Below are 55,538 nucleotides of genomic sequence, written 5' to 3'. Positions count from 1 at the left end.
CCAGCATGATCGCCGCCACTTCGCTGTGCACGTAATTGCGTCCCATGGCGGCGCCGAGCGTGCTGTAGACGGAGAAATTGGCGCCATCGGCAGGTAACTGGACACCGTCTTCGAGGCTGCCCTGCTTGACGCTGCCGTGGCAGGTGCTGGAAGCGCCGGCCACGGCGGTACCGGCCGCCAGCAGCGCTGCAAGAACGAGGCGCGCCGTCTTCATTGCACGGGCCCGGCCAGGACGCGGCGCAGCATGTAACAGGCGGGGAGGGCAGGCAATAACATGAGCGCCAGAGTCGTGGGATTATTGTCCGCAGTGCCGGCGCCGGTATTTGCCAACAGCATGACACCCGAATTGATGACTGCGTGCATGACCATCCCCGGTATCAGCGAACGGCTACGTTCATACAGCCAGCCGGCCGCCACGCCGAAAGTGATGCCGCCGACAAGCTGGTAAATATTCATATGGGCGAAGCCGAATACGACTGCCGAACCCAGGATAGCGTAGCCGCGTTCGTATTGGCGTAGGAAACTGCGCAGGATAATGCCCCTGAACAGCATTTCCTCCACTACGGGTGCCAATACGCAAACCATGATGATCTGGGGCGGACGTGGGGCAAGCATATCCTTGCAACGCTCCGACACATCGGAACCCGGCGGGAACGCTGCCTGCAGCAGATCGTTCAACTCTCCCATTACCAGGAACAGGCATGGTGTGGCCAGCAAGACCAGGGGCACTACCGCGGCCATGGTCGCGGCTGTCGTGGTTTGCGGGGCGTGGAAAAGGTCCCGGTAGTCCAGGTTCTTCCAATGCAGCAAGGCCGTAAAGATGAGGCCGCTCGCCAGCACCCTGGCAATGGTGGCCAGGCCGTAAAAATCATCCACGCCGAGCCATCTGCGTATGTCGTACATCGCGCAGATCATCAGGTATTCAATGGCCCAGGTGCAGACAACCAGGAAAAAAGCTTCTAGTGCGGAAGGGAAAGTAGTATGTCGTTCGTTCATGGGGCGTGACTATAAAGCAATTCGCAGCACTTTTGACCGCCAGCAAGCCGGGCTGTTGGGGTTAGAATAAAACCCATGAAGATCCGCGTTGCCACCTACAACATCCACAAGGGCGTGTCGTACCGCAGCCAGCCCCGGGTCCACGCCTTGCGCCATGCGATCGAGGCCTTCCATGCCGATCTGGTCTTCCTGCAGGAAGTGCAGGGCCAGCATGACCGGATCGAGGCGCGTTTTGGCGAGGAAGCGCACGGCCACCGGCATTGGCCGAAAAAGGCCCAGCATGAGTTCTTCGCCGGCGAATCGCACCAGTCGGTCTATGGCATGAATGCGCAATACGACCACGGCCACCATGGCAACGCGCTGCTCAGCAAATACCCGATCGCGCGCTGGACCAATACCGATATTTCCGACCACGCCTACGAATCGCGCGGCATCCTGCATTCGGTGATTGCAACGGAAGGCAAGCTTGTGCATTGCTTCGTCATCCACCTTGGCTTGTTCGAGCGCAGCCGGGTGCGCCAGGCCGATATGCTGATCGAGGCGGTGCGCGCCTCGGCGCCGGACGGCGAGCCGGTCATCATTGCCGGCGACTTCAATGATTGGCGCAATACCTTGACCGATAAGCTGCAAAGCGCGCTGGGCGTGCGCGAAGTCTTCGACGAAGTCAAGCACGGCAGCCCGGTGGGCGACCTGGTGCGTACCCTGGCGCGGCGCAAGGCTTCCCAGCGTCCGGCCCGCACCTTCCCGGCGGCCTTGCCATTTTTCAGGTTGGACCGCATCTATGTGCGGGGCTTCGAGGTAGAATCCGCGGAAGTCCTGCACGGCCCGCTCTGGGCCAAGCTGTCGGATCATGCGCCCATTGTGGCGAACCTGAAACTGGTTTCCTGACTCATGCGTCACGTTGATTTTCTGGCCGATAACGAAGTCAAGCTCCTGCACTGCGGTACCGATTATTTCCCGGCACTGGTCGAGGCAATCGAGGCGGCGCAGTACGAAGTCTATTTCGAGACCTATATCTTCGCCGAGGACGAGACCGGCGCGCGCGTGGTGGCCGCCCTGAAAGCCGCCGCCCGGCGCGGCGTCACCGTGCGCATGATTACCGACTGGTTCGGCACCGGCCACAAACCCGCCTACCGCCTGCATGCCGACGTCACGGCGGCGGGCGTCGAGCACCGCATCTTCAATCCCTGGTTCCGGCGCGGCGTGACGCGCACCCACCGCAAGATCTGCGTGGTGGACGGGCAGGTGGCGTTTGTCGGCGGCATCAATATCAACGACGATATGTTCACCGACTACGACCACAGCAAGGCGCTGGCGGCGCCGCGCTGGGATTTTGCGGTGGCGGTGCGCGGGCCGCTGGTCGAGTCCATCCATGGTGAAGCGGAAACCCAGTGGACGCGCCTGGGCCATATGACCATTGTCAAGCGCCTGACCCTGTTCAACGAAGTGCGCAAGCTGAACAAGATTGCGCGCCAAAGCACCATGCAGGCCGGCTTCGTGGTGCGCGACAACTTGCGCAACCGGCGCACCATTCAGCGTGCCTACTTGCAGGCTCTGGGTCGGGCAAAGAAGAGTGTGCTGCTGGCCAACCCGTATTTTGCCCCGGGCCGCAAATTCCGCCGCGCCCTGGCCGCGACCGCGCAGCGCGGGGTGGAGGTGGTGCTCTTGATCGGCGTCGGCGAAATCTGGCTGCAGGATGCGGTGGCCCATTCCTTCTACCCCAAGCTGCTGGAAGCGGGCGTCAAGGTGGTGGAATACCGCAAGACCCAGCTGCACGCCAAGGTGGCGGTGATCGACGACGACTGGGCGACGGTCGGCTCCTCCAATGTGGACGGGCTGAGCCTGTTCCTCAACCAGGAAGCCAATGTGGTGATCAAGGATGCCGAATTCGCGCGCGCGCTGCGGGCCAGGATCGAGGAGGCGATTGCGGAAGGCCAGGCGATCCAGCAGCAGGATTTTGAGCACATCGGGCGTTTCCGGCGGATGGGATATGAGGTGGCGTACCTGGCATACCGTACGCTGATGCGCATTTTTGCAGTGGGAAAGTACACATGAGTGATGTCAGAATCGACAAATGGCTGTGGGCGGCGCGTTTCTTCAAGACGCGCCAGCTGGCCATTGATGCCATCGACAAGGGCAAGGTGAAGTTGTCGGGCGGCGAGCGCATCAAGCCCTCGCGCAACGCGAAGCTGGGCGAGCGCCTGCATATCGATAACGGCGCCGATGAGTGGGATGTGCTGGTGGTGGGCATTTCCGGCAAGCGGGAAGGTGCGCCGCTTGCCCGCCTCCTCTATGAAGAGAGCGAAGAATCGCTGGCTCGCCGCGCCGCCCTGATCGAGCGCAAGAAGCTGTTCCCGGAACCCTTCGCCGACAGCAAGGGCCGCCCCACCAAGCGCGACCGGCGCGCCTGGGAGCGCGCCACGGACAATTGAACTTGGGCGGCGGCCTTAGTTGGCCGGGCCCTGACCGCTCGACAGGACTTCGCTCAGCGGGGTGCCGCCGATTGCGCGGCAATTCTTGCTGCCGTCCAGCTTGATCGCCGTGCCTTGAACGACAGGGCGCACCAGGCGCCATGGCCAGAAGCCGAAGTGCTGCGCGCCGCTGAAATCGGCGATGGCGTTGGCGCCACGGCTGGTCGCCTGGCTCACCACTTCAGGGACGATCTGCGCGGCCGAGCCATAGGTGCCCTTGCCATACTTCACATGGCCCAATTCCTTGTATTTAACGCTTGTTGGCGGTTTCCCTTTGAACAGGCAGAACTCGTTCGCGCCAGCCTTCGGCGCGTCAAGCTCAGCCTCAGGGGCCGGTTCTTGGGCCGGCGCTTGGGCCGGCGCCAGTTTCTCGGCGGGCTGGTTTTCCAGGCCAGGCACTTCTTTCGGTTCATAGGACTGTTGGGCTTGTGCGGCGCAAGCAGACAGCAGCAGGGCAGCGAATATGGCGCTTTTTTTCATGGCGAAACTTCCGGTTGCAAAAACGCCAATATAGATTCCCATATGAAAACTGTCAATTTCCAAAGTTGGGCGCGGCCCACCTTCCACGGTTGGCCCGGGGCGTCGGCGGAGGATGTTTGTTGCGCCGCAACAATAGAGAGGCACTTCTAGTCTTGTCGTTTGACTTTCGCCACACGCTGGATAATAGTACGAACGTTCGCAAAACTTTTCACCAGCGGCCGATCTGTTAGAGCGAGAATAAGGTTTTTCCTTCTAACGGGACGGGATTCAAAGTGAGTGGCATTCTTGTAAATACACCAACAAAATTCATGCGCAAAGGCGAAATGACCCGTGCGGCCATCCTTGATGTGGCCCTCGACCTGGCAAGCCGCGACGGCCTGGAAGGCCTGACTATTGGCTTGCTCGCCGACAAAATGAACATGAGTAAATCCGGTGTATTTGCCCACTTCGGCTCGCGTGAAGATTTGCAGATTGAAGTGTTGAAGCTGTACCACCACCGTTTCGAGCAGGAAGTGTTCTACCCGGCGATGAAGGAGGCCCGTGGCCTGCCTCGCCTGCGCGCCATGTTTGCCAACTGGATCAAACGTGTGAGCGTGGAAATCGCCTCGGGCTGTATCTATATCAGCGGCGCCGTCGAGTATGACGACCGTCCCGGCCCGATCCGCGAAGAATTGCTGGCCATGGTCGGCGCCTGGCAGGCGGCCTTGCTGCGTTGCGTGCGCCAGGCCATCGACAACGGCGACCTGCGCGGCGATACCGATGCCAGCCAGCTGGTGTACGAAATGTACGGCCTGATCCTGGCCCTGCACCATGAGGCGCGCTTCATGCGCACCCCTGGCAGCGTGGACCGGGCCGGCGTGGGCTTCAACCGACTGATCGAAAACTACCAACCATCCTGATGCTGCATTCCGCAGCCTGACAAACATAACCTTTTAGCCATCTGGAGAAAAAAATGGGTCAATACGTCGCGCCAATCCGTGATATGCAGTTCGTCCTGCATGAACTGCTGAAGGTGGAAGAGAAGCTGAAAGAGCTGCCTCCTCACGCCGAAACCGACGCGGACATCATCAACCAGGTGCTGGAAGAAGGCGCCAAGTTCACCTCGGAAGTGCTGTTCCCGCTGAACCATTCCGGCGACCGCGAAGGCTGCCACCACGATGCCGCGGCCAAGACCGTGACCACGCCAAAAGGCTTCAAGGAAGCCTACAAGCAGTACGTTGAAGGCGGCTGGGCCGCACTGGCCTGCGATCCTGAATTCGGCGGCCAGGGCCTGCCGATCGTGCTGAACAACTCGTTCTACGAGATGCTGAACTCGGCCAACCAGGCTTGGACCATGTACCCGGGCCTGTCGCACGGCGCCTACGAGTGCCTGCTGGCCCATGGCACACCGGAACAGAAATCGACCTACCTGCCGAAGCTGGTGTCCGGCGAGTGGACCGGCACCATGTGCCTGACCGAACCGCACTGCGGCACCGACCTGGGCATGCTGCGCTCGAAAGCCATCCCGAACGAAGACGGTTCCTGGAACATCACCGGCGCCAAGATCTTCATCTCGGCCGGCGAACACGACATGGCAGAGAACATCCTGCACCTGGTGCTGGCCCGCGTGCCGGACGCACCGGAAGGCTCGAAAGGCATCTCCCTGTTCCTGGTGCCGAAGTTCATCCCTAACGCCGACGGTTCGATCGGCGAACGCAACCCGATCTTCTGCGGCGCGATCGAAGAGAAGATGGGCATCCACGGCAACTCGACCTGCCAGATGAACCTGGACGGCGCCAAGGGCTGGATCATCGGCCAGCCGAACAAGGGCCTGAACGCGATGTTCGTGTTCATGAACGCCGCCCGTCTGGGCGTGGGCGTGCAGTCCCTGGGCCTGACCGAAGTGGCTTACCAGAACGCGCTGGTGTACGCCAAAGACCGCCTGCAGATGCGTTCCCTGTCCGGCGTGAAGAACCCGGAAGGTCCTGCCGACCCGATCATCGTGCACCCGGACGTGCGCCGCATGCTGCTGACCGGCAAAGCCTACGCCGAAGGCGCGCGTGCTTTCGCTTCCTACGTGGCGCTGCAGATCGACCGCGAACTGCACCACCCTGACGAAGAAGTGCGCAAGGAAGCCGGCGACGAAGTGGCCCTGCTGACCCCGATCATCAAGGCCTTCATCACCGACAACGCATGGATCGCCACCTCCGACGCGATGCAGGTGTACGGCGGCCACGGCTACATCTCCGAATGGGGCATGGAGCAGTACGTGCGCGACGCGCGCATCAACCTGATCTACGAAGGCACCAACACCGTGCAGTCGCTGGACCTGCTGGGCCGTAAGATCCTGATGGACAACGGCTCCAAGCTGCGCAAGTTCGGCGAGAAGGTGCGCGCCTTCGTGGAAGAAAACGGCACCGACGAAGCGATGTCCGAATTCGTCACCCCGCTGGGCGACCTGGGCGAGAAACTGACCAAGCTGACCATGGAAATCGGCATGAAAGCCTTCCAGAACCAGGACGAAGTCGGCGCCGCCGCCGTGCCTTACCTGCGCGTGGCCGGCCACCTGGTTTACTCCTACTTCTTCGCGCAGATGGCGAAGATCGCTCTTGAAAAAGAGGCATCGGGCGACAAGTTCTACACCTCGAAGCTGGCCACCATCCGCTTCTACTTCGGCCGCCTGTACCCGGAAACCGCAACCCTGATCCGCCAGGCTCGTTCCGGCGCCGCCAACCTGATGGCACTGGACGCAGACCTGTTCTGAAGTTGATGGTGTCGGCAGTTCGAGCCCTAGACCGGTAGGGCGCGTGTCTGACCCAGCGGGTCAGACATCGGTTTACCGGTTTCAGCTGAGACAGCCGACGCCCAAGCAAAGCGACAGATACACCAACTAAAGGATATATATGAGCAACTTCAACGTGAAAAAAGTGGCGGTACTGGGCGCCGGCGTGATGGGCGCGCAGATCGCAGCCCACTGCGTCAACGCCAAGGTTCCAGTGGTCCTGTTTGACCTGCCTGCGAAAGAAGGCAACAAGAACGGTATCGGCATCAAGGCCATCGAAGGCCTGAAGAAGCTGTCCCCTGCGCCGTTCGGCGACAAGGCTGACGCGGAACTGGTGCAGATCGCCAACTACGAAGACAACCTGGACCTGCTGGCCGGCTGCGACCTGATCATCGAAGCGATCGCCGAGCGCATGGACTGGAAGCACGACCTGTACAAGAAGGTCGCTCCGCACATTGCGCCAAACGCGATCTTCGCTTCGAACACTTCCGGCCTGTCGATCAACAAGCTGGCCGAAGGCTTCGACGCCGACCTGAAGGCGCGCTTCTGCGGCGTGCACTTCTTCAACCCACCGCGCTACATGCACCTGGTGGAACTGATCCCGACCACCGGCACCAAGCCGGAAATCCTGGACCAGCTGGAAACCTTCATGACTTCCGTGCTGGGCAAGGGCGTGGTCCGTGCCAAGGACACCCCGAACTTCATCGCTAACCGCGTTGGTATCTTCGGCATGCTGGCCACCATCCATGAAGCCGAGAAGTTCGGCCTGTCCGTCGACGTGGTCGACGACCTGACCGGCGCCAAGCTGGGCCGCGCCAAATCCGGTACCTTCCGTACCGCCGACGTGGTGGGCCTGGACACCATGGGCCACGTGATCAAGACCATGGAAGACAACCTGGCTTCCGATCCGTTCGCGTCCCTGTACAAGACCCCGGCCGTGCTGGCCACGCTGATCGGGAAGGGCGCCCTGGGCCAGAAGTCCGGCGCTGGCTTCTACAAGAAAGTCGGCAAGGACATCATGCGCCTGGACGCCGCCACCGGTGAATACGTCGCCGGCGGCAAGAAGGCAGACGACATCATCGCCCGCATCCTGAAAGAAAAGGATCCGGTCAAGAAGATGAAGGCGCTGCGCGAATCGACCAACCCGCAAGGCCAGTTCCTGTGGGCGATCTTCCGCGACGCTTTCCACTACATCGCGATCCACCTGGAATCGATCGCCGACAACGCGCGCGACGTCGACTTCGCCATGCGCTGGGGCTTCGGCTGGAACGTCGGCCCGTTCGAAACCTGGCAGGCAGCAGGCTGGGGCCAGGTTGCACAGTGGGTCAAGGAAGACATCGAAGCGGGCAAGGCGCTGTGCAATGCACCGCTGCCGGCATGGGTCTTCGAAGGCAAAGTGGGCGAGCAGGGCGTGCATACCGCTGAAGGCTCGTTCTCGCCAGCGACCAAATCCTACACTCCGCGTTCCGACCTGGCCGTGTACAAGCGCCAGGAATTCCGCGCTCCTGTGGTGGGCGGCGGCGGCGCCGATCCTAAGACTGCCGGCGTGACCGTGCACGAAGACGAATCCGTACGCCTGTGGCACACCGGCGACGACGTCCTGATCCTGTCGCTGAAGACCAAGATGCACGTGATCGGCAAAGGCGTGATCGGCGGCATCCAGCGCGGCCTGGCAGAAGCTGAAAAGAACTTCAAGGGCCTGGTGATCTGGAACACCGACGCGGCCGAAGGCGGCGCCTTCTCGGCCGGCGCCGACCTGCAGGAAGCCCTGCCAGCTTTCATGGCCGGCGGCGCGAAAGCAGTCGACCCGATCATCAAGGAACTGCAAGACACCTTCATGAAGATGAAGTATTCCAACGTGCCAGTGGTGGCGGCTGTTGCCGGCATCGCCCTGGGCGGCGGCTGCGAAATGATGCTGCACGCATCCAAGCGCGTGGCGGCACTGGAATCCTATATCGGCCTGGTGGAAGTGGGCGTGGGCCTGATCCCTGGCGGCGGCGGTCTGAAGGAAGCGGCTGTCCGCGCTGCCCGCGAAGCCAAAGGCAACGACATCCTGCAATTCCTGAAGACCGGCTTCACCAACGCCGCCACCGCGAACGTTTCGAAGTCCGCGCTGGAAGCGAAGGCCATGGGCTACCTGAAGGAAGACGACGTGATCGTGTTCAACGCCTACGAACTGCTGCACGTGGCGAAAGTGACCGCGCGCTCGATGGCCGATGCCGGCTACCGCGCGCCGATCCAGCGTCCAGTGCCTGTGACCGGCCGTTACGGCTGGGGCACCATCCGCGGCCAGCTGGTCAATATGCGCGATGGCGGCTTCATCTCCGCGCACGACTACAAGCTGGGCGACATGATCGCCGAGATCGTGTCCGGCGGCGACATCGACCAGGGCAGCGTCGTGAGCGAACAGTGGCTGCTGGATATGGAACGCAAGGCCTTCCTGGAATTGCTGAACCATCCTAAGTCGCAAGAGCGCATCATGGGCATGCTGCAGACCGGTAAGCCGGTTCGCAACTAAGAGTAAATGTCCATCCTGTCGCTGGCCTTCAAAATCCTGTTGCGAGTGAAACCAAGCATGGTCTATGAGCAAATCAAACAGCACATGACGGAGTCGCTGCCGTTCGTGCGCCTGCTCGGCATCCGCATCGACAGCATCGGCCCGGGAACGGCCGAAGTGTCGATGCCGGACGACGGCAAGCTGCACAACCACCTCGGCACGCCGCACGCGGGTGCGATCTTCACGCTGGCCGAAACGGCGTCCGGCGCGGCCATGGCGGGCGGCTTTGCCGACCTGATCATGGACATGCGCCCGGTCGCCAAGGAGTCGCGCATCGAGTACCAGAAAGTGGCCAAGGGCGCGACGCGCGCCTCCGGCAAGGTACCGGGCGACCTGGCCGCGCTGAAAGCGCAGCTGAAGGATGAAGGAAAAATCGCGTTCCCGGTCAACGTCGACATCTTCGACGAACACGGCACGCTGGCAGCACAAGTACAGGTGGACTGGTACCTCTCCGCCAAACGCTAACGAACACAGATACTGGAAAGCTTAAAATGAGCAAACAACTGCAAGACGCATACATCGTCGCCGCCACCCGTACCCCGATCGGCAAGGCGCCGCGCGGTATGTTCAGCAAGACCCGTCCGGACGACCTGCTGGTCGCCGCCCTGAAGGGCGCCATGGCCGCCGTGCCTAACCTGGACCCGGCCCTGATCGTCGACGCCATCATCGGCTGCTCCTTCCCTGAAGCAGAGCAGGGCTTCAACATCGCCCGTAGCTCCGTGGTGCTGGCAGGCCTGCCGAACACCGTGGGCGGCGTGACCATCAACCGCTACTGCGCATCGGGCATCACCGCCCTGGCCATGGCTGCGGACCGCATCCGCGTTGGCGAAGCCGACGTGATGATCGCCGGCGGCGTGGAATCGATGTCCATGGTGCCGATGATGGGCCACCACCCATCGATCAACATGGAAACCTTCAAGGACGAGCACGTGGGCCTGGCCTACGGCATGGGTCTGACCGCCGAGAAAGTGGCGCAGCAGTGGAAAGTCAGCCGCGAAGACCAGGACGCCTTCGGCCTGGAATCGCACCGCAAGGCGATCGCCGCCCAGCAAGCCGGCTTCTTCAAGGACGAGACCACCCCGGTCGAAATCATCACCCGCACCCCTGATCTGCGCACCGGCGAGATCAAGATTGGCAAGCGCACCGTGGATACCGATGAAGGCGCCCGCGCCGACGCCTCCATGGAAGGCATGGCCAAGCTGAAGCCGGTGTTCGCCGCCAAGGGTACCGTGACCGCCGCGACCTCCTCGCAGATGTCCGACGGCGCCGGCGCGCTGATCGTGGTGTCCGAGAAGATCCTGAAAGAACACAACCTGACCCCGCTGGCCAAGTTCTCCTCGTTCGCCGTACGCGGCGTACCGCCGGAAATCATGGGCATCGGTCCTAAGGTCGCCATCCCGGCCGCTTGCGCCGCCGCCGGCATCACCCAGGACCAGCTGGACTGGATCGAACTGAACGAAGCATTCGCCGCCCAGGCGCTGGCCGTGATCCGCGACCTGAACCTGGACACCAGCAAAGTGAACCCGATGGGCGGCGCCATCGCCCTGGGCCACCCGCTGGGCGCAACCGGCGCGATCCGCGCGGCGACCGTGGTGCACGCACTGCGCCGCAACCAGCTCAAGTACGGCATGGTCACGATGTGCGTGGGCGCCGGCATGGGCGCGGCAGGCATCATCGAGCGCGTATAATCCGCGCGCAATGATCTAGCGCACTCAGCAAGGCGGGTCGAACGACCCGCCTTTTTTTATAGGGGTGTCCGACCCTGCGGGTCCGACACCGGTTTACCGGTTTTACGAAACGGAGACAAAAGACAATGGCAATCCTGACCACCAAAGCAGCCGGCATCCTGACCATCGAATTCGACCGCCTGGACCGCAAGAACGCGATCACCTCCGCCATGTACCAGACCATGGCTGACACCATCAACGCCGCCGAAAGCGACGCCGACGTGCGCGCCATCCTGATCACCGGCAAGCCGGAGATCTTCACCGCCGGTAACGACCTGGTTGACTTCGCGACCACCACCGCCGCCAATGATGGCGTGGCCTTCTCGGACCGCCCGGTGATCCAGTTCATGAAGGCCCTGTTCAACACCAGCAAGCCTGTCGTGGCAGCCGTGAACGGCGCCGCGATCGGCATCGGTACCACCATGCTGATGCACTGCGACCTGGTATACGCGGCCGACAACGCCAAGTTCTCGGTGCCATTCGCGGCCCTTGGCCTGTGCCCGGAATTCGGCTCCAGCATGCTGCTGCCCGCCAACGGCGGCCATGCCCGCGCAGCGGAAAAGCTGATGCTGGGCGAACCGTTCGGCGCGCAGGAAGCCTACGACATGGGCCTGATCTCCAAGCTGCTGCCAGCCGACCAGGTCCTGGCGCACGCCCAGGCCCAAGCCGCCAAGCTGGTGGCGCTGCCGGCCGAATCGATCCGCCAGACCAAGCGGTTGATGAAGGCCGGCCGCGAAGCCCTGAAATCCCACATCGATGTGGAAAGCGCGCAGTTTGGCGCCATGCTGACCGGCGCCGAAGCCAAGGAAGCGTTCACCGCCTTCTTTGAAAAGCGCAAGCCTGACTTCTCCAAGTTCGCCTGAGCTGAACAATGCAGCTGATTCCTGCCGTTGAGTGCCTCAGAGAGTGAGATTTTTGCCGTTAGGAGTGAGATTTTTGCCAGACAAAATGAGATTCTGGGATAAGTCGAAGTCTCATAGCATTTGGCAGGGATCTACTCTAATCGCCTCGGCCAGCAGCGGCAGGCCGAGGCCGTAAATCATAGCGAATGTTTTCGACTCATGTGATGGCGCCGCCCAGTAAGGTCGGGAAAATTGTTCGGGGATCTGAAGTCACGTCTGTCGCTTAAATTTACGTCACTCGTTTATCGGAGGGGCATTTCTCCAGATCGCGAACAATTGCTCAACGGGCGCTTCACCGGGATCGAATGCGTAGAAAATTTCGCTTATACGTTGCGGTTGCAAAGCGAAGGAAGGGATGCCTTTTCCGACGAACGATATGGACCATTAATTGAGGGCTCTATGAAGTGAGCAACTCCACGCGGCAAACAGCGTGACCCCAATACTTTCTTATACAAACACGGCTTGGTACCCATTGGAAAACCGTGCCAGAGTTAGACGATCCAGGAAGCAGTTAGTTCGTAACGTGGACTACGTCGTTTCCGCCCACTTGCTCTCCCAAGCTGCAATTTCAATCTCCATCACGAGACTTGAAACTGCTTCAAAGCAGTCTCGAAGCCTCAACACGGCAAGCTGTTGTCCCAACTCTTGCCAATTGCCATGAGCAAAGGCATTCCTGATCGTTCGGAAGGAGTGAATTATCGATAATTCCAGATCTTGATCAGGCAGCGCCAGGCCAGCATTCTCCTTGATATGTTGAAGAAGGTGTTCAATATCGCTTAGGTCTCGACTGGTCTTTCGTGGCACCTCGGAAGTCAGTTCTTTGGAAATGGTCTTCAACGCCCATTCTGCAAAGCTGCAAAGTAGGACAATTGCGTTTGCCTTTGCAATAACATCTACATTATTTTCCCAACCCGGAATCTGCTCGTCGTAGTAATCCAATTCTTCGGCAGAGGGCCAGCGTTGATTCTTAGCCTCGTCACGTTGCGATTTGAGTTCGGACAGATGTGAATGCGACGACACCAGTTGGTGAAAGCAATAGTTGTTTAGCTGAGCAAGCTTGCTGAATACAACCCAGAACGTTTCGCAGAAGCGCGTAGGCTGATACAAGTAAAGGCCGTTCGCATATTCCAGACCTTCCTCGTCTTCAAGTACTGCGTGTGCCATGTACAAACCATGTATCTTGAATACATTCAGTTCTTCATCAGTTACCACATCTTTCATTTGCAGTCCTCGTATTCCATAAAATGGCTAGTGTCGGCTCCTGACCGCTTTCTGGCGGAGGACGCCTCTAATCCATCCGTTCGGGCTTATGTACATTTTAACTATCGACCTGCGGAACGCCAGCAGCCAGCGATATCATTTCAGCAGCCTCAGCAAGGCCGTTCCGAAGCGTCGTTAAATCCTCGTTGTCGATTCGCCCGTTGGAAATGAGGCAAGCAGCAACACTCTCCAAAAAGAACTTCGCTGCAAGCCTCGTCATCATTATCGAATACGCCCAAGCCTCTGTGCTCATCTCTTGATGTGTTGCGCCATCAACCTGGATAGACATTAGCCAGTTCATCGTGTCCTCACCAGATATGTAGCTGGCACCACTCAGCCTGTGGTAGCTCTCGTAATAGTCTGTCCTTCGCCCAAGACGGTCAAATCTATTAAACAGCTTTTGCGGCCAGATATACGGTTTATCCGACCGATCCAACAATGAATGTCAGACCAGATTGAGCTACTTGAACTTGGCAGTCGCTGTCTATGCTGCTAGATAGCTTGCATCGAATTCAGTATCGACATCGAACGTCCCGTCATGCGGGACTTGGGGGCTTCTGTGGGCGCCGCCACAGGCGGCATCGGTAGGCCAATTATTCCGAGTCATAACGATCTAGAGATCGCTGATCAGACTGTCGTACGATGTACTGCCATTACAGCTAAATGGTTCGTTCACATGTTGAAGCTTAATGGACGATACGTCTTCTTCGTCCATTGGGAAAAAGGCGCCTCCGGGTTCGCAATGCATTGCAAAATCGCCTTGCTTCATCCCACAATGCTCGCAATGGTTCATCCAGTAAGAGCTATTGGTCGTCTTACTAAAATCCAAGTAGTAGTGCCGGGTAATGGATTTGATATGAGCTACGACAGTGGGCAAGAGGTCAGTAACGTATGAGACCATGGACGCCCCCTCATTGGTGTACCAGGCGTCGATATAATCTTCTCCTTGCTCGAAGGTCTGATAACCGGCTGGCAGTAAGAAACTGTACATTCGAGTCAGCTCACCACACTTCCAGCATGTATCTTCAGTCTCCGCGACGCGGTAACTATTTGCTCGGATGGTGACGTCTGGTGGTGGGTCTGGCAGCCACCTCTGGAAAAGGTGGGGATTTACTCCTTCCGGTACAAACCAGACCTTCGATGACGGGTCCCATCGAGCACCAAGCTGTTTCGCCTCGTCTTTTTCGGAAAACGGTACGTTGAGATTGACGCGGGTCATGCGGCCTCCCTTCCTTCGATGAATGTGTAGCTTATGCACTGGCCTAGCCAAGGCCGAGGCGGCGGTGATTTCGGCATTGATTTTGCAAATATATCCACCAGCCTCACTCACGTGCGCCTGCAGCACACTGCCAAGACTAAAACTGGCCATTGCAATTGTTCCGATGCCTGGCCGATCTCGGGACTGTAAGAACGACCAGTCCGGCGGCCGTCAACTCCGCTCGGAATTGAGTTTTTGCATTAGCTTCTGGTTTTCCATGCTCTGCTTGCGGACCGGAGAGCCGGCACCTCCGCTTGCGTACCAATGGATGCTCCGCGCCCAGTGGACAATGACGCGAGGACAGTTTGCCGTGATGAGCTCAAGTAGCTCCCCGCCTAAGAGGCGGATCACTATTACGACGAATGCGCACGTGGTCGTGAGCACTATTATGCTGAGGCAGGTGAGCACAAATTCACTATTACGCGGGCCGAGCCAGTGGTACCAAATTGCCGCGCCAAGTACAACAGATAGTAACCCGGCTATCGTAATAAACGACTTTGCAACAAACCAAACCAAGAAGTCTATCGCCGGGCCGACGAATAAAACGGGGCCAGCATTTCTTGAGAGGCCACTCAAAACGTAGGCAATCAACTGCGGCACGACGAGCATGGAAACTATACCAATGGCCAACAAAAAGTCTCCATTTATGTCCATGAACAACTTCATAGACACGTCAAGAACATGACCGACAGGGCCACTAAACGATCCATTACTATCGATGGCACCAATCTCCCTGGCAAACATTAGGATCAGGAATGAAGCATGACATCCGATGCCGAAAAATAGCCAGATTAGGCGTATTGCATGCCCATGGAGTGTACGTAAATGCCAAATGCTAAAGCCAAGGACAATGACGCATAAGCTGATCAAACTAAGCACTTGTGCTTGATTTCCCAATTCTTTCTCCCTAGTTGAATGGAGCTTTTATACTTAGTTAAATGTTAGAGCCTGCGTCAATCGGGTTGATGTGGATTGCAGCTCCTGCGAAGGAGTGGTACGCAAGGCTCCCACTAGCCATCAATATAGTTTTCTTCGTGGCCTTGCGGGCCGATGCAGGCATTCCACTCAGAATCCTGGCTCCAACGGAAAAACGGATCGTCAGTCAACTGCTCCAATTGTTTCATGCGTCTTCTTTATTAGCTCGTCGTAAGATGAAGTACACTCCTCCGAATCCATCCGGACCGGGTTGCATACCTTGTGTATCCTTAACACTTGAGGTAAATGAGTCAATGGGCCGGCGAAGTGTTTTCTTAGTTGAGGGTCTTATGCAATTGCTCAAAAGATTAGCACGGAGGGAAATCTTAACTTTTGTGGCAAGTCTGAAAGAAATCTCATTCTACATGGCGCGACATCTCAATCGAAGTGGCGAATAGGCCGTTAAGTGTTTGATTTGCACATGAATATGTCTCAGCTCTGGTGTCACTCAATGCCTGCGCTGGCCTGGCTGCCGTTCGGCTTGTTGGGTCTTTCGATTGTCAGCACCGGCTTGGCGGCCGGGCACGATAATCGGCCGGTTTTCCTGCGCCATTTCTGGCTGCTTTTGCTCGGGCTTGCGGTCGGCACCGGCTTGGCGGCTGGTGTGCTGCACCCCGCTGCCTTGGCCAGCATCGCCGCCTTGCCGGTTTTCGCATGGCTGGCAACCCGTCATGGCAAAACCGCCGTGCGCTTGCTGTTTACGGCGTTGACCCTGGCGCTGGCATTTGCGCTTGCCGTGCATGCGGTTCCCGGCTACGACAATCCCTTGCTGTTGAAGGACTTCCGCATATCGGCCCAATCGGTGCCGTACACCATGTATGCGAACTTCGACAAGGGCGTGGTCGGGCTGGTGCTGCTGGTCTTCTTTTGCCGCCGCGCCAGCTCCTGGCGCGATTTTGCCGCAGCGTGGAAATCGTCGGCATCGCTTGTTCCAGCGCTGTTGCTGGGCGTGTTGGGGATCGGCTGGGCAATGGGATTTGTGCGCCCCGATTTCAAGCTGCCGTCCTTCCTGGCGCTGTTCGCCGCCGTCAACCTGCTGTTTGTCTGCGTGGCGGAAGAAGCCTTCTTCCGCGGCGTGATTCAGGGACAACTGGAACGCTTCGGCGGTGTATTGGCTATTGCAGCTTCTGGTCTGCTGTTCGGCGCCGCCCACCTTGGCGGCGGCTGGCAGTTTGCGGCGCTCGCCAGCGTGGCGGGTTTCGCTTACGCGCTGCTGTACGCCAGGACGCGGCGCATCGAATTCCCGATCGCCGCCCACTTCCTGCTCAACCTGGTGCATTTCGTCGCGTTCACATATCCGCGTGCTGCCTGAACGATGATGGTGCGCCGCTACACCAGGCGGCCACCGCCATCGATATGCAGCACTTCGCCGTTGACGTAGGCATTGCTCATCATGAACAGGATGGCGGAAGCAATTTCCTCCGCCCGTCCCACGCGTCCGACCGGAAGGCTCTCGGCAACCTGCTGCAGGAAGGCGGTACGGTTTTCTCCCAGCACGTCGAATAGCGGCGTATCGGTGAAGCCCGGCGCGATCACATTGACGCGAATCGGCTTCAGTTCTTGCGCCAGCGCACCCGCCAGCGCCTCGACGCCGCGTACCGCGGCTGAAATCACTGCAACACCGTTGCCGCTGGGACGATCCGACAACTGCCCGCCCATCAAGGTGATGGAAGCGCGCGGCGAGAATAGAGGCAATGCCGCCTTGATCGCATACAGTGGCCCAGCAATACGCTCGTCCAGCGCGCGCAGCAGGATATCCGGATCGGTGTCGGCCACACGGCCCGCGTTGTAGGCGCCCGCCGTGATCAGCAAATGATCCACGCGCTCTGCGCCGGCGAATACCTGTTCGACGGCCGCGCGGTCGGTAATGTCGGCCTGAACGATCCGGGCGCCTCCCAGCGCTTCCGCTGCGCGCTTCAATTTCTCATGGCTTCGGCCGACCAAAGTAAGTTTTGCGCCCAGGCTCCGCGCTTGACTGGCGGTGGCCAGGCCGATCCCGCTGCTGCCACCGAAAATGACGACGTGTTGATGTTCGAACATTCCTGCCTCCGATTGAAGTTGAGTTGCGACGCAGTGTATGCTCTTCGAAAAGCGATGGGTATTGGGTCATTTTGAATAGGTTCCATTCCAAAATAGAATGCGGAGAGCAATGGATCAACTCAAAGGAATGCAGTTTTTTGTACGTGTCGTCGAGACGGGCAGTTTGTCGGCCGCCGCCCGCGAGGCTGGCATTACGCAGCCAACCGTCAGCAAGACGATCGCGAATCTCGAGCGCACGCTGGCTGCACGCCTGCTGGAGCGCAGTTCCACCAGCCTGGCGCTCACGGATGCGGGCAAACGATTCTATGAGCGCTCCAAACGCGTGCTGGATGCGTATGAGGAGGCCTTGGCGGACGTGCGTGGCGCGCTGGAGCAGCCCTCTGGTTTGCTACGGGTGAACGCGCCGGTCGGCATCGGCGAGGCGCATTTGAACGCTGCGATCCTGCAATTTCTGGACTCGCATCCGGGAATACAGATCGAGTTGATTTTGAACGACCGCCTGATTGACCTGGTCGAAGAGGGAGTCGATTTGGCTGTGCGGTTGGGCGGTGTTTTGCCAGGGAACGTCATCGCGCGAAAAATCGCTTCGTCGCCCCGCATCCTGGTGGCCTCACCGCACTACCTGGAACGCTTCGGTACGCCGCAAGCCTTGCAGGATTTGGCCAGGCATAACTTTGTGCGGTACGCATGGCTGGAAGGCGGTGACCGCATCAGCTTCTACCGCGATGACACGGTCACGGCGGTTGAAGTGAATGGGCGACTGCGGGTTAATAATTCGCTTGCCGTGCGCCAGTCCCTGGCGTCGGGGTTCGCATTGGGCATGGCGCCGCTTTGGCTAATCCACGATTTGCTGAAAAGCGGGCAACTTGTACGGCTCCTGCCGGACTGGGAAGCGGCACCCCATGAAGTTCATTTGCTCTATCCCTCCAGGCGTTTCATGCCTCTGCGCACGCGTGCGTTGATCGAGTTCCTGCAGTCCACCGTGGCGAATTGGCCGGGCTTTAAGCGCAACGATTTTTGCTAGACCTCGACGATGAAGTTCGGATCAAAGCGTTCGTTTTCCTGGCTGCCGTCCCTCGACATATATCCGAACGGGTTGCACACAACGCGGCACGGTCCAATTTTGTAGTCGAGCGATTCGTGCATATGGCCGTGCACCCAAATGTCGGCCTTTTCCACCACCTCATCCAGGTTCGATGCGTACGCTGAGGACAATAGATCATTGGCGTACTGTGTCGGCACCGATCGCATCGACGGGGCCATGTGGGTCACGACGACGGTCGGGCCGTCATGCCGTGTGGCGAGCTTTTCGGCGATCCAGGACTTCTGCTGCTCGTGAAAGAGGGCAGTATCTTTGCTGCGTAGTCTGCCGTAACTTTTGCTGGCGAGCCGGATGCACCGGTAGTCGGACATGGCTTCTTCCGCCCTGGCCATGGCAAAGTAGCGCCGGTCGTCACCGAACAGTTTGAAGTCGGTCCATAAAGCGGCGCCCAGGAAGCGTACATTCCCCACGATGTGTTCCCCGCAGTCCAGGAACGTCACGTTGCTGGTGGCGGCGCTGGCGGCGCGGATCTTCTCGATTTCACGATCCAGGTTATGGCCATAACCTTCATGGTTGCCGTGCACATAAATCACCGGGATGCCATCGAAGGACTTTTCCGCCCATTGAACAGCGCGTACGCCGTTGGTGTCGATGTCGCCGGCCAGCACGACGGCGTCCGGCGCACTGGCGGCGGTATCGAACGAAACCTGGTGCTTGCGCCAGAATTCGCGGTGGAGATCGGAGAGGATGAGTAGGCGCATAAGAAACGTTCTTTGGATGGCATTGCCCAGCAAACATTATAATAGGCGTTGCATAATTTTAATTGTTTTAATGGTAATGAGAATCACCCACACCTTTTGCGCTACCTTGTTGGCCGCGATGCTCGCCGGCTGCGGCGGTGGCGGCTCCAGCAGCACTTCCGTTCCTTCCACACCTGCCAATCCGCAACAGCCTACCGTTGCCGCGCCCGCGGCATATACGGTGGCGCCAAGTTCGCTGACGGCCAGCGCGGTGGAAGGTTATCCTGCCGCGCTCGACTTCAAGGTGAAGAGGGCGCCGGCATCCCCCGAATTTGCCGCCGTAGGGGTCAAGCCCGATTCCGACTTGTTTGAAGCAGGGTTCTATATGCGGGCCAATGCCGACGGTGGTACCGATATCCAGATCCGGACCTCGGCTGCGATCAAAGCGGGCCACTATGCGGGCAACCTCGAGGTCAGTCTCTGCCTGGACGCAAATTGCAGTGCGCAGCTGCCGGGTTCGCCGTTTAAGCTGCCTTACGAGGTTGACGTGGTTCCAGCGGATGGGCAGGTCAAGCCGTTCTCCCTGACGCCGCTGGCCGCCTTGCCAGGAGCGGAGGACTGGGGCACCTTCCAGGCCAATGCTTCGCACACCGGCTATGTGCCTGTCATCCTGAATCCCGGCGCTTTCAGCCCGCGCTGGAAAATGGACACTCCTGCGATCCAGGGCGAGCAGCGGGTCCCATCCGCGGTCGTCACGGGCGGGGGACGTTTGTTCACGGCTTATGGCGAAGGCGGCAACGGCGGGCCCGTTACCATTGCAGCCTATAACGAAGCCGACGGCAGCGAGGCCTGGGCCGGCAATGCGAAAGAAAACCTCTCCGCCCGCATCAATGCGCCCGCATATGCCAACGGAAAGGTGTATGTCGTGGCCGGGCTGCCAAACACGTCCTCGATTATTGCCATCGATAGCACCAATGGTAGCCAGGTGTTTAACACTGTCTTGGGAGCCGGGGCGCTCAACCTGGCGCCGACCATTTATGGGGACCGCGTCTTCACTGCCGGCGGCTCGGATGACGGCAATAGCGGTGCCCTGTATTCGATTGGCGCGAGTGCCGGCGACCGCCTGGCAGCCAACATGCCGAATTTTGAAGGCTGGACGCCTGCACTGGACACGCATGGACTGTATGCGTATGTCGGTGGCCAGCTCCATGTGATGGACGCAGCGACGGGAGCGACGCGTGCCATGATTGACGACCCCAAGCGCGACTGGAATGGCCCGACGGGCAGCGGCGCGCCGGTGATCGGCAGCGCAGGCCTGGTTTTCGCCGGGAATTTCGGTTCGCCCCAGAAGAATGCGATCTCGGCATATGACACCGTGTCCAACACCGTGCGTTGGAGTTCGACGGGGGGCTATTCGGGCAATCCCGCCTACGCGGATGGAACAGTCTTTGTCGCCAATAATTGGACAGAAAGGCTGGCCGCGCTCAGTGAGCTCAATGGCAGCGTTGACTGGACCTGGCCGCGCCCGGACGGTGAGTCCTTCGTGAGCGATGTCTTATTGACAAAAAACCTGGTCTTCGTCAGTACGGACAGGGCTACTTACGCGATCGACCGCAGCAGCCATCAGCAGGTGTGGCGTTATCGCGCAAGCGGCAGCCTGGCCCTGTCGGCCAATGGAATTTTGTATATCAAGGGCAAAACGTCCATCACCGCGATCAACCTGCATTAAAGAGAATGAGATGAGGCCAGGCTGGAATCCGACACGCCGTAACCGTCACGCCGGAACCAAAGCCAATGGCCTCGGCCGGGAAAACAGCTTCTGGATTCCCGACCAGCGCGGTGCACCCGCCGCTGCGATTGTCGTGCGCCGACAGGTGAAGGGGCGGGACATCACGTTTCTTGTCGACCCGGCGCGGCCAGGGTATACCTACCCCTGCACGGTGGACGATATCGCGGCCGTGCTGGAGCAAGTTGCGGCGCCGGTTGAAATCTTCGTGCTGCGCCAGCCGACCCGTAAGCAAGAGCTGCATGCGCCGGTATGGGGCCGCGCTTTATGGCATTTCGACGAGCAAGGGTTGCAAGGACCGGCGATCGTACTCGAAGCCCATTCGCTCAGACCTTACCGTTGGTCCAGACACATCGATCCCGAGCGCGCCCGCGAGCTGGCGCGCCTGCGCGACGACGGCCAAGAAGTCGTCAAGACCCGCCGTGGGCTGGAGTTCCGGCCCACGCCTTCGAGCATGCGCAATACCGTGCTGTTCCGCACGCTGCTGCATGAAATCGGCCATCACGCCGACTACAACAAGCGCGGCGATCAAGCCTATTACCAGCGCACGACTACCGAGCGTGAAGACTTTGCGTACCGCTATGCGAGCGAAGCGCAGGCGCGCCTGCAGCGCTTTGCGCCGATCGTCGACTTGGCGCAAATGGAGGCCGAAGGGCTTGATCCCGCCTGGTTCGCACGCTAGCCAAACTGTCACCTGCAACGCGTATAATCTTCGCGACGATTTTAACCGGAGATACCGTTAATGAGTATGCAACTTCTGCGCCGCGCCGCCGCCCTGTCCGCGCTCGCTGCCGCCATCGCCATCCCTGCCCGCGCCGGCAGTTCTGCTTCCTCTGCCTCCAGCGCCGGCTCAGACATCTCTGGCAGCGTGTCCGATTCGATCGGCGCTTCGAGCAAGAGCTCCAGCGGCGACGACAAGAAAAAAGTCGCTGCGGGCCAGTACCGCGTGATGGACGTGGCGGAAGCTCCGGGCAAGCCGGGCGCCGCACGCCTGACCCTGCGCGGCGAAGGCAAGGAATTCTTCCTCGACCTGCCGAAGGCCGCCCTGGCCGAACGCGCGCTGCCGGCCGGCGCCTTGGTGCAGGTCAGCGAGCGCCCCTACGGCTACGAATTTGCCTACGCCGACACCCGCCAGGCCTTCTTCCTGGCACTGCACGACGCATGGCAACGCGAACTGCGCTCGCACGCCATCTGATCGCCGCCTGCCTGGCGCTGGGCTGGAATGCCGCGGCGCAGGCGGGTGGATTGATGTTCTGCGACCGTCCCGCCAAGGTGACGGCGACGGTGCAGGACCACGTGCTGCGATTTGCGGCCGTGGTGAAGGATGAACTGGAGCGCTCCGGCGCCACCGCCGCGGTGGTGTCGCGCGCCGGCCTGGACCTGGCGCGCTTCGGCTTGCGCTATTCCCATGCCGGCCTCGCGCTCAAGGCCAATCCGAACAGTCCGTGGTCGGTGCGCCAGCTGTACTACGCCTGCGACGAGGCGCGTCCGCGCATTTTCGACCAGGGCATGGCAGGTTTTGTTTTCGGTTCGGAAGAGCCCGATCAGGGCCATTTGTCGCTGGTGCTGCTGCCGGAGGCACAAGGCGCCGCCCTGCAGGCGGCCGCGCTCGATCCGCAAACCCCGCTGGCGCTGCTGGCCGGGGAATATAGCGCCAACGCCTACGCCTACAGCACGCGCTTCCAGAACTGCAACCAATGGCTGGTGGAGCTGATCGCCAGTGCCTGGGGGGCGGGCACGGCCAGGCGCGAGGAAGCTCAGGCCTGGCTGCGCGAGCGCGGCTACGAAGCGGAGCCGGTGCATGTCGGCCGGATGCTGGTGTTTGCCGCCCATTTCGTGCCGATGGTGCACGTGCGGGACCATCCGGATGACGACCTGCGCGCGCAGACCATGCGTGTCAGCCTGCCGACGTCCATTGAACACTTCGTCCAGCGCGAGGCGCCGCAGGCGCGGCGCATCGAGCTTTGCTACAACGCCAGCCACATCGTGGTCCGGCGCGGCTGGCAGGCGATGGGGCCGGGTTGCGAAGCCCAGCCCGGAGACGATGTGATCGCCTTCGATTAACGGCGGTCGTAGCCGAATTGCAGGCCGGCGGTGCCGCCGGTTTCGATGAACAGGTTCATGAAGGCCGGCACCGTCTCCTTGCGCTGCCAGTCGCGCTGCAGTTCGCAGAACATCTGCGGCACGCTGATCATCTTGCCGCCCGCCCGTTCGATGCGGCGCAGCGCCATTTCGTGGGCCGTGGCCGAGGTGCCGCCGACGGCGTCGGCCACCACGTAGACGTCATAGCCTTCGCGCAGCGCGTCCAGTGCGGGAAAGGTGAGGCAGGCCTCGGTCCACAGCGCGGTCATGATCAGTTTCTTGCGGCCGGTGGCTTCCACCGCCTTGCGGAACTCCACGTCTTCCCAGGAATTGATGCTGATACGGTCATAGGTCGGGATGCCCTCCAGCACCTTGCCGATCTGGCTGATCGGCGGCTTGTTCAGGCCAGTCTTCACATTGACCGTGGAATGCACGATCGGCAGTCCGTACGCCAGCGCACCCTTGCAGGCGCCGACGATATTATTCACCAGCAGCTGGCGGTCCAAATGCGGCCGAATTTGCCGCGCGTGAAATCCTGGAATGCCTGTTCGATTTCGCCTTCCGCGTTCATGACGAACGGGCCATGGCCGATGATCGGTTCGCCGATCGCTTGCCCGCTCAGCCGACCCCATGCTCGTACCGTAGTGGACAGCGATGACACTTTTTAACTGGATCTCATGCTGTAGACTTGGTATAAGTAGCAATTCAGTATCTGCCAGGCGGGGCGTCCGGGATAGACGAAAAATCGGCCATCAGCGTTCCATGAGAAGAACGATGGAGCTTTTCCGCGTTTGTAATAAAATAACGAGTTTTGTCAACTTACGAGGACTAGATGGCTACACCCATTGCTTCGCTCTACCTGATCTCCGTGGGAGCGCTAGCAATGTCTGCATTCCACGCGGGCCTGCTGGCGCGCAACAGCTCCTATGAGCGGGCATGCTGGACTTTCGCTGTGATCTGCCTGACGTTCGCCGGCTTCCAGTACGCGAACGTGCTGCAGTTGCTCGCGCCTGGCCTGGCGCAGGCCATCTCGGCCCACAAGTGGGCCAATTTCTTCTCGCTGTTGCTGGTGCCGCAGATCTGGTACCTGGTCGCCGCCCTGGATAAGCGCAAGCTCGCCTTCCGCCTCGCTTACGGGGTTGCCTGCATTTCGGCGCTGCTGGTGGTCGACAACCTGGTCTCGCCCTTCGGCTACCGCTTTGCCGCGCTGGCCAGCGACGCGCCCGTGCAACTGGCATGGGGCGAGCCTGCCTTCCTGCTGTCCGGTACGACGACCCCGGCCTATGCCGTCAACCGCCTGCTGACGGTCGGTGCCGCGGTGTTCGGCGTGGTCTTCTGCGTCCGCGCCCGGCGCCAGCGCGCCCGCTTCTCGAACCGCCTGGTCTGGGTGTCGATGGCGCTGATTACGGTCACCACGGCGCTGGGCGGCGCCACCGATACGGGTTTACTGCGCCTGCCGTATGTGAGCGGCTTCGGTTTCCTGTTCCTGGCCGCCTCCTACCTGCTGCTGGTGCGGCGCGAAACGACCCAGCGCCTGACCGAGAAAATCCGCATCAGCGCGGCGCTGCAGCGTGAAGTGGAGAGCCACAGGCTGTCCAGCCGCCGCTTCGAACATGCCTTGACCAATGATGCGCTGACCCGCCTGCCCAACCGCGCGGGCGCGCTGGAAAAGCTGCGCGCCATGTTCCTGTGGAGCGAATCGAGCCTGACCCGCATGGGCGTGCTGCTGCTGGACCTGGACCGCCTGGCCATCATCAACGGTACGCGCGGCCACGAGGCCGGCAACCAGGTGCTGGTCGAGGTGGCGCAGCGCCTGCGCGCCCACTGCGGCCGGCGCCGCCTGGTGGCGCGCCTGGGCAGCGCCCGTTTCGTGGTCGGCATCGCCGGCCACAAGACCTGGGCCGGCATCGAACGCGAAGTGGAGGGTGTGCTGGCAGCGATCAAGCCGCCGATCACCATCGAAGGCACGGAGTTGAACATGACGTTCAGCGCCGGCGTGGCGCTTTATCCCGACCACGCCCTGTCGGCGGAAGATTTGCTGGCCTCGGCCGGGCTGGCGCTGCACGAGGCGCGCGACGCCGGGCCGGGCAACCTGCGCATCTTCCATCCTACGCTGCAGCAGTCGCTGAGCGAGCGCATCGGCCTGGAGAACGAGCTCAATGAAGCGCTCGAAAACGGCCAGTTCTTCCTGCACTACCAGCCGCAGGTTTGCGCCGTCACCGAGCGCGTGCTGGGTGTGGAAGCGCTGATCCGCTGGCAGCATCCGGCGTTGGGCGTCATCATGCCGGACAAATTCATTCCACTGGCGGAGGAATCCGGCGCCATTGCCGCCATCGGCTCGTGGGTGATCGACAGCGCCTGCCAGCAGCTGGCCGATTGGCGCGCCATGGGCTTCGACGATTTCCGCGTGGCGGTGAACCTGTCGGCGCAGCAGCTGCTGCTGTCCGACCTGGACGAAACCGTACAGCAGGCGCTGGAACGCGCCGGCCTGCGCGGCGAGGATCTTGAGCTGGAAATCACCGAGTCGGTCCTGATGCAGGACCCGCAGCGCTCCATCGAAAGACTGGAATCCTTGCGCAGCCTGGGTGTGCGCCTGTCGATCGACGACTTCGGCACCGGCTACTCGTCGCTCGGCTACCTGAAGATGCTGCCGGTGCATTCCTTCAAGCTCGATCGCAGCTTTGTGCGCGATATCGGCCAGAGCGAGAAGGACCTGGAGATCTGCGCCACCGCCGTCGGCCTGGCGCGCAACCTCGGCCTCGAAATCGTCGCCGAAGGGGTGGAAGATTCCGTGCAGGCGGCGCAGCTGCGCCGTCTGGGCTGCGACCTGCTGCAAGGCTACTACTTCGCCCGTCCGCTGGCCGGCTACGCGGTGCGCGCCTACCTGCTGGACCGTAATGAAATGACGATCGTCGGCGCGGCCTGATAGACTGGCCGGCCTCATATCCAAGGAGCTTTCACGGTGGGACTTTTCAGCGGCATTCTGGGCAATGCGTCCAAGATCGACAACGACGAGATCAGCGAGGAATTCGGCAAGGTGCTGGCGCCGAATGAGCGCGTCGAACATGCCTACCAGCTGATCCGCGATTATTTCGTCTTCACCGACAAGCGCCTGGTGGTGGTGAACAAGCAGGGCATCACGGGAACCAAGATGGAATTCCATTCGATTCCCTACAAGAGCGTGACGCACTTCAGCATCGAGACCGGCGGCCCGCTGGACCTGGATGCGGACCTGAAGATCTGGATCTCCAGCACCGCCGAGCCTTTCGCGCAAAAATTCAACAAGCGCCTGAGCTATGAGGTGCAGGCCGTCCTGGCCAGCTATGTGCTGAAATAAGGCCCGGCCCGGGGCCGCGCCTTCATTCCCAGTGCCAGGTCTGGCCCCAGCTTTCCTGGAAGTCCCACAAGTGCAGGTCCTGGCCGTCGAACGAACCCCACCAGGCATCCTTCACGTCCACCGCCTTGCCGGGCGCGTGGGAAGGCCGCAGGGTCTGGCCGTACCAGGCGAAGCGCTGGTTGGCCTGGTCGTTGCAATCCCAAATCACCAGTTTTGAACCGTTGCCGGTGCCGAAGGCATAGACGTCCACGCATTTATCGGGATTGTTCTTGCTGCGCAGTAGTCCGTCCGGGTCCTGGTACCACAGCTGCGTCGCCTGGCCCTGGCAGCTCCAGTGGTGTACCGGGGTGCCGTTCGACATATTGTTGCCTTCGATGTCCATGCACTTGCCGCGCCCGTCCACCAGCTTGCGGAAGGAATAGGCGGCCCCCGGCTTGACGCTGGCCGTCACGCCGGCTCCTGTAACCGATGCGTCGGAGGTCAGGCGGATCCGGGCGCTGTCGCCGCTGACCATGAAACTGGCCGCGATGGCGCCGGACAGGGTTTTCACCAGGGCGCCATTGCGGTCGTACACCTGGATGAAATCGCGGTTGGCGTCGGTGCTGCCGTTGACATACACCTTGAGGGCGGCGGCGCCGGGCACGGTCAGCCATTGCGAGCGGTCCTCGTTATTGCCGTAAGGGCCGCTGCGCCATGAGGTGGCCAGCGCTTCGATGGAAACGCTGGCGCCGGCGGCCGTGCCGGCGCCGTCGCTCACCAGCTGCGCGATGACGGCGTTGTCGGCCACCACCAGCATATGCGCCAGGTTGCCGCTGAATGCCTGCAGCAGGCGGCGGTTGCTGTCGTAGATGCGCAGGACGTCGCCCGCGCCCAGCGCGCCGCCGATATTCACGCGCACCGCGCCGGCGCCGGGCAGGCGCAGAGTCTGGACGCGGTCTTCGTTGTTGCCATAGGCGCCGGTGTCCCAGCGCGCCGGGGCATCGTCATACTTTTCCCATTTGCCTTCTTCCGCCTGGTCGGAGTAGTTGAGCCATACCGGCATCGCGCCGGACGCTATCCGCAGCCGCTCGTTCATATAGGCGTTGGCGGGAACGGAAAAGGCGAAGCCGCCGCCGAACGCCGCGGCGCAGGCCTGTTTGCCGCCTTGCCATGGACCGGCCGCCGCCGTCACGCGCCAGTCGTCGGGCTGCGAGCGGTTCTGGCAGGCGAAGCGCAGCGGCGCGGCACAGGCGGCGTCGTTCCAGCGTCCGTCGCTGCGTAGCTGCGCGCAGTTTTCCCCGGCGCCGCCGTTTGGCTCGCCGTCCGCCCAGGACCAGATGGCGGCGGCGATCATGCCCTCATCCCAGCGGTCGGCATCGACGTTGTCCACGCCGCAGCGCATCAGGGCGGGAATATTGGAGGCGTCGATGGTGCCGGTTTCGTCGACCCAGGAGTCGGGCAGCACATCCTTGCCCAGCTTGGAGTCGGACACGGCGTAGATCTTGTCCTGGTCCATGGGCAGGCCGTCCACGGTGCAGTTGGCGGGGTTGACGAATTTGACCTGCCGGCTGTTCCAGCCGCCGGCAGCGCCGGTGGCGAACAGCGGCCCTTGCCAGACCACGGCGCCGTCGTAGGTGTTGTTGGCGGATTTGACGATCACGCGCTTGCCGCGCGCGATCATTTCGCGCGGCGATTCCCAGCGCCCGGCCGGCTTGTCGGAAGGTTTGTACAGCAGCGCGCCGAACACGGAGAGCAGGGGATTGACCACGCCGGGCTGGTTGTCGGCGCGGTCTTCCAGGTCGACAAAGACGATGGCCTTCGGGTTGGCATCAAGCCAGGTGCGTATCTTCCACAGCTCGTTGGGGTAATTGTCCGCTGCGCCGTAGATGGCGCGGCAATCCTGGTGGCACAACTTCACTTCGCCGTTATCCATGTGCAGGTCGAGGTCGACGTTGCGGATGCCGACATTGAGCAGCTGGTTCATCGGCCAGCGCTGGTTGGCCCAGGTGGCGCCGCTGTCGTTCCACGCGTTGTGCGCGCCCAGCACCTGGATGCGGTTGAGGGGCGTATCCATCGCCACATCGTATTGCGTGCGGATGCCAAGGCCCAGGTCCGCAGCCTGCGCGGCCTGCATCCCAAGCAGGAGAGAAAGGACGACGCCAGACAGTTTCATTCTGCCTCCAGAAATGGGTGCTTCGAAACACGCCAACTTACCCCAGGAATGGCGGCTGCGCGCTGGAGGCATGCCTCTAAGATTTTGGCTCGTGCGGTCATTTACTTGTAGCAAAGAGTTGCTAGCTTGGCCGGTTCGCCGTCCCGAACGGATCGTTCACCGCTGGACTATTTACAGGAGCTTAAACATGCCAGGATCCCTTAGCCGCGCCCTTATGTTCGCGTGCACCCTTTCCACCCTGCCTGCCACGGCGGCTTGCCCGGACTACGTGACGGCGGCCAATCCGCCCGCCCTTTCCGGCCCCGCGCGCAAGGCCTTCAGCCATTTCGGCAACACCATCCTGGCCGGCCTGTACAAACCGTGGCATATGGCGCACGACGTCATTGTGAAAGCGGGGCAGGCGGCCGCGATCACCGGCAAATTCGATTACGACGCGCTGCTGCACAAGGACCTGGAAGGAGAGCGCGTGCATGCCTACCTGTACGGCAGCGGCATGGCGCAGTGGCAGTATCTGGGCAGCTTCATCACCGACAGCGACGGCAAGATCAATGTGCCGCTTGGCGTGCGCCCGGTTGGCGACTATGTGGTGCGCTTTGTGGTGGAAGGCGACCTGAGCGCCACCAACGGCTACCTGAGCGTGGTCGACCCGAACCGCGATGCGGTGCTGTTCGACATCGACGGCACGCTGACGATCAACGACTTCGAGGCTTACGCGGACTATGTTGGCGTGAAGACGGCGACGCCGTATTCGTATGCACCGCAAGTGGTGGACGCCTATCGCAGGAAGGGCTACCAGGTGATCTTCCTGACCGGGCGCCCGTACTGGGTGACCAAGGACGGCCTGGAGTGGCTGAAGATCCAGGGCATGGGCCAATGGCATTACCATTCGAACCCGTATGGCGGCGGCCCGATTCCGCCGGATACGCAGCAGTTCAAGACCGACTATGTGCGCTACCTGCGCAACACGGTCGGCCTGAATATCGTGCGCGCCTACGGCAACGCGACGACGGATATCGCCGCGTATGCCGACGGCGGCATCCCCAAAGCGCAAACCTACATCATCGGTCCGAATGCCGGCGCGTCCGGCACGCAGGCCATCCAGGGCGACTATACCGCCCATTTCAGCTTCGTGGTCGAGCCGACGCCTGCCGCCAGCTGCCGCCGCTAGCGCGCCGTGCAGCGCGCCATCAGGAAGTCGATGAAGGCGCGTACCCGCAAGGGGAGGTTGCGCCGCGTCGGATAGACGGCGTACACCTCCACCGAAGGCTTGCGCCAGTCCTCCAGCAAGGGCCGCAGTTCGCCGCGTGCGATGGCTTGCGCCACGATGAAGTGGGGCAGGTAGGCGATGCCGTGGCCCTGGATGGCGGCCTCGCGCAGCGCCGCGCCGTTATTGACACGGAACGGCGAGCGCACCTCCACGCTGAAAGCCGGACCGCCGGCGGGATCGCAAAAGGACCAGTATGCGCTCTCTTCCAGGTTGCTGTAGGCCAGGCCCCGGTGCGCCAGCAGGTCGTGCGGCATGCGCGGCACGCCGTGCGCCGCCAGGTAGGCCGGGCTGGCGCACAGGGTATGTTCGACCGAAGCGATGCTGCGCGCCACCAGGCTGGAGTCCTTCAGGCGCGAAATGCGGATCGCCAGGTCGAAGCCTTCATTGACGATATTGACGATGCGGTCGTTCAGGTCCAGCTCCACCGCCAGGTCCGGATGCTGGTCGGCGAATTCGGCCGCCAGGGGCGCCAGGCACATGACGCCAAAGGACATCGGTCCGGCCACGCGCAGCTTGCCGCGCAGGGCGCTGCTGCCGGAAGCGACCTCCGTCTCGGCATCGTGCAGGTCTTCCAGCAAACGCAGGGCGCGCTCATACAGCGTGGCGCCGGCCTCGGTCACGCTCATGCTGCGCGTCGAGCGCACCAGCAGCTGCGTACCCAGGCGGTCCTCCAGCTCGCTGATGCGCCGGCTCACCGCCGACTTGACTACACCCAGGCGCAGGGCGGCGCCGGAGAAGCCCTCGGCCTCCACCACCGCCACAAACGTCCGCAGGTCTTCGTAGCGGTCCTGCATTGTTCTCTCCTGGAGTATTCTGTGTGCTCGGTGCGAGGCCCCCGCAAGTGCGGCGGCCCCCTAAGATGAGGGCAGTATAAAACCTTCACAGGAGAGAAGCATGAATTTCAAGACAATGGGTGCGGCGCTGTTGCTGGCCGCCAGCGCGGCGCAGGCCGGGGAACCGATCTGGGATGCCAACAAGGTCGAACTGAAAACGCACAAGCTGGCCGAGGGCGTCTATGCCATGGTGCCGGCCGACGCGGCCAGGGCCGCCGACGGCGTGCCGCTCGCCACCACGTCGGGCATCCTGTCCGGCAGCAAGGGCGTGCTGGTGGTCGATACCATGATCAACGAGCGCCTGCACAAGCAGGTGATGGCGGAGGCCAAGCGCCACGGCGCGGTCCGCTACGCCGTCAATACCAGCTACCACGGCGACCACTCTTACGGCAATTACTACCTGCCGAAGTCGACCACCGTGATCCAGCACGCGGCAGCCAAAGCCTATGTGGACGCCAACTTCGCCAAGGACGTGCAGTTCATGGAAGGCGCCTTCGGCAAGGGCCGCGGCATCGACAAGATCAAGCCGCGCACCGGCGACGTGCTGCTGGAAAAGGACGGCCGCATGCAGCTGGACCTGGGCGGCAAGGTGGTGGAAATCATCGATTTCGGCTTCGGCCAGACCGGCGGCGACCTGGTGGTGTGGGACCCGCAGGCGAAAGTGGCGTTCACCGGTAATCCGGTGATTGCGGGCCGGCCTTCGCTGCCATGGCTGCTCGATGGCCATGTGCAGGACACGCTGGACACGCTGACCCGCCTGTACAACTTCCTGCCGGCCGATGCGCGCATCGTACCGGGCCACGGTCCGGTGATCGGCAAGCAGGACATGAAATGGCACCTGGACTACCTGGCCGCGCTGAAGGCGGCGGTGCAGGACGCCCACGCGCAGGGCATGACGCTGGAGCAGGCGCAGGCGCACGCCGACCTGCCCGCCTTCCAAGGCTATGCGATCTACGACTGGGTACACAAGGGCATCAATATCCCGGCCGCCTATGCGGAATTTCGCCAGTGATCAATTGACCCCGTAGCGGGCGCGGATGGCGGCCAGGGCGCCGTTCTGCTCCAGCTGGGCAATGGCATGGTTGATGCGCGTCAGCTGCGCCTGCGTGGTGCTGGCGGCGTTCAGCATGATGTGGACGGGCGCCCGGTAGGGGATGTACGCCAGCGGCGCGATTTTCACATTCTGCGCGCGGGCGATATGGCGCAGGGCGTTGGCGTCGCCCATGATCAGGTCGCCGCGCCCCGCTTCCAGCATCTTGATGCCCTGCTCGAACGTGCCGAAGGTGCTGCGCCGCCCTTCGGCATTTAGCAGCGGCAGGGCGCGCTCGTAATCGTCGCCATAGTAGCCCAGGCGCGGCGCCAGCAGGCTGACGCGCTGGGCGACGATGCCCTGGAAACTGTCGATGCGGCGAAATTTGTCGAGCTTTTCCGGCAGGGTGAACAGGCCGACCGTCTCTTGCCGGTAGGGCAGGCTGAAACGGGCGTAGCCGCGCCTTTCCTCGGTCAGCGAAGCGGCCATCAGCAAGTCGAGCTTGCCTTGTTGAAACAATACATTGCGCCGCGCAGGCGGCATTTCCTTTTCCACCTGCAGGGCGCAGCCGGCGTGGCTGAGGATGGCCACCAGCAAATCGTAGTCGACGCCGGTCAGGACGGCCTTGTCGTTGTGATAAAAATAAGGTGGCCACTCTTCCGGCGCCAGGCGCAGGGTGCAAGCCCAGGCGGGGATGACCAGCTGGAATAATAGGGCAGTGAGCAACAGCCTCATGGCTGGGAGCATCCGAAAGTATCCACGTGGACAGTGTTTCAGATGGCGGCGTTGCTGTAAAGGGTAAAGCCACTCTGTGTGGTGCCGGTATATTTCCCGACCGCCGGCCCCGGTAGTGACGCCTTGCAGCGTCAGATGCAGGCATTTTGCGGGCCGAATATGACGGCGGTTTGACGCCAGTGTGACGGCTTGGTGTAATACGGGCCATGACCGATATCCATGCCCTCCTGCAACAAGCCGTCGCCCTCCAACAGCGGGGCGAGCTGGGCCGTGCGCAAGCCCTGTACGACGACGTGTTGCGCGCCGAACCGTTGAATTTCGATGCCCTGCACCTGAGCGGGGTGCTGGCGCGCCAGCAGGGCGATCCCGGCCGGGCGCTGCTGCTGATCGACGGCGCCCTGGCCATCGACGCCCAACGCGCCAGCGCCCATTGCAACCGCGGCGTGGTCCTGCAGGACCTGGGCCGGTTCGCGCAGGCGCTGGCCAGTTTCGAGCGCGCCCTGGCCTTGCAGCCCGATTACGCGGTGGCGCTCAGCAACCGCGGCAATGCACTGCGCCACCTGGGCCATATCGACCGCGCCCTGGACAGCTACGATGCGGCGCTGCGCCTGTCCCCCGAGTATGCCGAAGCGCTGTGCAACCGTGCGCTGGCGCTGCAGTCGATCGCCCGCCACGAAGCGGCGCTGGACAGCTTCGGCGCCGCCCTGGCCGTACGGCGCGCCTATGCCGAAGCCCTGCACGGCGCCGCCGTCTCGCTGCTGGCGCTGGGCAAGCCGGCAGACGCGCTGGAAGGATTTGAACGCGCGCTGCAGCTGCAGCCCGAGTACGCGGAAGCGTGGTGCGCCCGCGGCGCGCTGCTGCTGCGGCTGCGCGAGCATGAGGAAGCGCTGGCCAGTTTCCGCGATGCGCTGACCGTGCGCCCGCGCTATGCGCGCGCCCAGCTCGGCATGGCCAACACCTTGCGCGCCATGGGGCGCAGGGCCGATGCCGTCGAAGCCTACAAGGCCGCGCTGGCCTTCGGCGCCGATGCCGACACGGTCGGCTATATGCTCGCCATCATGGGCGCCGAGCAGGCGCCGGGCGCATCGCCGGCCGGCTATGTGAAGGCGCTGTTCGACCAGTACGCGGGCAATTTCGACCACCACCTGGTCGACGTGCTGCGCTACCGCACGCCGACCCTGCTGGTGGAAGCGCTGCGCCGCCACCTGCCCCTGGGCGAACTGGATGTGCTGGATGCCGGCTGCGGCACAGGCCTGTGCGGCCCCCTGCTGCGGCCCCTGGCCTGCATGCTGGAGGGCGTCGACCTGTCGCCGCACATGCTGGACCGGGCGCGCGATACCGGCTTGTACGACGGCCTGTATTGCGGCGATATGGTGGGCTACCTGCGCGTGCGCCCATCCAGCGTCGACGTCATCGTGGCGGCCGACGTGTTTGTCTACGTGGGCGACCTGAAACCGGTATTTTCCGTGGCGCGCATGGCGCTGCGCGGCGGCGGCGTCTTCGCCTTTTCCGTGGAGGAGCACAGCGGCGCGGAAGCCTTCGCGCTGCGCGCATCCGGGCGCTATGCCCATTCGCGCGCCGGCATCGAGGCCTTGGCGCGCAGCCACGGCTTCGCCATTCTTCAAATCACCCCCGACACCTTGCGCCAGGAAAGCGGCGCGGACATGCGGGGCTTGCTGATCGTATTGGGAACCCATGCAGAGTAGCGCCCTTGAAGTCGCCGCCAATGCGGTGATGGCTGTTTCCATCGTCCTGGCGGGGCGAAATAATCTCCATTCCTGGTGGACCGGCATTGTCGGCTGCACCTTGTTTGCGGTGCTGTTCTACAGTACGCAACTGTATGCCGACGTCGCGCTGCAGCTGTTCTTCATCGTCACCTGCGTCATTGGCTGGCGCCAGTGGCTGCGCGGCGACCATGGCCACGCGCTGCATATCCGCACCGCGCCTCCGGCCACGCTGCTGAAGATGGCGCTGGCCGGCGCCGCCGCCACCGTCGGGTATGGACTGATGCTGAGGCATTACACCAACGCCTATGCGCCCTTCATCGATTCGGCGGTGCTGATGTTCTCGGTGATCGCCCAGGTGCTGCTGATGGGGCGGCGCATCGAGAACTGGCCGGTGTGGCTGCTGGTCAATACGGTATCCGTGCCGCTGTACGCCAGCCGCGGGCTGTACGTGACGGCCGCACTGTACGCAGCTTACTGGATCAACGCCCTGGTCGCGTGGCGGCACTGGCGCCGCCAGCGCGCCGCCGGCGCTTAGAGGCTGTTTCAAAATGGGCGTTGCTAGGCGCAGCGACGAAGGCAGTGCGCCTGCATGGCAAGGAGCTGCAATAACGCCATGGCCATTTTGCAACGGCCTCTTAGAACTGCCGGGTATAACCCGCCTGCAGCCGGGCGCCGCCCTGTTCGCGCGACAGGGTCCGGGTGCTGCCATTGCCGTCCCGGTAGGCGCTGCCAGCGCGTTCCGGGTGGCGCAGCATGTCGGCGGCACTGAAGCGCAGCATGCTGTGCGCATCGGACCGTTTCGGGGCGCAGGCCGGGATTGCCGATCCTGTCCGGTTCCACTTCCGAGTTGAGCAGGCTGGCGAAGCGGCGCGGCGCCAGCTGCTGCAGTTCCGGCGCCTTGTAGCTTGCGGCCAGCGCCGCGCGCAGCTGCCGGCGCGGTTCGTCCTGCAGTTTCCAAAGCGCTTGTACGGTCGGGCTGGTGAGCGACATGTGGTTCGCGGTGGCCGCCACGTCGCTGCCGGTCGTGCGGGTGCTGCTGCTTTCCCTGCGCAGGCCGGCGTACAAGGCGAAGCCGCGGCCGGGATTCCATTCATCCTGGGCGTAGACGGCGAAGCGCCGCAGGCGCGCGTCGGTGCGGCGGTCGAAGTCCATCGGTCCGGCGTCGACAGCCAGCAGGTCGCGCTGGATTTCACGTTCGCGCTGGCTGCTGCGCGCGGCGTCCCATCCCGCGCTGAGCGTATGGTCGTTGCGGGCCGGCCAGCTGAATTTGCCGGTGGCGGCGCCGCCGCTGCTGTCCGGACGGCTGTCGTAATCGCGGGCCAGGAGGGCATCGCCCTGCGGGCTAGCCGCAGTGTAGCTGCGGTCGCGCTGGATCTTGCCGGCATTCAGGCTGAACGATGTTTCCAGGCTCGCGCCGCTATTCCATTGGCGCGACCAGGCGGCCTCCGTACGCAGGCTGCCTATGGCGTCCCTGCGCCGGAAGCCGAAATGCCCGTAAGGATAGGCCGGTCCTAGCTCCACATTGGTCTGCGTCTCACGCTCGAAGCGGAACAGGTTGGCGGCGCCGAACGTGTTCCAGCTCAGCGTCTGGTCGTTCCCCAGGGTCCAGACCAGCCGCTGGTTCACGTTCAGGATCAGGCCGCGCGCCTAGGATTCGCCATCGTCGCTGCGCCTTGCCAGCGGCTTGCCGCCGGCATCGGCATTTTCGGTGCTGTCCCGGACCGCGCGCTGGTTGACGATGCTGGCCAGGCTGGCATTGACGGTGTAGGCAACAGCATCGTTCTTGTCCGACATCGCCAGGCTGGCGTTGCGGCTCGTGAAATGGGACGGCACGCCCAGCGCCGCCTTCCATTCCCGCATCGGCTTGCCGCCCGCCTTGCGCAGCACGATGTTGATGGTGCCGGCGACGGCTTGCGCGCTGAATTCGGCCGTTGTTGCGCGCATGATTTCGATACGTTCGATCATGTCCGGCGACAGGGCATCGAGCGAAACGCCGGGCGCCGGGCGTTCTCCGTTGATCAGCAGCTGGGTGTAGCCTGCCCCCAGGCCGCGCAGCCGCGGCCCGTTGCCGGCCACGGTGACGCCGGGCAGGCGCTTCATGACGTCGAGTGCGGAAGCATTCCCGTGGCGCAGGATTTCTTCACGGTTGATGACGACGCGCGACGCTGTCTCGTCGCGCCGCACCGTGTTTGCGCTGGCTTTCACCTGCACAATGGGCGGCGTTTCCTGGGCGTAGGCGCGTGCGAAGACCATCGCCGCGCAGGCGATCAAGCGGAGTTTCACGGGATTTGCCTTACTTCAGGACGAAGATGGCATTCACGGTTTGTGAATACGGGATCGAATCGGGCACTTTGTACCTGCCGACTTCGGGCGGGGTGCCGCGCGTTTCGCGGCCAGCCTGCGCTTCCATGAAGGGCGCGCCAACCTGGGTCAGGGGGCCACGCGCGACGGCGACCACGGGGCCGAGTTTGCGGCCGAAGGCCTTGGCCAGCGCATTGCCTTTGGTGCGCGCATCATCGGCGGCGGCAGCCATCAACTGGGTATTGATGTCGTCGCCGTCGATGCGGTCGAAGCTGGAACTGATGCTCGTGACGTGGGCCATTTCGAGCAGCTTGGCCACCAGGTCCGGCCACTGGGCCAGGTCGCGCACCCGGGCGTGGTACAAGCGGCCGATTGAATAGACTGGCGGCTTCCCCTCATCGACCGCGACCATCTTCTTTTCAAGCTCGTAGCATTCGATGTCGGCTTCCTGCACGCCATGCTCGGCAAGTAATTGCGCGACGCCGGCGCTGAGTTGCTGCAACTGCCCGGCGGCGGCCTCCGGGCTGGCGTCCTGCGCACCGGCTTCGAACTTGACTTCGCCGATGTCGGGGCGCATCCACAGCTGCGCCTTGCCGCTGGTGCTGACGAAGGGATGCGGGGGCAGGGCAGTGCCCGAGGCCTGCGCGGCGCAAATGGCGGGCAGTGCGCAGAATGCCAGTGCTGCAATGGTGGTGCTGAATGTCATGCGCTTACCCCAGGGGCCAGATGTATTTCATTTCCACGCTGCCGGGACCCTGCTTGAAGCGGCATTTGGAAATTCCGGTGCGGGCGGCTTCGTCCAGCGCCGGGTGGCCGGAACTATTGACGATGGCAGCATCCGTGACTGCGCCGTTCTGGTCGACGGTGAACTTGAGCGTGACGGTGCCGGTGTGTTCTGCTTCCAGGTCTGCTTTGGGCCAGATGGGCTTACGGCAGGAAGCGAAGTCCACGATAGGGTGCTTTGCAGCATCGGCGGCCACGGCTTGGGAGCAGGCGGCGATGGCGGCGAGCAGTGCGGCGGTGCATAGTTGTTTCATGGGCGTTTCTCCTTATTCGAGGGTCCAGATGTACTGCATTTGCTGCCAGGTGGCGACGGGCGTGCCGCGTACCTTGGCCGGTTTGAAATGGCATTTTCCGATGCCGGTTTGCGCTGCCTGGTCCAGCCCGGGATGGCCGCTGGATTTGACGATCCGTGAACCGGCGACGTCGCCTCGTTCATTGATGTTGAACGACAGCGTGACGGTGCCGGTATGCTCGGATTTGAGGTCCTGCTGCGGCCAGAGGGGCTTGGAGCAGGAATTGAAATCGACGATGGCCGGCGTGCGCGGCGCCGGAACGTTGGCGGTGTCGACGCGGGCATTGGCATAGCCGGCCAGGCAGGCGGAGGCCAGGCCCAGTACGGCCAGCAGGGCTTTCCAGTTGCCGCGCGGCTGCTGCGGCAGCACCAGGTGGCGGATACGCTGCGCCAGGTCGCCGCCATCGGCCGCCAGCGCCAGGCGCTGGGTCGCGAACTGCATCTTCTCCAGTTCCGACAGGGCGAGCGCCAGGCGGCGCGGTTCACCCGTCAGCTGCGCGGCCATGCTGTCGGCCACCAGTTCGCGCTCATGGCGGATGCGGCGCGACAGCCACCACACCGCAGGGTGATAGAACAGCAGGATTTCGACCACGTTCTGCAGCAGGTTGACGAGGAAGTCGTGGCGGCGCACATGGGCCAGCTCGTGCGCCAGCAGCGCTTCCAGCAGTTCGGGCGGCATGCGCGCCACCAGCGCGGCCGGCATCAGTACGACGGGACGCCACCAGCCCGCAGTGATCGGGCTGGCCAGCGTTTCAACGATGCGCAGCGTGACGTCGCGGCGGATGCTGAGGCGCGCTGCCAGGTGCGACAGGCGCTGCTGCCAATGTTCGTTGCGGCCGCCGGTGCGGCGGGCGCGGGCGATCCATGCCAGGCCGAAGGCGCTGCGCAGGGCCAGCGCGGCGACGCAAGCCAGCCAGGCGGTCACCAGCAGCGGCAGGCGATTGTCGATGCCTGTCAACAGTTCGCTGTGCGCGTATGCCTCGCTGTTCGGCGCGGCGAGCAGCGCCTGCAAGGCGCGCGGCGAAGTTTGCAAGGCGCTGGCGAATTCGTATGCGGGCCACAGCAGGCAGGCCAGCATGGCCGCGCAGGCTACGGTATAGCGCGCACCCGGACGGGCGCTGCGCATCATCCCCAGCAGCAGCGCGGTGGTCAAGCCTGTCAATGCACCCTGCCAGAGGAAGTGGATCAGCGTCCAGCCGGCCGCGTTGATGATGTTATTCATGCGGCTTGTCCTCCTGCTTCAACAGTTCTTCAATCTCGGCGCGCTCCTTTTTCGAGATGCCGCTTTTCAGGGCCGCCAGCACCAGCGCCTTGGCGGAGCCGGCGAAAGCGCGCTGCAGCAGGTCCTGCAGCATATTGCCCTGCATGGCTTCGCGTGCCACGGCGGCGGCGTAGATGTGGGAGCGCTGGCTCTCGTCGCGGATCAGCAGGCCCTTGGCGTGCATGATCTGCATCAGGCGCAGCACGGCGCCATATGCCAGGTCGGGCTTTTCGGCCAGCATGGCTTCATGCACCTGTTTGGCGGTGGCGGGGCCCAGCGGCCAGATCGCTTGCAGCAGTTCCAGCTCGGCCGGAGTGGGTTTGGGAATACTCGCCATGTTTATTTCCTTGTAAGGTTTTGGCTAGAATAGCCTGTCTAGACAGAGTTGTATACTTTGGCGTTTCTGCTGTGGCAAAAACTAGACAATGATGTCTATAGATTCAAAATGCATATAAATCTGAGTTTTAATTAGTTTCAGAAATGAAGCGCCACGGCTATAGTTGCCGCATGAAAACTCCAGCCTCACCACGCCGCCACACCATCTACCTGCTCTGCATGGCGCAGTGCATGTGCCGCAGCTAAGCCGCTCCACACTCCCCGCAATACCGTTTTGCCCATCCGGCCCCACGAGGCAGGCAGGGCGCTGCACACCCATAAGGAAGAACATGATCAAGCCTCTCAGCATCACCCTGGCCATCGCCGCCGCTTTCCCGCAATTCGCCTACGCCGAAGCAGAACTCGCCCGCGTCGTCGTGACCGGGTCGAATATCCGCACCGCGCAAAAAGAGGGCGCCAGCGCCGTGCAGGTGTTGAGCGCCAAGGACCTGGCCGCCACCGGCAAGACCAGCGTGGCCGACGTGCTGCGCTCGATTTCCGCCAACAGCGGCAACAGCTATAGCGAGCAGTACACCGGCAGCTTCTCGGCCGGCACGTCGGGGCTGTCGCTGCGCGGCCTGGGCCAGAAGAACACCTTGATCCTGGTGAACGGCAAGCGCGTGTCTCCTTACGCCACGGCGCAGGATCTGCAGGAAGTGTTCGTCGATCTGAATTCGCTGCCGATGGCCGCGGTGCAGCGCATTGAAGTGCTGAAGGATGGCGCCTCATCCGTCTACGGCTCCGATGCCGTGGCGGGCGTAGTCAACATCATCCTGTACAAGGAATTCACGGGCACGGAAGTCAGCGCGCAACTGGGTTCTTCGACCCAAGGCACTGGCCAGCTGGAACGCAGCGCATCGCTGCAGACCGGCTTCGGCAGCCTGGATGACAAGGGCTGGAGCGTGGTCTTCTCGCTCGATGCGCTGAAGCGCGACAAGCTGCAGCAAAGCGATGTGTCCTACCTGCGCGGCAGCGATTTCCGCGGCAACGCCAACGGCACGCTGGCCTGGACCCCCGCCAATTACTACAGCACGTCCGACGCGACCAAGCAGCTGGGCGGCGTGCAAGGCCCGCTGCAAGTGCAGAACTACGGCGATATCACGCCGGGCAAGAGCGGCAAGGTGCTGGCCTACAATCCGGCCGAATACCGCACCCTGGTGCCCGGCGTGGAGCGCGTGCACGCTTCGCTGCGCGGCACCCTGAAGCTGAATGAAACCACCGAGGCTTACGCCGAAGCGCTGTACGGCTATTCCTGGGCCGAGCAGACGTTCGGCGCCCCGCTGACCGTGGGCAGCGGCCTGCGCGCATGGAACAACGGCAAGCAGGCGCTGGACAACATCAATGTCGTGCTGCCGGTGGGCCACCCGAATAATCCGGGCAGCGCGCCGCAGCCGTTCACGGCCACCCTGTTCGACCTGGGCCCGCGCATGAAGCAGGACAAGGTGGACTTCTACCGCGCGCTGACCGGCGTCAAGGGCAGCTGGCATGGCTGGGACTATGACGCCTCCATCGGCCGCTCGGGCAGCAAATTGAAGGAAACCGTACAGAATTTCGTCAACCGCTACGAATTCGAGAAAGTGCTGGCCGAAGGCAGCTACAACTTCGCCGACCAGTCGAAGAACAGCGAAGCGGTGCGCAACCGCCTGCGCCTGTCCACCTTGCGCCCTGCCGAATCGACCCTGACCGTGGCCGACTTCAACGCCTCCACCGAACTGGCCGACCTGCCGGCCGGCGCCCTGGGCTTCGCCTTCGGCGGCCAGTGGCGCCAGGAGGAAATGGATTCGAACACCTCGACCGCCGTGCTGTCCGGCACCGAGCTGCGCCCGGCGATCAACATCATCAAGGGCAAGCGCGACGTGACTGCAGCCTTCGCCGAATTCAATGTGCCGGTGCTGAAAGACCTGACCGTCAACCTGGCCGGCCGCGCCGATAAATACAGCGACTTCGGGTCGGCTTTCTCGCCCAAGGCCAGCGTGCGCTACCAGGCCGCCCCGTGGCTGCTGGTGCGCGGCACCGTGTCGCGCGGCTTCCGCGCGCCGTCGCTGCCGGAGATCACCAATTCGACGTCGGTCAGCTATGCGTCGGTGACCGATGCCAAAGACCCGGTCACACCGACCCAGCCGCGCGGCATCACCAATATCACCATCGCCAACAGCGAGCTGTCGCCTGAGCGTTCGAAGAACGTCAACCTGGGCTTCGTGGTATCGCCGACGGCCAATAGCAGCGTGGGCGTGGACTTCTATCACATCCGCACCAAGGGCGTGATCGACACCGAAAGCAACGACACCATCCTGGCCAACGAAGCGGCGCATCCGGAAAAAGTGGTACGCGACGCGCAGGGCCGCATCCTGACCCTGTACCGCCAGTACGCCAACCAGGGCGAGCGCGTGGTGAGCGGCATCGACATCGACCTGCGCCACAAGCTGCCGAAGACGGCCTACGGCAGCGTGACCCTGAACGCCCAACTGAGCCGCGTGTTCAAGTATGAGCAGCCGCTGTCGAACGGCGAGCCGCTGACCAACGGCGCCGGCACCAATTATTTTGGTTCGATCCCGAAATGGCGCGGCACCACCAGCGCCACCTGGGAGCTGGGCCAGTGGACCACCAACGCCGCCTGGAATTATGTCGACGGCTATGAGCAGACCACCCGTCCGGGCGAACGCGTGAAGCCGTTCGCCACCGTGGACCTGAACGTGGGCTACAAGATCAGCGCCGCCACCAGCGTCAATGTCGCCGTGGCCAACCTGTTCGACCGCAAGCCTTCGTGGGACAGCTCGTTCACCTTCTTCGACTTCACGCAGGGGGACCCGCGCGGCCGCTTCGCCTCAGTCAAGCTCAATCACAAGTTTTAACGATGGCGCTGCGGTAGTTGCTGGGCGTGGTGCCCAGCCTTTCGCGGAAGGCGGTGGCGAAATTGCCGGCATTGGCAAAGCCCAGCAGCAGCGCGATATCCTGCACTTCCATGTCGGTGTCGCGCAGCAGCTGCATGCCGCGCTGGATGCGCGCTTCGCGGATGTAGGCGAACACGGTCATGCCGGTGTGGGTACGGAACAGCTGGTTCAGCTTTTCGCGGTAGGTGCCCACGCTGACGGCGATTTCCGCCAGGCCGGGCAGGGCGGCCAGATTGTCGTAAATCAGGCGTTTGGCCGCATTGACGATGACGGAATCGGTATCGGCCGGTTCCGCTTCCCCGGCTTCCTGCGGCGGCCGCTTCATCAAATTCAGGTGCACGTGGATGCGTGCCGCCAGTTCCCCCGGCGTGAAGGGCTTGCTGACAAAGTCGACGCCGCCGATCTGCAGGCCGGTGATGCGGTCTTCCGCCGCTTCTGTTCCACTCAGGAAAATAATAGGGATATCGCGCGTGGCCGGGTTCGCCTTGAGCAGGCGGCAGCAGGTATACCCGTCCATATTCGGCATGCGCACATCGAGCAAGATCAGGTCCGGCAGGCCCGACAGCGCCAGCTGGTAGCCCTGCTCGCCATTGAAGGCCACCGACACCCGGTAAGGCATTTCGCTCAATAAATCTACAAGCATGCGTTGCTCAAACGCGGAATCATCCACGATGAGGATATTGCGCACTTGCGCGTCGCTGGTCAGGTACATGGTCGCTTCAGGAGGGGGCCGTCCCGCTCATTATGCCCTTGTTTAAAAAAAAGTTGCGGCTTTCACATCTGGCAAAGGGATTCTCTCCTCTGGCAAACATCGTGTGCGCCACAACAACACCGAATGGAAAGAAGATAGCGACGTTCCTTGCAAGAGTGATTTTTGGTGAGTCTTTTGAGGGTGTTTTCGAGGTTCAATTGAGTCCTGAAGCATTCAACTGGTTAAACAACCATCCAAACTAGGAGGCAATATGAAACATACCGACTTCGGCCAGATGCCTTGCCCCATCGCACGTAGCCTGGGCAAAGTAGGCGAGTGGTGGAGCATCCTGATTCTGCGTGATGCGTTTTACGGTCTGACCCGCTTCGACGAATTCGAAAAGAGCCTGAAGATCGCGCCGAATATGCTGACCCGCCGCCTGGCTGGTCTGGTCGAGGGTGGTCTGATGGAGCGCCGCCAGTACAGCACTCGCCCGCCGCGCTATGAATATATCCTGACCAAGGCTGGCCGCGACTTCAAACCCGTGCTGCTGGCGTTCATTGCCTGGGGTAATGAGCACTTGTCGCCGGAAGGCGCCAGCCTGCTGGTGGTGAGCCGCGAAACCGGCAAGCCGGCGGATCAGGTCCTCGTCGATGCAAACAGCGGCCTGGCCATCAATGACGAGGACTATATGTTCGCGCCAGGCCCAGCCGCCCCGGAAGTGATGCGCAACCGGATCACCGAAGCCAGCCGCCGCATGCCCAACTAAGGTTGCAGCTGTTCGTAGACCGCCTGGGCGATCTGCGACAGCTCCGCCTTGCCGACGGCAGCCGAGAGCGCATAGCCGAAGCTGCCGTCGATCCAGTAAAACACTCCCACATTGCCTTCCTGCGCGAAACGGAATCCCGTGTCGCGCTTGCCCTGTTGTCCTGGACTGACATATAGGGTCAGGCGCTGGCCGCTGGCGTCCGTGTACATGAATTGCGCCACCGGGCCGGTTTCGCCCGGTAACAGCCGGCCCCCGACCAGTTCATATCCCTGCTGCGCCAGCCGCGGCGGGCGCAGTTGTTTACCCAGGCGTTTCGAGAGCCAGGCCACCAGATGCTGCTGCTGGTCGGCGCCGACCTCGACCGGGTGCCGGACTTCCGGCGTGTAGACGGCGTGGGCCAGCGCGGCCTGGTGCGGCAGGGCGGCCAGGGACGGCGGCGCCTGGCCGCCGGCGCCGCGCAGCGTCCAGCCGGCGGTGCCGCCGAGCAGGCCGGCACCGGCGGCGACGACCAGCATGGCGGCCATGCGGCGCCAGGCGGGAAGCCTGGTGGCCGGACGCAGCGCAGGCGGGACCGGCGCGTCGAGCACGCCGTCGAACAGGGCGTGCAAGGCGGTGTTTTGGGCGCGGTAGGCCTGCAGGCGGGCGGCTTCGGCGGGATGTTCGGCCAGGTAGCGTTCGACCTCTGCCTGCCGCTCCGGCGCCAGGCGGCCATCGACCCAGGCTTGCAATTCGGCTTCGTTCATTTCACGACTTTCAACGAGGCGGCGGGCGGCTGTCCCGCCATCGAGCGCCGCACATTCTCGCGTGCCCGGCTCAGGCGCGACATCACCGTGCCGAGCGGGATGCCGAGCGTGGCGGCCACGTCTTCGTAGCGCATCTCTTCCAGCGCCACCAGCAGCAGCACTTCGCGCTGGGCGGCCGGCAGCAGTTGCAGGGCGCGTTCCAGGTCGCGCATTTCCAGCGGCGAACCGGCGGCGGGCGCCGGCAACGCGCCGTCGTCCAGCTCCATGGCCGGTGGCGGCGAGCGGCGCAGCTGGTCGATATGCAGATTGTGCATGATGCCGAACAGCCAGGCGCGCAGGTCGCCGTCGGGCCGCCACTGGCCGATGCGCGACCAGCCGCGCTCCACGGTGTCCTGCACCAGGTCGTCCGCGCTGGCGCTATCGCCGGTCAGCGCCCGCGCATAACGGCGCAGGCGCGGCAGGCAGGCCAGCAGGCGCGCATGGTGATCGCCCGGCACATCCCCCATCGTTCAATCCTTGGCGACGTGCCAGATTTCCTTGACGTTGTCGCCGTTGCGGTCGCCGGCTTTCTTGTCGCCCACGAACAGGTAGAGCGGCTTGCCCTTGTAGGCCAGCTGCTTGCTGCCGTCGTCGCGGGTGATGGCCGACCAGGGCGCGGCCAGCGCGCCGCTGGCGGCGACGGCCGGCCAATTCTTCAGGCAGCCGTCGGCGCAGGCGCTCTTGCCGCTGCCAGCAACGTCCTTGTCGAAGGTGTACACGGTCATACCGGCGGCGTCGACGAAGCCGGCATCGGTCTTTTTCAGCGGTTCGGCGGCCAGCGCGGATGTGCTCAGCAGTGCAGCGGCGGCGAGGGCGAGGAATTTCATGGCAGTCTCCTGGTGTGGTGGAAAGTATTGCGTATACGTAGCGTGTGGGCAGCTTATTCCAAGCTGCATAAAATATTTTCCAGCTAATTCTTTCACGGAGGATGCGATGAACCATTTCATGCGTGTAGCTGTGTTGTCGGCTTTGCTTGGTACGGGGAGCGTCTGGGCGGACAGCCTGTCCAAGTCGGACCAGAAACTGCTGACCGATCTGGCCATGGCCAATATGGCCGAAATCGAAACAGGCAGGATGGCGCTGCAAAAGACCCAGAGCGACCGGGTCAAGAGCTTCGCCCAGCAAATGGTGGACGACCATACCAAGGGCCTGGAGGAAGTGCGCAAGGTGGCGGCAGCGCGCAGCGTGGCCCTGCCGACGGAACTCGATGCCAAGCATAAGGCAATGGCCTCCCAGCTGGACAAACTGTCGGGCGACAAATTTGATCGCAGCTATATGGAGCAGGCGGGGGTGCAGGCGCATAAGGAAGCAGCCCAGTTGGTCTCAAAAGCGGAATCCTCGGCCCGTGACAGCGAACTGAAGTCCCTGGCGACCCGATTGCAGCCCACGATTCACCAGCATATGGAGAATGCCGAACAGTTGAATGCCGCGATCAAAGGCGGCACGGCGGCTGGCGCCAGCGGGACCCAGGGCACGGCCGGCAGCAGCGGCGCCGGCACCCCGCAGCAGGACAGCGCCGGCAACCGCGACCGGACCACGGGCACGGGCGACAAGCCGGATGCCGGCGCCCGCGCCACCAAGCCCGAACGGCGCTGAAGGCGGCGGGCCAGCCGGGCTTAAGCTACTTGAACACTAAAACGTCCGGTCGTGCTGTATGATTCCTTGATGTAACATATATTTCAAGGATATCAAGTAGTGGATTTGTTCGTGCTAGACGACGTGCTGGCCCAGTGGGAAGCGGAATTGCCGTATGCGCAAGGCGAGCACCGCCTGGCGCTGCTGACCCGGATGGCCTGGCATGGTCGCCAGCGCGATGTTGTAAAGGCGGCACAACTTGCGGCGGAGGCAAGCTCGTTGGCCGGTCTGTTGCCGGAAGGGCAAGGGCGCGTGCTGGCCGCGCGCCTGGCACTGGTGCAGGCCGAAGCCTGCTGGCTGGGCGGTGATCTCGAGGCGGCCATCGGCATTGCCGATCGGGCCATGCTGGACTTTGCCCGCCAGCGCGACCGCTTGGGCGCGGCCGACACGCACAGCCTGCTGGCCTGGATCGCTGTCGACCGCGGCGATTCGGCCGGCTGCGACAACGAGCTGGCGCTGGCGATCGCCGATGCGCGCGCCGTCGGCGACCGCATGCGCACCGATATTTTCGAGAGCCTGGCGGCGCTGTTCAGCGTATTCCGCAATGCCGGCGCCGCCAATGAGCGCTGGAGCAAGCGCGTTGCCCCCGACCTGTTCGGCCAGCACCCGGTGGTGGCGGGCTGGATCTCCGACTACCTCGGCACGGCGGCCTTCCAGACCGCGGAATTCGGGCGCGCCATCAGCCACCTGATGGCGGCGTTCGACGCGGCCCTGATGTCCGGCCAGCTGCGCCGTGCCATCATCCTGGCCACCAATATCGGCAATGCCTTTACCCGCCTGAACGCGCACGACGCGGCGCTGGAATGGATGCAGCGCGGCCTGGAACTGGCGCGCCCCACCGCCTGGCCGATGTGCGTCGGCCTGGCCCAGATGCAAACGGCCGAAACCCTGCGCCACCTGGGGCAGCGGCAGGCCGCGAAAGACCTGCTGCGCGAGGCGCTGCAGATCCTTGCGCCCTTGTCCGGATCGCGCGCCTTCGCCATGGCGCTGGAATACCAGGGCGACCTGGCGCTGGACCTGGGCGATTACGAGGCGGCGCTGGCCAGCTTCCGCGAACTGGAACAGCGTGGCCACGCACTGGCGCAGAACGACTTCCAAAGCTGCGCCCGGCGCGGCCAGGCGCATGCGCTGGCGGGGCTGGGGCGCACCTGGGAAGCCCAGGCCGCGGCGATGTCCGCGCTGGCGCTGGCGCGCGAAATGCATGATCCCTTCAGCCAGGTGGCGGCCCTGCGCGTGCTGGCGGACATCCATGCCGGCAACGCCCTGTCCGTGCTGCAGTACCTGCGCGAAGCGCTTGCGGTGGCGGCGACCATCGAGGGCTACATCCTGCCGGGGGAACTGCTCGATGCGGTGGCGCGCGAGTACGCCGCGATGGGCGATTTTGCGCGCGCCTACGAGTTTTCCTTGCAGGCCAATGCGGCGCGCGACCGCACCCACAGCCAGGAGGCGACCAACCGCGCCATCGCGATGCAGGTGCAGCACCAGACCGAACGCGCGCAGGCGGAAGGCGAACACCATCGGCAGCTGGCGGCGGCCGAAGCGCAGCGCGCCGAAGTGCTGGCGCAGACCAGCGACACGCTGAGCCACCTGTCCGCCATCGGCCAGGAAATCACGGCGCAGCTGGAGACGACGGCGGTGTTCCGCGCGCTGGACCGCCACGTGCACGGCTTGCTCGATGCGACGCATTTTTCGATTTTCCTGCTGGCGCCGGGCGGCGACTTCCTGCACTGCGCCTTCGGCGTGGAAATGGGCCTGCCGCTGCCGGCGATGCGCATCGCGCTGTCCGAACCGCGCTTCAACACCGCGCGCTGCGTGCGCGAACGCAAGGAAATCCTGATCGAAATCGAGGACAGATCCGATACGCCCAACCTGATCCCGGGCACCTTGCCGACGCTGACGCTGCTCTTTGCGCCGCTGGCCATCGGCGAGCGGGTGCTGGGCGTGATGACGGTGCAGTCGATGCTGCCGCGCGCCTACGGGGAACGGGAACGCTTGATCTTCCGCACCCTGTGCGCATACGGCGCCATTGCGCTGGACAACGCGGCGGCGCAGGCGCAGCTGCTGGAAAAGAACCTGGAGCTCGAGCGCGCCTACCAGGCGCTGGAAGAGGTGAGCCTGACCGACCAGTTGACTGGCCTGCGCAACCGCCGCTTCTTCCTGCAGCACGTGGAATCGGACGTGGCGCTCAGCCTGCGCGGCTACGACGGCCTGGCCGCCGGCGCAGAGGCCACCGGCCGCGATCTGGTGTTCTACATGGTGGACCTGGACCATTTCAAGGAGGTCAACGACCGCCATGGCCATGCGGCCGGCGACTCGGTGCTGGTGCAGATGAAGGACCGCCTGCGCGAAGTATTCCGCGAATCGGACTACCTGGTGCGCTGGGGCGGCGAGGAATTCCTGGTGCTGGCGCGCGCCACCGACCGCAGCGGCGCGCACGCGGTGGCGGAAAGGATACGCCGGGCCGTCTCCGCGCGCGACTTCGTGCTGCCCGACGGCACGCGCCTGGCGCGCAGCTGCTCGATCGGCTTTGCCTGCTATCCCTACCTGCCTTCCCAGCCGCGCCTGATGTCCTGGTCGCAGGTGGTGGAGCTGGCGGACGTGGGCCTGTACATCGCCAAGGATTCCGGGCGCGACGCCTGGGCGGCGGTGCAGGCGGGCGGCGATGCCCGGCCCGAAGGCCTGTTCGCGCGGCTGGTGCACCAGCTCGATGACTGCGTAGCGCGCGGCGAGGCGCGCATCGTGACCAGCCTCGGGGAGCGCACTATAATCACCCCATGAGCATACATCGCTGTTCCTGGGCCAATCCAAACAATCCACGCTATATCGCCTACCACGACCAGGAGTGGGGCGTGCCTTGCCGCGACGAGCTGCGCCTGTTCGAGATGCTGAACCTGGAAGGCGCGCAGGCGGGCCTGAGCTGGGAAACCATCCTGAATAAGCGCGACAACTACCGCGCCGCCTTCGACGGCTGGGATGCGCGCAAGATCGCCGCCTACGACGCGGCGAAGATCGAGGCGCTGCTGGCCGATCCCGGCATCGTGCGCAACCGGCTCAAGGTGAACGCGGCTGTCAGCAATGCGCGCGCCTACCTGCGGCTGCTGGAGGAGGGCGGCAGTCTGGCGTCCCTGATGTGGGGCTATGTGGACGATAAACCCATCGTCAACCGCGTGCAGGCGCAGGGCGACCGGCCGGCCCGCACCGAGCTGTCCGACCGGATCTCGAAAGACCTGGCCAAGCGCGGCTTCAAGTTTGTCGGCTCGACCATCATTTACGCCTATATGCAGGGCATCGGCATGGTGAACGACCATGACCTCGCCTGCTTCCGCCACCAGGAGTGCAAGCAAGTTGGCTGAGGCGCGCCATGTCGTCCTCGATACCGCGTTCGGCGCGGGCGCGGCATTCCTGGCAACCGTCGCCCGCCGCCGTGCGGGTGAACCGCTGCATTACCTCGCCATTGCGCCAGCCGTCCCGGACATGGCGACGCTGGCCGCGCTGGCGGCCGTGCTTCCGGGCCTGGCTGCGCAGTGGCCGGTGGATGTGCCGGGCCTGCACCGGCTCCACCTGCCGCAGGAGCAGCTGACGCTGGATTTGCTGGCCGGTCCTGCCGACGACTGGCTGGCCGAGATCGTCGCCCGGGTCGATGAATTCATTATTCCCGCGCCGCTGGAGGCGATACGCGCCCTGCAGCGGCTGGCGGCGCCCGCCGCCACGCTGCGCATTCGCCATGCCGACGAACAGGCCCTGCGCAAGCTGCGCGCCGCCGGGTTCACCGTGGCGGGCGACGCGGACGGCGAATGGCTGCATGCGGTCTACACCAGCCGCAAGCCGCAGCCGCCACGCGCGCCACGGCCCGAGCGTCGTGCCGTTGTCATCGGCGCCGGCGTCGCCGGCAGCGCCGCTTGCGAACGCCTTGCTGCACGCGGCTGGCAAGTCACGCTGATCGAGCGCCATGACGCGCCGGCGCAGGAGGCGTCGGGCAACCGCGCCGGCATCTTCATGCCGCTGCTGTCCAGGGACGACAATATCCCGACGCGCCTGACGCGCGCGGCCTTCCTGTATGCCCAGCGCGCCTGGCTGCAGCTCGGCGGCATCGATCCGCAGGCGCCGGGGCCCGAGGCCGGCGAGGGCGGCATACGCGGCCGGCAGTGCGGCGTGCTGCAACTGGCGCGCGACGCCGCACATGCCCTGCTGCAAAAAGAGGTGGTCGACGCCCGGCATTATCCGCAGCAATACGTGCGCTGGCTGGACGCGGCGCAGGCCAGCGCCATGCTGGGCGCGCCGACGCCGTTTGGCGCCTGGCACTTCCCGCAAGGCGGCTGGGCGACGCCGGCCACCGCCTGCCGTGCCATGCTGCGCGCCTGCGGCGACAGGCTGCACCGCCTCTTCCACGCCGAAGCGCTGCGCCTGGAGCGCGGCGGCGATGGCTGGCGCGTGCTGGCCGCCGATGGGCGCCAGCTGGCCAGTGCGCCGACCGTGATTCTCGCCAGCGGCGCGGGCGCGACCGCCCTCGCTCAGGCGCGTGAACTGCCGCTGTATACCATGCGCGGCCAGGTCACCCACTTGCAGGAAGACGCTTTCCCCAGCCTGCAGCTGGTGGTGTGCCGCGAGGCGTATATGACGCCGCCGGTGGACGGCATCGTCAGCGTCGGCGCCACCTACGACAAGAGCGCCGACCGGCAGCTATGGCAATCCAGCCAGGACGAAAACCTGCTGCGCGCGGAGGAAATCCTGGGAAGCCCGCACGGCGCCGGTGCGCCGCTGCAGGGCCGCGTCGGATTCCGCACCATGGCGCCGGACCGCCTGCCCCTGGTCGGCGCGCTGCCCGACAGCACTATCGACGCCCGCGCCGAACGCCTGCGCGACCTGGCGCGCCACGCGGGCCTGCATACCTTGCTAGGCTACGCCAGCCGGGGCCTGATCTGGGCCCCGCTGGCAGCGGAAATCCTGGCCTGTCAACTGGAAGATGAGCCTCTTCCCATCGAAGCAACACTGGCCGCCGCCCTGGACCCGGGACGCTTCCTTCTCAAGCAGCGCCGCAAGCTATAATAGTTTTCCATCCAATGGCTGGAGAATCCATGGAAGACCGCGCCGGCTCGCCAGAGCTGTTCATGTTCCTCGCCGCCACGGTGCACGACATGAAGAATTCCATCAGCGTGCTGTCAGGCACGCTGGAGAACCTGCTTGTGCAGGCCGGGGATTCAGCGCAGGACCATCCGGCCTATCCCCAGATGGCGCAAATGCTGTATCAGACCCGGCGCCTGAACGACCATTTGATCCAGCTGCTTGCGCTCTACAAGGAAGTCGGGCGCCCCGGCTATCCCTTCGATCCGGTCCCGGTGCAGGTGAGCGAACTGGTGGAGCAGCTGGCGGCGCAGCAGCGCGTGCTGCTGCAGTCGAAGGGCATCCGTTTCGATGCCGAATTCCCGCCCGGCCTGATCTGGACCTTCGACGAAGACCTGGTACTGGGGCTGCTGGCGCACGCCATCAACAACGCCGTGCGCTATACGCGCGACCGCATCGCCCTCACCATCTGCGAACAGGATGGCTTCATGGAAGTGAGAGTGGAAGACAATGGCGGCGGCTTCCCGCGCAGTATGCTGGAAGCGGGCCAGTTGACGGGGCAGGCCATCAACTTCCTGACCAATAGCAGCGGCCTTGGCCTGTACTTCGCCGGCGAAGTGGCCCGGTCGCACAAGCATCGCCAGCGCCAGGGCAGCGTGGCGCTGGAAAACGGCGGCGCGCTGGGCGGTGGCTGCTTCATCCTGCGCCTGCCATGAACGCGCCGGCCCCCATCCAGGCAGCAGCGGCAGGCGATAAGGCGGCCGGCGTCAACTGGGCGGAAAAACGCTACCTGATCGTGGACGATTTTGTCGGCGTGCGCCAGCTTTTGCGCGAAGCCCTGCGCAGTCTCGGCGCCCGCCACATCGACCAGGCCTCCAGCGGCGGCGAGGCAATGAGCATGCTGACCCGCCTGCAGTACGACGTGGTGCTGTGCGACTTCAACCTGGGCGAAGGCAAGAGCGGCCAGCATGTGCTGGAAGAGGCGCGCATGCGCGGCCTGCTGATGCCAAGCTGCGTATGGCTGATGGTCTCCGCCGAAAAGAGCGTGGAGGCGGTGATGGGCGCCGCGGAACACCAGCCCGACGCCTACCTCATCAAGCCGATCACCGAAGGCGTGCTGTTGACGCGCCTGAACCGCGCCTGGCAGCGCAAGCAGGTGTTCCAGGAGATCGACCACGCCTACCTGGAGAAGGACTACCTGCGCGCGGCCAGGCTGTGCGAGGAAGCGGCGGCGCGCAGCAAGCTGCACGAGATCGACCTGCTGCGCATGCGCGCCGCGCTGCTGCTGAAGGCGGGCGAAGCGGAGCAGGCGCGTTTGGTGTACGAGAAAGTGTTGCAGGAGCGCGATTTCAACTGGGCGCGCACCGGCGTCGGCAAAATCCGCATGGCCAATGGCGACAACGAGGCGGCGCGCCAGATGTTCCAGGGCGTGATCGCGGAAAACCGCTTCTACCTGGATGCCTACGACCAGTTGGCCAGGTCGCTGGAGAATATGGGCCGCACCCAGGAGGCCTGCGACGTGCTCGAGCGGGCCGCCAAGCTCTCGCCCAACTCAGTGCCGCGCCAGCGCGCGCTGGGCATGGCGGCGCTCAAGCTGGGCAATATCGCGCTGGCGGAAAAGGCCTTCCGCAAATGCCTGCAGGTCGGCGAATACTCGATCATGAAGACGGTGGACGCCTATTTCGGCCTGGCGCGCGTATTGGGCCAGAAGAGCGACCCCAAGGAAGCCTTGCTGCTGCTGGCCGCCGCCCAGCGCGATTTCTCGGGCAATATGGTGGACCTGCGCTGCAAGATCACGGAAGGCCTGGTGTACCACGAGAGCGGCGACTACCGGCGCGCCCGCAAATCGGGCGACGAGCTGGAAGCCATGCTGAAGCAAGAGCGCCAGCGCCCCGACACGCCGACCTGCCTGGAAATGGCCACGCTGCTGTTCGCCGTCGGCGTCAAGGAGGCGCCGGCGGAGCTGCTGTGCTACGTGGTGCGCAACAACGACGAGAACACCGTCATTCACGAGGAAGTGCAGCGCATCTTCGACAAGGCGCGCATGGCGGAGGAAGGCACGTCCCTGATCACTTCGGCGCGGCGCGATGCCTCGGAGCTGATGAACAAGGGCGTGCTGCTATGGAAGACCAACAAGCTGGACGAAGCGGTGGCGTGGATGCGCGATGCGCGCCTCAGCCTGCCGGACAATATGCGCATCTTGTTCAATTCCGCGCAAATTCTGATCTCGCATCTGCAGGCCAGGGGCTACGACGAAGCCCTGGTGAACGAAACCAATGAAGTACTGATGCATGTCGACCGCATCGCGCCGGGCCAGCAGCGCTTTGCCCAGCTGATCGAGCAGTTGCAGAAGTTGATACCCGGCCGCATGACGGCGCAGGAAATTGAAGCCGAACTGACGGACGCCATGAAAGATGACCACGACAAGGAGTGATCATGCGTGATATCGCCAAAGAGGTCTACAACAAGATGAAAGTGGGCGCCGCGGCCTGGATCCGGCCGGTCAGCGCCAAGGGCGACACCCTCGCATCCTTCCAGGCCGCGCACGACGGGGCCCGGGCGCTGGAAGACGAGGGTTTGATCAATATCATGAAGGTGCAGCGCGACGAGGATGGTCTGATCGAGGCCATCCGCATTCAAAAGCTCAATTAAGGCTTGGAGGGGGCTTTCACGCTGGTGGTGCGCTTGCCCGTTGGCTTGCGTGCCGCCGGCTTGGCCGCGGGCTTGCTGGCATCGTGCGCCGCGCCGACCTTGTCCGCGGCGGGCTTGGCGGCCGGGTCGGCTGCCATTGCCGTGTTGACGGCTTGCGTGAACTGGTCCTGCAGCAGGTTCCACCAGGCGGCGGGGTTGGCCATCTGGCCGGCGGCGGCGCCGGCGCTGTCGCCGGCCGGCTTGGCCGGTGCGGCCGGCTGCTCGGCGGGCTTGGCTTCCTTCGGCTTGCCCACGTTGGCGAACGGATCGTGTTGCGGCGGCTGCTGCACGGCGGCGGCCAAGGACTGGCCCATGGATTTGAGGGCGGCGATGGTGCCGCGCTGCACTTCCAGCGCCTGGATGCTGGAACGCAGCATGGTGGCGTTCAGATTGAGCCAGGACTCGACGGCTTTCAGTTCGCTGATTTTGCGGTCCAGCTCATCGACCGACAGCGTCGGCGCGGCGATGCCGGGAATACTGATGCCGGGCACCCCCATGCTGCCCCACAGCGATTTGACGAAGTCCAGCGTATCCGTCATCACTGCAGCGCCCGGGAGGTGTGGCATTTGAGGAGTGGTCATATCGGGTCTCCGAAGATAGGTGATTTAGCGTAGCACACAGCTCTCCCACACAGCAACGAACAGCAGCACCAGGACGCAGGCGCCGGAGGCCAGCAGCGGCGACAGCTGCAGCGGCAGGGCCAATGCGGCCAGCGCGAGCAGCAGGGCGATGCCCAGCAGGTGCGACAGCGGCGGCCAGGAACGCGTCCGCGCCAGCCACTTGAACAGGGCCGTCCCGCACAGGAATAGCAGCGGCCCGCCGATGATGGCCGCCAGCGCGGCCATGCCGCCATGCTGGGGATGGCTCAGCACCAGCTCATCGCCCACCGCGCCGACGATGATGCCGGCCACGATGGGGATATGCAGGTAGGTGTAGTTGTTGCGGGCGTGGCGGCCCGGCGTCTGCGAATGCACGATGCGGTGGTGGCCCTGCTCCAGGCCGTGCTCGAAGTACAGCCACCACATCAGGATCGCACCCAGCACGGCCAGCAGGAAAGCCAGCACGGTGGCCGCATCGAATGCCAGTTCGGCGAAGGTGGCGCCGGTCACCAGCAGCGATTCGCCCAGCGCGATGATGATGAACAGGGCGCAGCGTTCGGCCATATGGCTGCCGTCCACATTCCAGTCGGCCAGCCTGGAGCGGCCCAGGCCCGGCACATGGTAGAACAGCAGCGGCGCCGCCAGATCCACCGCCAGGGCGGCCAGCCACCAGGCCATGCGCGACTCGGGCGCGGCCAGCCCGCCGGCCAGCCACAGCGCGCCGCTGCCGCCGATCCACAGGCTGATACGCAGGAAATTGCGGCGCAGGGAGGCGTCCTCGCCGCGGCTGCCGGCCAGCATGGCCAGCGTGCGGCCCGATTGCTGCAGCAGGATCGCGGCGCCGAACAGCCAGCCCAGGTCGGTGAAGGCGCGCGGGATCGAGACCGACATCAGCAAGCCCGCCACCAACAAGGCGAACAAGGCGGCCCGCACCGATTTCTTCTCCGGGTCGAACCAGTTGGTGGCCCAGACGGTGTAGATCCACACCCACCAGGTTTCCATGAACAGCAGGCCGACTTGGGCCGCGCCTTCCCCATCGAGCTTTTTCAGCAGGGTGTGGGACAGCTGGGTTACGGCGAAGACGAACACAAGATCGAAGAACAGTTCGACCATGCCGACCTTGCCGGAATCGGCCTGGCCGCGCTGGCGCAAAAGGGACATCAGGACTCCTTGTCATAAATTCCCGCAAATTATGCCACCGAGCCTGCTGTCAGCGGAATCATGGGCTGACACGTTAAACTAGCGACCA

The 55,538-nt window shown here is 63.3% G+C and carries 55 protein-coding genes and 2 pseudogenes (2 of these 57 only partly in view); 31 read left to right on the top strand and 26 right to left on the bottom strand.

The features are described 5' to 3' along the window. Together H597_RS0107330 and H597_RS30115 are read right to left on the bottom strand one after the other, a co-directional pair. Positions 1-214, bottom strand: partial view of a penicillin-insensitive murein endopeptidase gene (locus H597_RS0107330; RefSeq protein WP_028101555.1) — the start only. The gene continues 464 nt to the left of window position 1, outside the view; 214 of the gene's 678 nt are visible here — the first part of the coding sequence; the start codon lies at positions 212-214; the stop codon falls past the left edge of the window. Next, positions 211-996 carry a CPBP family intramembrane glutamic endopeptidase gene (locus H597_RS30115; RefSeq protein ID WP_035373398.1) on the bottom strand — a complete coding sequence of 262 codons (786 nt, stop codon included), beginning with the start codon at positions 994-996 and terminating at the stop codon, positions 211-213. Before H597_RS30115 ends, H597_RS0107330 begins: the two co-directional genes overlap by 4 nt. A gap of 75 nt (positions 997-1,071) precedes the next feature. Between H597_RS30115 and H597_RS0107320 the strand changes: the two genes are divergently transcribed. Genes H597_RS0107320 through H597_RS0107310 form a run of 3 tightly spaced genes read left to right on the top strand, consistent with a single transcriptional unit; the run spans position 1,072 to position 3,428 of the window. Beyond that, the gene (locus tag H597_RS0107320; RefSeq protein WP_028101554.1) at positions 1,072-1,884 is read left to right on the top strand and encodes an endonuclease/exonuclease/phosphatase family protein; all 813 of its coding nucleotides are present in this window, start codon (positions 1,072-1,074) and stop codon (positions 1,882-1,884) included. A gap of 3 nt (positions 1,885-1,887) precedes the next feature. Further along, positions 1,888-3,051, top strand: coding sequence for a cardiolipin synthase ClsB (gene clsB, locus H597_RS0107315; protein WP_028101553.1), 1,164 nt, complete (start codon positions 1,888-1,890; stop codon positions 3,049-3,051). Further along, complete coding sequence (locus H597_RS0107310; protein WP_028101552.1) at positions 3,048-3,428, top strand: RNA-binding S4 domain-containing protein; 381 nt, start codon at positions 3,048-3,050, stop codon at positions 3,426-3,428. Before clsB ends, H597_RS0107310 begins: the two co-directional genes overlap by 4 nt. 15 nt (positions 3,429-3,443) lie before the next feature. Here H597_RS0107310 and H597_RS0107305 read toward each other — a convergent pair whose 3' ends face one another. Then, complete coding sequence (locus tag H597_RS0107305; RefSeq protein WP_154668007.1) at positions 3,444-3,947, bottom strand: hypothetical protein; 504 nt, start codon at positions 3,945-3,947, stop codon at positions 3,444-3,446. 308 nt (positions 3,948-4,255) lie between these two features. On the opposite strand from H597_RS0107305, the gene H597_RS0107300 reads away from it, so the two are divergent. The 6 genes from H597_RS0107300 (at position 4,256) to H597_RS0107275 (ending at position 11,855) form a co-directional block, all read left to right on the top strand. Continuing rightward, positions 4,256-4,846 (top strand): TetR/AcrR family transcriptional regulator, encoded by a 591-nt coding sequence (locus tag H597_RS0107300; protein ID WP_028101550.1) that lies wholly within the window; start codon positions 4,256-4,258, stop codon positions 4,844-4,846. Positions 4,847-4,899: 53 nt separating this feature from the next. Continuing rightward, the gene (locus H597_RS0107295; RefSeq protein WP_028101549.1) at positions 4,900-6,690 is read left to right on the top strand and encodes an acyl-CoA dehydrogenase C-terminal domain-containing protein; all 1,791 of its coding nucleotides are present in this window, start codon (positions 4,900-4,902) and stop codon (positions 6,688-6,690) included. Positions 6,691-6,829: 139 nt separating this feature from the next. Beyond that, positions 6,830-9,226 (top strand): 3-hydroxyacyl-CoA dehydrogenase/enoyl-CoA hydratase family protein, encoded by a 2,397-nt coding sequence (locus H597_RS0107290; protein ID WP_028101548.1) that lies wholly within the window; start codon positions 6,830-6,832, stop codon positions 9,224-9,226. A 6-nt stretch (positions 9,227-9,232) separates the two neighbouring features. Continuing rightward, positions 9,233-9,730 carry a YiiD C-terminal domain-containing protein gene (locus H597_RS0107285; RefSeq protein WP_229632120.1) on the top strand — a complete coding sequence of 166 codons (498 nt, stop codon included), beginning with the start codon at positions 9,233-9,235 and terminating at the stop codon, positions 9,728-9,730. Positions 9,731-9,756: 26 nt separating this feature from the next. Then, positions 9,757-10,953, top strand: a complete 1,197-nt coding sequence (locus H597_RS0107280) for an acetyl-CoA C-acyltransferase (RefSeq protein ID WP_028101546.1) — start codon at positions 9,757-9,759, stop codon at positions 10,951-10,953. 125 nt (positions 10,954-11,078) lie between these two features. Continuing rightward, positions 11,079-11,855, top strand: coding sequence for an enoyl-CoA hydratase (locus H597_RS0107275; protein ID WP_028101545.1), 777 nt, complete (start codon positions 11,079-11,081; stop codon positions 11,853-11,855). Positions 11,856-12,422: 567 nt separating this feature from the next. On the opposite strand, the gene H597_RS0107270 is transcribed toward H597_RS0107275, so the two are convergent. From H597_RS0107270 to H597_RS0107255, 4 genes are all read right to left on the bottom strand, one after another. Continuing rightward, a complete protein-coding gene (locus H597_RS0107270) occupies positions 12,423-13,115 on the bottom strand; it encodes a hypothetical protein (protein WP_028101544.1) in 693 nt (230 codons plus the stop codon). Positions 13,116-13,212: 97 nt separating this feature from the next. Continuing rightward, complete coding sequence (locus H597_RS0107265; RefSeq protein ID WP_028101543.1) at positions 13,213-13,443, bottom strand: hypothetical protein; 231 nt, start codon at positions 13,441-13,443, stop codon at positions 13,213-13,215. A 324-nt stretch (positions 13,444-13,767) separates the two neighbouring features. Next, positions 13,768-14,523, bottom strand: coding sequence for a DUF5710 domain-containing protein (locus H597_RS0107260; protein ID WP_229632119.1), 756 nt, complete (start codon positions 14,521-14,523; stop codon positions 13,768-13,770). 60 nt (positions 14,524-14,583) lie between these two features. Continuing rightward, the gene (locus H597_RS0107255) at positions 14,584-15,078 is read right to left on the bottom strand and encodes a hypothetical protein (protein WP_154668006.1); all 495 of its coding nucleotides are present in this window, start codon (positions 15,076-15,078) and stop codon (positions 14,584-14,586) included. A 760-nt stretch (positions 15,079-15,838) separates the two neighbouring features. Here H597_RS0107255 and H597_RS30110 point away from each other — a divergent pair. Continuing rightward, complete coding sequence (locus tag H597_RS30110) at positions 15,839-16,699, top strand: CPBP family intramembrane glutamic endopeptidase (RefSeq protein WP_035373395.1); 861 nt, start codon at positions 15,839-15,841, stop codon at positions 16,697-16,699. 17 nt (positions 16,700-16,716) lie between these two features. On the opposite strand, the gene H597_RS0107240 is transcribed toward H597_RS30110, so the two are convergent. After that, positions 16,717-17,427 (bottom strand): SDR family oxidoreductase, encoded by a 711-nt coding sequence (locus tag H597_RS0107240; protein ID WP_028101540.1) that lies wholly within the window; start codon positions 17,425-17,427, stop codon positions 16,717-16,719. Positions 17,428-17,536: 109 nt separating this feature from the next. Between H597_RS0107240 and H597_RS0107235 the strand changes: the two genes are divergently transcribed. Then, a complete protein-coding gene (locus tag H597_RS0107235) occupies positions 17,537-18,451 on the top strand; it encodes a LysR family transcriptional regulator (protein ID WP_028101539.1) in 915 nt (304 codons plus the stop codon). On the opposite strand, the gene H597_RS0107230 is transcribed toward H597_RS0107235, so the two are convergent. Then, the gene (locus H597_RS0107230) at positions 18,448-19,230 is read right to left on the bottom strand and encodes a metallophosphoesterase (protein ID WP_028101538.1); all 783 of its coding nucleotides are present in this window, start codon (positions 19,228-19,230) and stop codon (positions 18,448-18,450) included. The genes H597_RS0107235 and H597_RS0107230 overlap by 4 nt on opposite strands. Before the next feature lie 16 nt (positions 19,231-19,246). Between H597_RS0107230 and H597_RS0107225 the strand changes: the two genes are divergently transcribed. Genes H597_RS0107225 through H597_RS0107210 form a run of 4 tightly spaced genes read left to right on the top strand, consistent with a single transcriptional unit; the run spans position 19,247 to position 23,059 of the window. Then, positions 19,247-20,938: an outer membrane protein assembly factor BamB family protein gene (locus H597_RS0107225; RefSeq protein ID WP_161630584.1), complete on the top strand. Its 1,692-nt coding sequence runs from the start codon at positions 19,247-19,249 to the stop codon at positions 20,936-20,938. A 10-nt stretch (positions 20,939-20,948) separates the two neighbouring features. Further along, complete coding sequence (locus tag H597_RS0107220) at positions 20,949-21,677, top strand: hypothetical protein (RefSeq protein WP_154668005.1); 729 nt, start codon at positions 20,949-20,951, stop codon at positions 21,675-21,677. Between the two features lie 60 nt (positions 21,678-21,737). Then, on the top strand, positions 21,738-22,190 hold the full coding sequence (locus H597_RS0107215; protein WP_028101535.1) for a hypothetical protein: 453 nt from the start codon (positions 21,738-21,740) through the stop codon (positions 22,188-22,190). Then, positions 22,157-23,059 (top strand): DUF2145 domain-containing protein, encoded by a 903-nt coding sequence (locus H597_RS0107210; RefSeq protein ID WP_028101534.1) that lies wholly within the window; start codon positions 22,157-22,159, stop codon positions 23,057-23,059. Before H597_RS0107215 ends, H597_RS0107210 begins: the two co-directional genes overlap by 34 nt. Here H597_RS0107210 and H597_RS30105 read toward each other — a convergent pair. Continuing rightward, positions 23,056-23,583 (bottom strand): annotated as a pseudogene (locus H597_RS30105) (isochorismatase family protein); the annotation flags it as partial. The gene H597_RS0107210 and the pseudogene H597_RS30105 sit on opposite strands and share 4 nt — an antisense overlap. Then, positions 23,562-23,699, bottom strand: a pseudogene (locus H597_RS35645) (pirin-like C-terminal cupin domain-containing protein); the annotation flags it as partial. The pseudogenes H597_RS30105 and H597_RS35645, both read right to left, overlap by 22 nt. Positions 23,700-23,960: 261 nt before the next feature. Between H597_RS35645 and H597_RS33150 the strand changes: the two are divergent. Both H597_RS33150 and H597_RS0107190 read left to right on the top strand, forming a co-directional pair. After that, positions 23,961-26,003 carry a putative bifunctional diguanylate cyclase/phosphodiesterase gene (locus tag H597_RS33150; protein ID WP_051293605.1) on the top strand — a complete coding sequence of 681 codons (2,043 nt, stop codon included), beginning with the start codon at positions 23,961-23,963 and terminating at the stop codon, positions 26,001-26,003. A gap of 36 nt (positions 26,004-26,039) precedes the next feature. Beyond that, positions 26,040-26,414 (top strand): PH domain-containing protein, encoded by a 375-nt coding sequence (locus H597_RS0107190; protein ID WP_028101533.1) that lies wholly within the window; start codon positions 26,040-26,042, stop codon positions 26,412-26,414. A 22-nt stretch (positions 26,415-26,436) separates the two neighbouring features. Here H597_RS0107190 and H597_RS0107185 read toward each other — a convergent pair whose 3' ends face one another. Further along, entirely contained in the window at positions 26,437-28,566 is a 2,130-nt protein-coding gene (locus H597_RS0107185) for a ricin-type beta-trefoil lectin domain protein (RefSeq protein WP_161630583.1), read from the bottom strand. 187 nt (positions 28,567-28,753) lie between these two features. Between H597_RS0107185 and H597_RS0107180 the strand changes: the two genes are divergently transcribed. Continuing rightward, positions 28,754-29,734, top strand: coding sequence for a lipin/Ned1/Smp2 family protein (locus H597_RS0107180; RefSeq protein ID WP_028101531.1), 981 nt, complete (start codon positions 28,754-28,756; stop codon positions 29,732-29,734). Here H597_RS0107180 and H597_RS30095 read toward each other — a convergent pair. After that, on the bottom strand, positions 29,731-30,627 hold the full coding sequence (locus tag H597_RS30095) for a LysR family transcriptional regulator (RefSeq protein ID WP_035373385.1): 897 nt from the start codon (positions 30,625-30,627) through the stop codon (positions 29,731-29,733). The genes H597_RS0107180 and H597_RS30095 overlap by 4 nt on opposite strands. 100 nt (positions 30,628-30,727) lie before the next feature. Here H597_RS30095 and H597_RS0107170 point away from each other — a divergent pair, with 100 nt between their 5' ends. Next, on the top strand, positions 30,728-31,678 hold the full coding sequence (locus tag H597_RS0107170) for an MBL fold metallo-hydrolase (protein ID WP_028101530.1): 951 nt from the start codon (positions 30,728-30,730) through the stop codon (positions 31,676-31,678). On the opposite strand, the gene H597_RS0107165 is transcribed toward H597_RS0107170, so the two are convergent. Beyond that, complete coding sequence (locus H597_RS0107165; RefSeq protein ID WP_035373382.1) at positions 31,679-32,431, bottom strand: substrate-binding periplasmic protein; 753 nt, start codon at positions 32,429-32,431, stop codon at positions 31,679-31,681. A gap of 206 nt (positions 32,432-32,637) precedes the next feature. On the opposite strand from H597_RS0107165, the gene H597_RS0107160 reads away from it, so the two are divergent. Next, positions 32,638-34,137, top strand: a complete 1,500-nt coding sequence (locus H597_RS0107160; protein ID WP_028101528.1) for a tetratricopeptide repeat protein — start codon at positions 32,638-32,640, stop codon at positions 34,135-34,137. Further along, a complete protein-coding gene (gene pnuC / locus H597_RS0107155; protein WP_028101527.1) occupies positions 34,127-34,693 on the top strand; it encodes a nicotinamide riboside transporter PnuC in 567 nt (188 codons plus the stop codon). Before H597_RS0107160 ends, pnuC begins: the two co-directional genes overlap by 11 nt. 23 nt (positions 34,694-34,716) lie before the next feature. Here pnuC and H597_RS0107150 read toward each other — a convergent pair whose 3' ends face one another. The 6 genes from H597_RS0107150 to H597_RS0107125 are packed head-to-tail and all read right to left on the bottom strand — an operon-like array spanning position 34,717 to position 39,132. Beyond that, positions 34,717-35,784: a TonB-dependent receptor plug domain-containing protein gene (locus H597_RS0107150; protein ID WP_028101526.1), complete on the bottom strand. Its 1,068-nt coding sequence runs from the start codon at positions 35,782-35,784 to the stop codon at positions 34,717-34,719. Positions 35,785-35,805: 21 nt separating this feature from the next. Continuing rightward, positions 35,806-36,441: a TonB-dependent receptor plug domain-containing protein gene (locus tag H597_RS0107145; RefSeq protein WP_028101525.1), complete on the bottom strand. Its 636-nt coding sequence runs from the start codon at positions 36,439-36,441 to the stop codon at positions 35,806-35,808. A gap of 10 nt (positions 36,442-36,451) precedes the next feature. Next, positions 36,452-37,165: an SIMPL domain-containing protein gene (locus H597_RS0107140; RefSeq protein ID WP_028101524.1), complete on the bottom strand. Its 714-nt coding sequence runs from the start codon at positions 37,163-37,165 to the stop codon at positions 36,452-36,454. Positions 37,166-37,169: 4 nt separating this feature from the next. Next, complete coding sequence (locus tag H597_RS30090) at positions 37,170-37,496, bottom strand: energy transducer TonB (protein ID WP_028101523.1); 327 nt, start codon at positions 37,494-37,496, stop codon at positions 37,170-37,172. A gap of 12 nt (positions 37,497-37,508) precedes the next feature. Beyond that, positions 37,509-38,756 (bottom strand): M56 family metallopeptidase, encoded by a 1,248-nt coding sequence (locus H597_RS30080; RefSeq protein WP_028101522.1) that lies wholly within the window; start codon positions 38,754-38,756, stop codon positions 37,509-37,511. After that, on the bottom strand, positions 38,749-39,132 hold the full coding sequence (locus H597_RS0107125; RefSeq protein ID WP_028101521.1) for a BlaI/MecI/CopY family transcriptional regulator: 384 nt from the start codon (positions 39,130-39,132) through the stop codon (positions 38,749-38,751). Before H597_RS0107125 ends, H597_RS30080 begins: the two co-directional genes overlap by 8 nt. Before the next feature lie 328 nt (positions 39,133-39,460). On the opposite strand from H597_RS0107125, the gene H597_RS0107120 reads away from it, so the two are divergent. Next, entirely contained in the window at positions 39,461-42,022 is a 2,562-nt protein-coding gene (locus H597_RS0107120) for a TonB-dependent receptor (RefSeq protein ID WP_028101520.1), read from the top strand. Here H597_RS0107120 and H597_RS0107115 read toward each other — a convergent pair. Next, positions 42,006-42,773, bottom strand: coding sequence for a response regulator transcription factor (locus tag H597_RS0107115; protein WP_028101519.1), 768 nt, complete (start codon positions 42,771-42,773; stop codon positions 42,006-42,008). The two genes, H597_RS0107120 and H597_RS0107115, sit on opposite strands and share 17 nt — an antisense overlap. 250 nt (positions 42,774-43,023) lie before the next feature. Between H597_RS0107115 and H597_RS0107110 the strand changes: the two genes are divergently transcribed. Further along, positions 43,024-43,521 carry a winged helix-turn-helix transcriptional regulator gene (locus H597_RS0107110; RefSeq protein WP_028101518.1) on the top strand — a complete coding sequence of 166 codons (498 nt, stop codon included), beginning with the start codon at positions 43,024-43,026 and terminating at the stop codon, positions 43,519-43,521. On the opposite strand, the gene H597_RS0107105 is transcribed toward H597_RS0107110, so the two are convergent. Genes H597_RS0107105 through H597_RS0107095 form a run of 3 tightly spaced genes read right to left on the bottom strand, consistent with a single transcriptional unit; the run spans position 43,518 to position 45,130 of the window. Further along, positions 43,518-44,264: an anti-sigma factor family protein gene (locus H597_RS0107105; protein ID WP_028101517.1), complete on the bottom strand. Its 747-nt coding sequence runs from the start codon at positions 44,262-44,264 to the stop codon at positions 43,518-43,520. The two genes, H597_RS0107110 and H597_RS0107105, sit on opposite strands and share 4 nt — an antisense overlap. Then, positions 44,261-44,770, bottom strand: a complete 510-nt coding sequence (locus H597_RS0107100) for an RNA polymerase sigma factor (protein WP_035373380.1) — start codon at positions 44,768-44,770, stop codon at positions 44,261-44,263. Before H597_RS0107100 ends, H597_RS0107105 begins: the two co-directional genes overlap by 4 nt. 3 nt (positions 44,771-44,773) lie before the next feature. After that, positions 44,774-45,130 carry a COG4315 family predicted lipoprotein gene (locus H597_RS0107095; RefSeq protein WP_028101515.1) on the bottom strand — a complete coding sequence of 119 codons (357 nt, stop codon included), beginning with the start codon at positions 45,128-45,130 and terminating at the stop codon, positions 44,774-44,776. 106 nt (positions 45,131-45,236) lie between these two features. Here H597_RS0107095 and H597_RS30075 point away from each other — a divergent pair, with 106 nt between their 5' ends. The 7 genes from H597_RS30075 (at position 45,237) to H597_RS0107060 (ending at position 53,651) form a co-directional block, all read left to right on the top strand. Then, positions 45,237-45,899: a DUF4142 domain-containing protein gene (locus tag H597_RS30075; RefSeq protein WP_051293604.1), complete on the top strand. Its 663-nt coding sequence runs from the start codon at positions 45,237-45,239 to the stop codon at positions 45,897-45,899. Between the two features lie 99 nt (positions 45,900-45,998). Continuing rightward, positions 45,999-48,716 carry a sensor domain-containing diguanylate cyclase gene (locus H597_RS30070; protein WP_229632118.1) on the top strand — a complete coding sequence of 906 codons (2,718 nt, stop codon included), beginning with the start codon at positions 45,999-46,001 and terminating at the stop codon, positions 48,714-48,716. Continuing rightward, positions 48,713-49,291 carry a DNA-3-methyladenine glycosylase I gene (locus H597_RS0107080; protein ID WP_028101514.1) on the top strand — a complete coding sequence of 193 codons (579 nt, stop codon included), beginning with the start codon at positions 48,713-48,715 and terminating at the stop codon, positions 49,289-49,291. Before H597_RS30070 ends, H597_RS0107080 begins: the two co-directional genes overlap by 4 nt. Continuing rightward, on the top strand, positions 49,245-50,984 hold the full coding sequence (gene mnmC1, locus H597_RS0107075; RefSeq protein ID WP_028101513.1) for an FAD-dependent 5-carboxymethylaminomethyl-2-thiouridine(34) oxidoreductase MnmC1: 1,740 nt from the start codon (positions 49,245-49,247) through the stop codon (positions 50,982-50,984). Before H597_RS0107080 ends, mnmC1 begins: the two co-directional genes overlap by 47 nt. A 29-nt stretch (positions 50,985-51,013) precedes the next feature. Further along, on the top strand, positions 51,014-51,715 hold the full coding sequence (locus tag H597_RS0107070; protein ID WP_154668001.1) for a sensor histidine kinase: 702 nt from the start codon (positions 51,014-51,016) through the stop codon (positions 51,713-51,715). Then, on the top strand, positions 51,712-53,433 hold the full coding sequence (locus H597_RS30065; RefSeq protein ID WP_051293603.1) for a response regulator: 1,722 nt from the start codon (positions 51,712-51,714) through the stop codon (positions 53,431-53,433). The genes H597_RS0107070 and H597_RS30065 overlap by 4 nt, the downstream gene beginning before the upstream one ends. 2 nt (positions 53,434-53,435) lie before the next feature. Beyond that, positions 53,436-53,651: a hypothetical protein gene (locus H597_RS0107060; protein WP_028101511.1), complete on the top strand. Its 216-nt coding sequence runs from the start codon at positions 53,436-53,438 to the stop codon at positions 53,649-53,651. On the opposite strand, the gene H597_RS0107055 is transcribed toward H597_RS0107060, so the two are convergent. Beyond that, a complete protein-coding gene (locus H597_RS0107055; protein ID WP_028101510.1) occupies positions 53,648-54,271 on the bottom strand; it encodes a PhaM family polyhydroxyalkanoate granule multifunctional regulatory protein in 624 nt (207 codons plus the stop codon). The genes H597_RS0107060 and H597_RS0107055 overlap by 4 nt on opposite strands. A 24-nt stretch (positions 54,272-54,295) precedes the next feature. Then, on the bottom strand, positions 54,296-55,450 hold the full coding sequence (locus H597_RS0107050) for a low temperature requirement protein A (protein ID WP_035373376.1): 1,155 nt from the start codon (positions 55,448-55,450) through the stop codon (positions 54,296-54,298). Between the two features lie 87 nt (positions 55,451-55,537). Here H597_RS0107050 and H597_RS0107045 point away from each other — a divergent pair, with 87 nt between their 5' ends. Then, position 55,538: a 1-nt sliver of a DUF3108 domain-containing protein gene (locus H597_RS0107045; RefSeq protein ID WP_028101508.1), read on the top strand. It continues 1,091 nt past the right edge of the window; only 1 of the gene's 1,092 nt is visible here; only part of the start codon is in view: it crosses the right edge, with 1 base visible at position 55,538; its stop codon lies beyond the right edge, outside the window.

It is taken from the genome of Pseudoduganella violaceinigra DSM 15887, from assembly GCF_000425385.1.
GTDB classification, from domain to species: domain Bacteria; phylum Pseudomonadota; class Gammaproteobacteria; order Burkholderiales; family Burkholderiaceae_D; genus Rugamonas; species Rugamonas violaceinigra.
The sequence above is the reverse complement of the archived record's forward strand: the minus strand, read 5'-3'. Positions and strand labels throughout refer to the sequence as shown.

Bases quoted from the DNA above. Each gene is read 5' to 3' on its own strand.
- H597_RS30095 (WP_035373385.1), bottom strand. From the start codon at position 30,627: ATGCAGGACCGCTACGAAGACCTGCGGACGTTTGTGGCGGTGGTGGAG.
- H597_RS0107120 (WP_028101520.1), top strand. From the start codon at position 39,461: ATGATCAAGCCTCTCAGCATCACCCTGGCCATCGCCGCCGCTTTCCCG.
- H597_RS0107300 (WP_028101550.1), top strand. From the start codon at position 4,256: ATGCGCAAAGGCGAAATGACCCGTGCGGCCATCCTTGATGTGGCCCTC.
- mnmC1 (WP_028101513.1), top strand. From the start codon at position 49,245: ATGACCTCGCCTGCTTCCGCCACCAGGAGTGCAAGCAAGTTGGCTGAG.
- clsB (WP_028101553.1), top strand. From the start codon at position 1,888: ATGCGTCACGTTGATTTTCTGGCCGATAACGAAGTCAAGCTCCTGCAC.
- H597_RS30115 (WP_035373398.1), bottom strand. From the start codon at position 996: ATGAACGAACGACATACTACTTTCCCTTCCGCACTAGAAGCTTTTTTC.
- H597_RS0107235 (WP_028101539.1), top strand. From the start codon at position 17,537: ATGGATCAACTCAAAGGAATGCAGTTTTTTGTACGTGTCGTCGAGACG.
- H597_RS0107295 (WP_028101549.1), top strand. From the start codon at position 4,900: ATGGGTCAATACGTCGCGCCAATCCGTGATATGCAGTTCGTCCTGCAT.
- H597_RS0107230 (WP_028101538.1), bottom strand. From the start codon at position 19,230: ATGCGCCTACTCATCCTCTCCGATCTCCACCGCGAATTCTGGCGCAAG.
- H597_RS0107095 (WP_028101515.1), bottom strand. From the start codon at position 45,130: ATGAAATTCCTCGCCCTCGCCGCCGCTGCACTGCTGAGCACATCCGCG.
- H597_RS0107240 (WP_028101540.1), bottom strand. From the start codon at position 17,427: ATGTTCGAACATCAACACGTCGTCATTTTCGGTGGCAGCAGCGGGATC.
- H597_RS0107060 (WP_028101511.1), top strand. From the start codon at position 53,436: ATGCGTGATATCGCCAAAGAGGTCTACAACAAGATGAAAGTGGGCGCC.
- H597_RS0107265 (WP_028101543.1), bottom strand. From the start codon at position 13,443: ATGTCTATCCAGGTTGATGGCGCAACACATCAAGAGATGAGCACAGAG.
- pnuC (WP_028101527.1), top strand. From the start codon at position 34,127: ATGCAGAGTAGCGCCCTTGAAGTCGCCGCCAATGCGGTGATGGCTGTT.
- H597_RS30080 (WP_028101522.1), bottom strand. From the start codon at position 38,756: ATGAATAACATCATCAACGCGGCCGGCTGGACGCTGATCCACTTCCTC.
- H597_RS0107055 (WP_028101510.1), bottom strand. From the start codon at position 54,271: ATGACCACTCCTCAAATGCCACACCTCCCGGGCGCTGCAGTGATGACG.
- H597_RS33150 (WP_051293605.1), top strand. From the start codon at position 23,961: ATGTCTGCATTCCACGCGGGCCTGCTGGCGCGCAACAGCTCCTATGAG.
- H597_RS0107220 (WP_154668005.1), top strand. From the start codon at position 20,949: ATGAGGCCAGGCTGGAATCCGACACGCCGTAACCGTCACGCCGGAACC.
- H597_RS0107285 (WP_229632120.1), top strand. From the start codon at position 9,233: ATGTCCATCCTGTCGCTGGCCTTCAAAATCCTGTTGCGAGTGAAACCA.
- H597_RS0107320 (WP_028101554.1), top strand. From the start codon at position 1,072: ATGAAGATCCGCGTTGCCACCTACAACATCCACAAGGGCGTGTCGTAC.
- H597_RS0107290 (WP_028101548.1), top strand. From the start codon at position 6,830: ATGAGCAACTTCAACGTGAAAAAAGTGGCGGTACTGGGCGCCGGCGTG.
- H597_RS0107310 (WP_028101552.1), top strand. From the start codon at position 3,048: ATGAGTGATGTCAGAATCGACAAATGGCTGTGGGCGGCGCGTTTCTTC.
- H597_RS0107225 (WP_161630584.1), top strand. From the start codon at position 19,247: ATGGCATTGCCCAGCAAACATTATAATAGGCGTTGCATAATTTTAATT.
- H597_RS0107255 (WP_154668006.1), bottom strand. From the start codon at position 15,078: ATGAAGTTGTTCATGGACATAAATGGAGACTTTTTGTTGGCCATTGGT.
- H597_RS30075 (WP_051293604.1), top strand. From the start codon at position 45,237: ATGAACCATTTCATGCGTGTAGCTGTGTTGTCGGCTTTGCTTGGTACG.
- H597_RS0107210 (WP_028101534.1), top strand. From the start codon at position 22,157: ATGGCAACGCGAACTGCGCTCGCACGCCATCTGATCGCCGCCTGCCTG.
- H597_RS0107105 (WP_028101517.1), bottom strand. From the start codon at position 44,264: ATGAACGAAGCCGAATTGCAAGCCTGGGTCGATGGCCGCCTGGCGCCG.
- H597_RS0107115 (WP_028101519.1), bottom strand. From the start codon at position 42,773: ATGTACCTGACCAGCGACGCGCAAGTGCGCAATATCCTCATCGTGGAT.
- H597_RS0107125 (WP_028101521.1), bottom strand. From the start codon at position 39,132: ATGGCGAGTATTCCCAAACCCACTCCGGCCGAGCTGGAACTGCTGCAA.
- H597_RS30065 (WP_051293603.1), top strand. From the start codon at position 51,712: ATGAACGCGCCGGCCCCCATCCAGGCAGCAGCGGCAGGCGATAAGGCG.
- H597_RS0107270 (WP_028101544.1), bottom strand. From the start codon at position 13,115: ATGAAAGATGTGGTAACTGATGAAGAACTGAATGTATTCAAGATACAT.
- H597_RS0107260 (WP_229632119.1), bottom strand. From the start codon at position 14,523: ATGGCCAGTTTTAGTCTTGGCAGTGTGCTGCAGGCGCACGTGAGTGAG.
- H597_RS0107180 (WP_028101531.1), top strand. From the start codon at position 28,754: ATGCCAGGATCCCTTAGCCGCGCCCTTATGTTCGCGTGCACCCTTTCC.
- H597_RS0107100 (WP_035373380.1), bottom strand. From the start codon at position 44,770: ATGGGGGATGTGCCGGGCGATCACCATGCGCGCCTGCTGGCCTGCCTG.
- H597_RS0107160 (WP_028101528.1), top strand. From the start codon at position 32,638: ATGACCGATATCCATGCCCTCCTGCAACAAGCCGTCGCCCTCCAACAG.
- H597_RS0107070 (WP_154668001.1), top strand. From the start codon at position 51,014: ATGGAAGACCGCGCCGGCTCGCCAGAGCTGTTCATGTTCCTCGCCGCC.
- H597_RS30090 (WP_028101523.1), bottom strand. From the start codon at position 37,496: ATGAAACAACTATGCACCGCCGCACTGCTCGCCGCCATCGCCGCCTGC.
- H597_RS0107110 (WP_028101518.1), top strand. From the start codon at position 43,024: ATGAAACATACCGACTTCGGCCAGATGCCTTGCCCCATCGCACGTAGC.
- H597_RS0107215 (WP_028101535.1), top strand. From the start codon at position 21,738: ATGAGTATGCAACTTCTGCGCCGCGCCGCCGCCCTGTCCGCGCTCGCT.
- H597_RS0107280 (WP_028101546.1), top strand. From the start codon at position 9,757: ATGAGCAAACAACTGCAAGACGCATACATCGTCGCCGCCACCCGTACC.
- H597_RS0107305 (WP_154668007.1), bottom strand. From the start codon at position 3,947: ATGAAAAAAAGCGCCATATTCGCTGCCCTGCTGCTGTCTGCTTGCGCC.
- H597_RS0107185 (WP_161630583.1), bottom strand. From the start codon at position 28,566: ATGAAACTGTCTGGCGTCGTCCTTTCTCTCCTGCTTGGGATGCAGGCC.
- H597_RS0107050 (WP_035373376.1), bottom strand. From the start codon at position 55,450: ATGTCCCTTTTGCGCCAGCGCGGCCAGGCCGATTCCGGCAAGGTCGGC.
- H597_RS0107165 (WP_035373382.1), bottom strand. From the start codon at position 32,431: ATGAGGCTGTTGCTCACTGCCCTATTATTCCAGCTGGTCATCCCCGCC.
- H597_RS0107275 (WP_028101545.1), top strand. From the start codon at position 11,079: ATGGCAATCCTGACCACCAAAGCAGCCGGCATCCTGACCATCGAATTC.
- H597_RS0107170 (WP_028101530.1), top strand. From the start codon at position 30,728: ATGAATTTCAAGACAATGGGTGCGGCGCTGTTGCTGGCCGCCAGCGCG.
- H597_RS0107080 (WP_028101514.1), top strand. From the start codon at position 48,713: ATGAGCATACATCGCTGTTCCTGGGCCAATCCAAACAATCCACGCTAT.
- H597_RS0107140 (WP_028101524.1), bottom strand. From the start codon at position 37,165: ATGACATTCAGCACCACCATTGCAGCACTGGCATTCTGCGCACTGCCC.
- H597_RS30110 (WP_035373395.1), top strand. From the start codon at position 15,839: ATGCCTGCGCTGGCCTGGCTGCCGTTCGGCTTGTTGGGTCTTTCGATT.